This window comes from Polaromonas sp. (assembly GCF_035638815.1).
Classification (GTDB): Bacteria; Pseudomonadota; Gammaproteobacteria; order Burkholderiales; family Burkholderiaceae_C; genus Polaromonas.
This window is the reverse complement of the sequence record NZ_DASQZG010000010.1, coordinates 1-56,604: the sequence shown is the minus strand read 5'-3', so window position 1 is coordinate 56,604 and position 56,604 is coordinate 1. Positions and strand designations below refer to the sequence as shown.

Genomic DNA, 56,604 nt, shown 5'->3' with positions numbered 1-56,604 from the left:
CGTTGCTCTTGGCCAGCCACGCATCCGTGATAATCAAATGCACTCTGTTTACCCCTTAAAGACAACCCGTTTGTGAATGCCAATCCCCGCCAGCATCGGTCTGTTACCTTCAGCCAGGCGGTTGAGGATTCCCCTTCACTGGCCCGGCTGACAGAGCTGGTCCACGATTCCAATGCCAGGCTCAAAGCTATCGAGTCGGTGATTCCCGCCACTTTGCGTTCAGCCATTCAGGCCGGGCCTATCGATGGCGAGACATGGTGTCTGCTACTCAGCAGCAATGCTGCAGCGGCCAAAGTACGCCAACTGCTACCTGTGATCCAGACCCGCCTGAACGACAAAGGTTGGAAGGTTACCTCAATTCGGCTGAAGATACTAATAACCCGAAAGTAGCAGCGCAAATAAGAAGTGCCGCCGGGCGGCCTGCGGGTATTGAGGCCAGTGCTATCGAAGTGATAGTTGAGAGTAAGCTGCAGCGGCCGGCAATGGCCGAAGCAGAAAGGGAGTAAATGGTGCCGCTTGTCGGATTCGAACTGACGACCTACCGCTTACAAGGCGGTTGCTCTACCAACTGAGCTAAAGCGGCACAAACTCTATTTTACTTGACGTTATCACTTCACTCGTTTGAGTGAAGGACGTTTACCTTGCTGAGGCTTGGGTGGTTCCGGGGGTTCGGGGTCTTCATCGCGCGATGAGGCGGGATGATTTGCCGGCACCAGCTGGACAATTTTAGCGTCACTGGCGGACGCGGCAGCAGTTTCCTGCGTTGAATTTGCAAGCGAGGCATCAGCCGCCCCCGTTGCCACAGGCGGGGAGGCCAAAGTACCGGCCCCGCCCAGAGGAAACGCCATGCCCTGCCCGTTTTCACGCGCATAAATCGCAATCACGCGGGCAATCGGGACCATGATTTCACGAGCGCTACCAGCAAAGCGCGCCTTGAACTCAATGAAATCATTGCCCAGTTTCAAAGAGCTGGTAGCGTCAAAACTGATGTTCAGCACAATCTCATCGTTTTTGACGTACTCACGCGGCACCTGCACTGTTTCGTCAACGGCGACAGCCACATACGGCGTCAGGCCATTGTCGGTACACCACTCATACAGCGCACGTATCAGGTACGGGCGTGTAGAGCTGGTGTCCAGCGAGTTCATGAGATCAGCCACCGATGACAGTCATTACGCCAGTGTGATGCGCAATTATTTGCGCATCACTTTCTCGGATGGGGTCAATGCCTCGATGTAGGCGGGGCGCGAGAAGATGCGCTCTGCGTACTTGAGCAGCGGGGCGGCGTTTTTCGACAGGTCAATGTCGTAGTAGTCCAGACGCCACAACAGCGGCGCGATGGCCACGTCCAGCATCGAGAAGTTATCGCCGAGCATGAACTTGTTTTTCAGGAACACGGGAGCCAGCTGGGTCAGGCGGTCGCGAATGTGCGAGCGGGCTTTTTCCAGCGCCTTGTCATTGCCTTTGGAGGCACGGGCCTCCAGGGTGCTGACGTGTACAAAGAGCTCTTTTTCGAAATTGAGCAAAAACAGGCGAACGCGTGCGCGGTCTACAGGGTCGCCGGGCATGAGTTGTGGGTGCGGAAAACGCTCGTCAATGTACTCATTGATGATGTTCGACTCATACAGAATCAGGTCACGCTCAACCAGAATCGGCACCTGTCCGTAAGGGTTCATGACGTTGATGTCTTCGGGCTTGTTGTACAAGTCCACATCGCGGATTTCGAAGTCCATGCCTTTTTCAAACAGCACAAAACGGCAGCGGTGCGAGAACGGGCAGGTCGTGCCTGAATAAAGGACCATCATGGTGCGGAACTCCTAAATGCAAAGGAGTGGAGGCGTTGAAAGCATCCACTCCAGAAGGTGCCGGGGAACAAGCCCCGGCGAAAAATTACTTAACGTCTTTCCAGAATGCCGCGTTCAGGCGCCAGGCAATAAAGGTGAACACAAGAAGAAACATCAGCACCCAGACGCCAACCTTGACGCGGGTGTTTTGTGCAGGCTCTGCCATCCATTGCAGGTAATTGACCAGATCGCCAACGGCCTGGTCGTACTGCAGGGGTGTCATGGTGCCAGGGCTAACTTGTTGCCAGCCTTTGAAGACCGCGACCTTGTGGCCGTGGTCTTCCTTGTAGTCAAACAGCGGTTTGCGCTCGCCCGACATTTCCCACATCACATGCGGCATCGCCACATTGGGGAAAGCCAGGTTGTTCCAGCCGGTGGCCTTGGTGTCGTCGCGGTAATAGCTGCGCAGATAGGTGTACAGATAGTCAGCGCCCGTGCCGCCTGCGCCAGAGCGCGAACGGGCAATCACGGTCAGGTCAGGCGGGTTGGCGCCAAACCATTCCTTGGCCTGCTTGGGGTCAATTGCGGCTTTCATGGTCTCGCCCACCTTGTCGGTGGCAAAGAGCAGGTTGTCCTTGATCTGCTGGTCCGTCAGCTGAATGTCCTTCAGGCGGTTGTAACGCATGAAGGCGGCCGAGTGACAGTTCAGGCAATAGTTGACGAACAGCTTGGCGCCGTTTTGCAAAGCGCCCATTTCATTGGTTTTATTGGGAGCCTTGTCCCATGCAATGCCTTCGCTTGCGGCGTAGACAGCATTGCTGCCCAGCACAAGCACAGCGGCCAAACCCAGAGCCCAGTGTTTCAGTGTCTTCATCATGTTCTAAATTCTCCAGCTCAGTGGGCAGCAAAAGTGACGCGGTCAGGCACTGGCTTGAAGGTACCCAAACGGCTCCACCACGGCATCAGCAGGAAGAAGCCGAAATAGAACAAGGTGCCGATTTGCGAAACGCGCTCGTTGATTGCCGATGGCGGTTTGATCCCGAGGTAGCCGAGCACCACGAAAACGATCACGAAAATGCCATAGAGGTATTTGTGCCAGTCAGGACGGTACCGGATTGACTTGACCGGGCTGTGGTCCAGCCATGGCAGGAAGAACAGGATGATGACCGCGCCGCCCATGACCACAACACCCCAGAACTTGGCGTCGATCATCAGCATGGCTGCAATGAGTACCACAGCACCACCCACAATCACGGCCTTGAAGAGCGTCGCGATTTTGGCTTTGAGCACACCCAGCACAGCACCGGCAAGCACGCACGCGATCAGCGCATACATCATCTGGTCGGTAATGGCCCGCAGCATCGAGTAGTACGGCGTGAAATACCAGACCGGTGCAATGTGCGAAGGCGTTTTCAGTGAATCAGCCGGGATGAAGTTGTTGTACTCCAGGAAATAACCGCCGGCTTCAGGCGCAAAGAAAATGATGGCCGAGAAAATCATCAAAAAGACGCTGACCGCAAAAATGTCGTGCACCGTGTAGTAAGGGTGAAAGGCGATGCCGTCCAGCGGCTTGCCAGTCGCATCCCTGTGCGCCTTGATTTCAACGCCGTCAGGGTTGTTGGAGCCGACTTCGTGCAGCGCGATCAAATGCGCCACGACCAGACCCAGCAGCACCAGGGGCACAGCGATAACGTGAAAAGCAAAGAAGCGGTTCAGCGTCGCGTCACCCACCACGTAGTCGCCGCGGATCAGCAGTGCCAGATCAGGGCCGATAAAAGGAATGGCAGCAAACAGGTTAACGATCACCTGAGCGCCCCAGTAGCTCATCTGGCCCCATGGCAGCAGGTAGCCCATGAAGGCCTCGGCCATCAGGCACAGGAAAATCGCGCAGCCGAAAATCCAGACCAGCTCACGCGGCTTGCGGTAGCTGCCATAAAGCAGGCCGCGGAACATGTGCAGGTAGACCACGACAAAGAAAGCGCTGGCGCCGGTGGAGTGCATGTAACGCACCAGCCAGCCCCATGGCACATCACGCATGATGTATTCGACCGAGCCGAATGCCAGTGCGGCGTCGGGCTTGTAATGCATGGTCAGGAAAATGCCGGTGACGATCTGGATCACCAGAACCAGCAGGGCCAGGGAGCCAAACACGTACCAGAAGTTGAAGTTTTTGGGCGCGTAGTACTCGGTCACGTGCTCTTTGAGGAGCTTGCTCGCGGGGAAGCGGTTGTCGACCCAGTTCATCAACTTGGTGCCGACGGGCGCATCGGGGGAAACTTCTTTGAAATCAGCCATAAGGGATCCTATTCGCTATTCGATGGGGGACTGGGCGGGCGCAAGGGCGCTGGCCCCGAGTCCGGCAAAGCTTCAGGCTTTTTTGTCCTCACCAATCAGCAGCTTGGCGTCTGAGAGGTACATGTGGGGCGGCACTTCGAGGTTGTCGGGCGCGGGTTTGTTTTTGTAAACGCGACCAGCGATGTCGAAGGTAGAACCATGGCAGGGGCAGAGGAAACCGCCAGCCCAGTCGTCCGGCAGCGAAGGCTGCGCGCCAGTCTGGAATTTTTCGGTTGGTGAGCATCCCAAATGCGAGCAGATGCCAACCGCCACAAAAAACTCCGGTTTGATGGAGCGGTTTTCGTTGCGAGCGTAGGCTGGGGTCAGTTCATCGGGTTTGCGCTCAGACTTGGGGTCGGCCAGCTGGGAGTCCAGCTTGGAGAGCCCGGCGAGTTGCTCTGGCGTGCGGCGCAAGATCCACACTGGCTTGCCACGCCACTCCACGGTTTGCATTTCACCGGGCTTCATGGCCGAAACATCGACCTCAACCGCGGCACCGGCCGCCTTGGCGCGCTCGGAGGGCTGAAAAGTGCTGACAAAAGGGACGGCAACTGCGGCTACGCCGGCACCGCCCGCGACACAAGTGGTCACTATCCAGTTTCTTTTGTCTTTATCAATCGGTGCACTCTGCGGCACGGTAACGCTTGCTTGGGTCATGGGTGTCCTACCGGAACATGGCTTGAAAACTTGAAATGGGGCTTGTCGGGGTCAACCCGGGATTGTAACGGAGCGAGAACAGCTTTTTCAAGGCTTGACACTGTATCCAACGGTCTGGCTGCGACAACCGGCAGCGGCTAATATGCACGGCAATCAAAGGAGCACGACATGGGCATGATTCAGGAATTCAGGGAGTTTGCGGTCAAGGGCAACGTGATTGATCTCGCCGTCGGCGTCATCATCGGCGCGGCCTTCGGGAAAATTGTCGACGCGGTGGTCAGTGACCTGATCATGCCGGTCGTTGGCATGGTGTTTGGCAAGCTCGATTTTTCAAGCCTGTACATCTTGCTGGGGAGCGTGCCCCCGGGTACCGACTTGTCGCTGGACGCCCTGCGCAAAGCTGGGGTTCCGGTGTTTGCCTACGGCCACTTCCTGACCGTGTTACTCAATTTCGTAATTCTGGCCTTCATCATTTTCTTGATGGTCAAGCAGATCAACCGGCTCAAGCGTAACCATGCAGAACCTGCCGCAGCGCCCGCCACGCCGGAAGATGTGTTGCTGCTCCGTGAGATTCGGGACAACCTGAGGAAGTAGGCCCCCCGTGGCGCTCACTTCGTGTAGCGGCCTCTCCCCTGAGGGACGGCGCCTGCCGACTGGCAAAGCCAGACCGGCGGCCCCCGCTTGCCAAGACGACGGGCCGGTTTTCAGCCCACCAATTGCCGGGCCATGCGAATTGCCGCTATCAGGCTGGATGCATCGGCCACACCCTTGCCCGCAATATCAAATGCCGTCCCGTGATCAGGGCTGGTGCGCACCAAAGGCAGGCCAAGCGTGACATTGACGCCCTGCTCAACGCCCAGGTATTTGACTGGTATGAGCCCCTGGTCGTGGTACATCGCCACCACCACATCAAATTCGCCGGTTTGCCCATCGGCCGCTCTGGCCCGCATGAACACGGTGTCCGGCGCGTAGGGACCGCTTACGTCCATGCCCTCCTTGCGGGCTGCCTCGATGGCAGGCGCAATGACGTCCAGCTCTTCCCGTCCGAACAAACCGCCCTCACCCGCATGCGGGTTCAAACCGGCCACAGCCATGCGTGGCGAGCTGCCCGTTGTCGTGCGCACGCACTGGTGCGTGATGCGCAAGGTCGCAAGAAGGTTTTCAAACGTCACTGCATCAATGGCCTCGCGCAATGACATGTGAATACTCACCAACACGGTCTTCAGCTCGTCATTGGCCAGCATCATGCGCACCGGCAGTCCGGAGATTGGCTTACCCACAAAAGCGGCAGCCTCAGCCTGCAACAGTTCGGTGTGGCCCGGAAAGCGCGAAAACGCCGGCCCGGCCGCGGCCATTGCTTCTTTGTGAATGGGCGCGGTGACCATGGCTGCGACATCGCCCGCCAGCGCCGCGCGGGCCGCCCAGACAATGCAGTCTGCTGCGGCTTTACCAGCCAAAGCGTTGATTTGCCCATAAAGGACGGGCGCTGACAGCTCACATTTTTGTAGCACCGGAATGCTGCGAGGCGGCGCCGCCTGCCACTCGCTGATCGAGGTAAGTTCAACCACCGGCAGGGTAACGGCTGCGTGGCCCGTTACCAACTGGGCCGCTCGTCGCAAGGTGGCCACGTCGCCGACCACAACACAGCCCGTCAAATCATCCGGCGCAAGCACAAACGCCTTGGCAATGATCTCCGGGCCTATGCCCGCCGGGTCGCCCATGGTGATGGCGATTGGTTTTCTCATGGGAAACCCGCGTTTTGGGGTTGCGGGCGATTCAAGGCTTCACCTTGATGCCTGAACACCCCATAATGATTTGAAGCACCGCCGCAGACACCGCTTGTCCCCGCAAGGGGAGGCACATGTCGGTCGGGCAGCGGGCAAGCCGGATGGAGGAAAGCTAAAGCATGCATTCTGTCGGTATTTTCGCGCAAACGCCGACGCTGGCCATGGTCCCGCCTGCTGCGCCATGAACGCTGCCGAAATCATCATCTGGAGTGCTGCGGTAGGCTCCATGGGACTGGTGGTTGTGCTGGCCGCGGCGGAAGCCCTCTACAGTCGCAGCCTTGCCAGTGTGCAAAGTCTGATTTACCTCGGCATGTACTGGCTTTTCTTCGCCCTGATGTGCGGCTTGCCGTCAGTCCTGCTGCCCGCCGCCAGCGCACCCTGGATCTACATTGCGCAGGTGCTGATAGGGCCCTTGCGCAGCGCCATGGGTTTTTACGGCGGCAAACACTGGCTGGCCTCCAGCAGGCGTGACCGGCTGACGGACATCAGTTTTCGCGGCACAACCTGGCTGTGCGTGATCGGCGGGCCGCTGTGCCTCCTCCTCCCGACCGGCTTGCAACTGCAGGCGTCGGCCGCACTGACCATTTTCAGCGTGTGCGTGATGTTGTGGCTGACCGCGCGTGCGGCACAGCACGGCGACCGGATGGCCTGGGGCCTGACCATCGCCAGTGTGCTCACGCTGCCCTTGCAGATCGGTTTGTACTGGCTGATCCTGGATTACGGCACCCTGTCGGCACCGCTTCAAGCGGGCGTGGCGCTGATGGGATTGCTGAGCATCTCCTTGATAGCCGGTCTTTTATGGCTGCGCAACCACCACAGTCGGCAGATCCTTCGCAACCCTCACACCCGGCGCGACCCGGTAACCCATCTGTACGGCGGCGTCGCGATGGTGCAAAAGATTGTGCGGGCACAGCGTCGCCTGACGCGCACCCGGCGCGACGGCGCCTTGATGGCGGTGCAGTTGTTCGAGCCCGAACGGCTTCTGGCCCAGGTCGGCCACTACGGGCTCAACGATATTTACAGCCAACTGGCCAAACGCATGCTCAGGCACACCGGCGTCGTCAATCCAGCCGGGCGTTACTACGACCGATGTTTTATCGTATTGATTGAGACCCTGCATTCGCCGCGCTGGATACGCACATTGGGACTGCGCGTGGCCTCCAGCTTGCGCAAGCCGCTTGAGGTTACTTCGCTCAGCGGAGAACGCATCAAGATCAATGCCGACATCGGCGTCGGCCTGGTGCATTTGTCTGGCGCGGGCAAGGACGTGGACCAGCTGCTGCATGAGGTGCAGGCCGTGGCTGTTGCGTCACGCTCAATGCGCTCGCGCGCGGCGCTGCTCGATGAGATCACCCGCCAGGCCATTGCCGTAGAGCATGCCGAGCTTGGTGCCAGCTGGCACGCCATGCATACAGCGCGTACTCACCCCCCGCGCGCTCTTGAGCCCAGACGCCAGCGCCGGACAGCCGTCTGACAAGGCCCGGGCTTCAACCCGGGTTATCGATGTCGATGAACTCGTGGGCCAGGCCAAACTGAGCCGCCACATGCGCAGCAACGGCGGGCGCCCCATACCGCTCGGACGCGTGATGGCCACACGCAATAAACGCCACACCCATCTCACGGGCGTAGTGCGCCTGCGGCTCGGAAATTTCTCCGGTGATGAAGGCGTCCGCTCCGGCTTCAATCGCGGCTTCAAAATAATCCTGCGCGCCGCCGGTGCACCACGCTACGTTTTTAATAGCGCCTTTCGCCCGTCCTACAAGGACAACAGGCCGATTTAATACATTTCTGACGTGATCAGCCAGGTTTTCGGCACTTTCAAAGCCGTTTTCTGCTGCGTCACTACGGCTGCCCAGAAATCCCAGGTTGTTGTCTCCAAACAAGCGATCCGCCTTCAGCCCCAGCGTTAAACCCAGCTGCGCGTTGTTGCCCAGCTCAGGGTGCGCATCCAGCGGCAGATGGTAGGCATAGAGATTGATGTCATGCGCCAGCAGCAAGCCCAGGCGCTGCTTCATCCAGCCAGTAACACGGCCGTCCTGCCCTCGCCAGAACAAACCATGGTGCACAAAAATCGCGTCCGCCTGCGCAGCCACCGCCGCCTCAATCAGCGCCAGACTGGCCGTCACACCCGAGACGATTTTGCGGACATCGGCCTTTCCTTCGACCTGCAGGCCGTTGGGCCCGTAATCCTTGAAACGCTCGGGCTGCAGCAGCTGATCGAAGGCTGCGAGCAACAGTGCGCGGGGGGCGACCGGCGCAGACGCGTTCACGGCAGGAAACCTTCCACCGACAAATAACGTTCGCCGGTGTCGTAGTTGAATCCCAGCACCGTGCTGCCGGGTGCAATGTCGGGCAACTTCTGCGCGATGGCCGCCAGTGTTGCGCCTGATGAAATCCCCACGAGCAGACCCTCTTGCGCTGCGCTCCGACGCGCGTAATCTTTCGCCGCGTCACCCTCGACCTGAATCACGCCGTCAAGCAAATCCGTCTGCAGATTGGCTGGAATAAAACCAGCGCCAATGCCCTGGATGGGATGCGGCGAAGGTTTGCCGCCGCTGATGACAGGCGAGGCCGCCGGTTCAACCGCATAGACCTTGGTATTGGGGAATTTTGCTTTTAGCACCTGGGCCACGCCGCTTACGTGACCGCCGGTGCCAACGCCCGTGATCAGGACATCGACGCCCAGTGGGAAATCCGCCAGAATTTCCTCTGCGGTTGTACGCACATGCACTTCAATATTGGCGGGATTTTCAAATTGCTGCGGCATCCAGGCGCCGGGCGTTTGCGCCACTAGTTCCTTCGCCCTTGCAATCGCACCGTTCATGCCTTTTTCCCGCGGTGTCAGCTCAAAGGTGGCACCATAGGCCAGCATCAGACGGCGACGCTCAATGCTCATGCTGTCCGGCATCACCAACACCAACGGGTACCCTTTAACGGCTGCCACCATGGCCAGGCCTACGCCCGTGTTTCCGGAGGTCGGTTCGATGATGGTGCCGCCGGGCTTGAGCGCGCCTGATTTTTCTGCCGCTTCCACCATGCTCAACGCAATACGGTCCTTGATCGACCCCCCGGGGTTGCTGCGCTCTGACTTGATATAAATCTGGTGGGTCTGGCAGGCCGCGCCAAAAATCCGGTTCAAACGAATGTGGGGCGTGTTGCCGATGGTGGCGAGAACGCTGGTAGCTTTCATGGCGGTCCTTTTGGGTTGGCGGTATGGGGGCCTGCGCGAACGGGTTCGTTGGCGGCGCTGCAATCTTCCAAATTATCACGGTTCGCAAAGGCACGGCCGCAAGACAGGCCGGGGCCACGTGATGGGTATGGGAATTCGGTGAAAATCGGAGCATTCACTTTCGCCACGGCCTCATCCCCGTCCTCCCTGGAAATTTTCATGCGCAAATTCTGGCTTTTGTTCTCCCAAACCGTCACGGTGCTTCTGGCGGTTTTCTTTGTGGTGGCCACACTCAAACCGCAATGGCTGAACCGGCCCGGGCTCGGCAACTCAGTGGCCCTGATTGAAGCGCCCGCCAGCGGCGATGCCGGTGCGCCACCCCCAGCGGGCAGCTTTGCAGCAGCGGCCAAAGTGGCTTCGGCAGCCGTGGTCAGCATCAACACCAGCAAAGCCGCGGCGCGCAACCCGAACATGGATGACCCGTGGTTCCGTTTTTTCTTTGGCGACCAGGGTGGGCGCAGCGAGCCGCAAGTGGGCCTGGGCAGCGGCGTCATCGTCAGCCCCAATGGCTACATCCTGACCAACAACCATGTGGTGGAAGGCGCAGACGACATTGAGGTCATCCTCAACGACACCCGCAAGGCCAAAGCCAAAATCATTGGCACCGACCCTGAAACCGACCTCGCCATCCTGAAGATTGAGTTGGACAAATTGCCCATCATTGTTCTTGGCAGCTCGGACACGCTGCAGGTGGGCGACCCGGTGCTGGCCATTGGCAACCCCTTTGGTGTCGGGCAAACCGTGACCAGCGGCATTGTCAGCGCGCTCGGCCGCAACCAGTTGGGCATCAACACCTTTGAAAACTTCATCCAGACCGACGCGGCCATCAACCCTGGCAATTCAGGTGGCGCACTGGTGGACACACAAGGCCGGCTGCTGGGCATCAACACTGCCATTTACTCACGCTCGGGCGGCTCCATGGGCATTGGTTTTGCCATCCCCGTGTCGACTGGCAAACAGGTGCTGGAAAGCATCGTGAAGGACGGTCAAGTGACGCGCGGCTGGATTGGCGTGGAGCCACAAGATCTGGTGCCCGAGCTGGCAGAAACCTTTGGCATCAAGACTCGCACCGGTGTCATCATCACCGGCGTTCTGCAAAACGGCCCTGCGGCTCAGGCCGGCATTTTGCCTGGCGACGTGATCACGGAAGTGGCGGGGAAATCGGTGGGTACGGTGACCGAATTGCTGAGCGCGGTGGCCGGATTGAAACCCGGCGTTGCCGCGCCGCTAAGCGTGCTGCGCAAAGACAAAAAAACGGAGCTATCGGTAGTGCCCGGCACCCGCCAACGGCCGAAAATCCAGCGCTGAAGTCATGCAAGCCCGCTAAGGCTTGACGGCTTCGGCGTCTTCCGGCGCCTGGGTGTGCTTGATGAAAATCTTCGCGGCCCAGATCCCCACTTCGTACAGCAGGCACATCGGGATAGCCAGTGCCAGCTGGGACACCACATCCGGCGGCGTGACAATGGCAGCGATCACAAAAGCCAGCACGATGAAGTAGCCCCGAAAATCCTTTAGCTTCTGAATGCTGACGATGTTCATGCGGGCCAGCACTACCACCGCGATTGGCACCTCAAAGGCCATGCCAAACGCCAGAAACATGCTGAGCACAAAGCCGAGGTAGGCCTCGATATCCGGCGCCGCGACGATCGATTTCGGCGCAAAGCTTTGAATGAACTTGAAAACCTGGCCGAAGACAAAAAAGTAGCAAAAAGCCACGCCAATAAAAAACAGCAAGGTACTGGACACCACCAGCGGCATGACCAGTTTCTTTTCGTGGGTGTACAGGCCAGGCGCGACAAAAGCCCATACCTGGTAAAGCACTACGGGCAAGGCAAGCATGAAAGCTGCCATCAGCAAAATTTTCAGCGGCACCAGAAATGGCGAGATCACCGAGGTGGCAATCAACGATGCGCCTTTGGGCAGGGTGTCCACCAGCGGCGCGGCCAACAGATCAAACAGCAACGCCGGGCCGGGCCAGATGGCCAGCAAAATGGCGGCAACGCCAATCGCCGCCACGATGCGGATCATCCGGTCGCGCAGCTCTATCAGGTGCTGCACAAAAGGCTGCTCGGTACCCGCGAGTTCGTCGGGCTTGTCGGTATTGGGGTCGCTCATGGGGAAGATAGTCGCTGGAACGCCGGTACCGGCAAAACGGCACCCGGTTTAAACATGGCGCCCAGGCTGCGGGCGAAAACGTGCCACACGGGCCGCGCCGGACAGTGCCTTGGTACGCACACCAGACCGGGCTTTGTACCACTGCGGCCTGGCGCCGGTCTTGAGCCGCCAGTTCTTTTTGGGTCGTTTGTATTCGGGGAAAGTGATCATGCCGGGCAATTCGTCGGCAGATGCAGTCCCGGTAGTTTCGGCCCAGGATTTTTCGAAATCACTGGCATTGGTCTGGATGGTGTTTTCGACATCCCTCGCAGCGCCTTCAACGGACTCTTTCATTTTCTTGAGTTCGTCCAGCTCCATCGAGCGGCTGACTTCCTGCTTGACATCAGAAACATAACGCTGCGCCTTGCCCAGCAACATGCCCACCGTGCGGGCCACTCGCGGCAGTTTTTCAGGGCCGATCACAATCAGCGCAACAGCGCCGATCAGGGCAATCTTGGTCAGGCCGATGTCAATCACGGCAGTTCAGCTGGCGAGCAGTCCAGACGAAATACAGAACGGATCAAGACTTCTGCTTGGCTTCCACGTCAATCGTGGATTTGTCGGCGGCCTGCGCATGGCTGACCTGGCTGGCAGCGGCCGCAGCAGCGGCTTTTTCGTCAGCGCTCTGACCGCCATCTTTCATGCCGTCCTTGAAGCCCTTGACAGCGCCGCCGAGGTCGCCGCCCATGTTGCGGAGCTTCTTGGTGCCAAACACCATCACAACGATCAACAACACAATCAGCCAGTGCCAAATGGAAAATGAACCCATGTTTCTCTCCTAATCTGTAAATTTGCACAAAGTTGTGGTCATTCTAAAGGCCTGAAGCCCCAGACGGCCGGGGATGACCCGCATTGACCACCCTGCCGGCGTGCCTGCCTTATTTGCGGCGCACCATCGGACTTGCAAGCGGGCATTTACCCGCAGGCGGACATAAGAGCTTTTAGTAGTAGAGCGGTCGTAAAGGGGCTAACCCCTCAACCATGGCCGCGGCCCACCCATCACATGGATGTGCAAATGGTGCACTTCCTGCCCGCCCTCGGCACCGGTATTTGTAACGATACGAAAGCCACCTTCGGGGTAAGGCTTGCAGCCTTCGGCGAGTGCCAGTTTTGGCGCCAAGGCCATCATGCGGCCCAGCAGCGCCTCATGTTCCGGGCCCACCTGCGCCATAGACGCAACATGGGCCTTGGGAATCATCAAAAAGTGGACGGGCGCCCACGGATTGATGTCATGGAAGGCAAAAATTTCATCGTCCTCATAAACCTTGCGGCTCGGGATTTCGCCCGCTGCGATTTTGCAGAAAAGGCAGTTGTCGGAATCGGGATTGGGCGGGCTCATTTACAGGGCGTGGAAACGACGGGTTTACAAAACGAGAGACGAGTCCTTGGCGGGACGGTTGCCGTTAAAGCGCATCCAGCCGCGCAGGCAACGGTACAGGTACCAGAGCCAGACGATGCCATAGGCGATGGCTCCCGGGAGGAACAGCAGCAACCACAGCGGCGAGAGCACAACCAGCCAGATCAAAGTCCACCAGAAAGTCTGGATCATGTAGTTGTGGTGGTCGATGTACAGCGCATCAGATTCATCGGAGCGGCGCAGGTAGTTGACGATGAGTGCCACGACCGCAAAGATGCCGCCGCTAAACCACGCCAGGGTGTGCAGGGCGTACAGCACATGCATGACAGTCCGGTCCCCCGGGGTTTTGCTGTCGAATTCAGCGAGATCGGTTTGACTCATGCTCTTCCTTTTTTTGCTTGTGAATTTACTTGGGAGCCTATTTCTCGCCAGCTTCCCGAGCCTGGGCCTTGCGCAGCGCTTTTTCTTCAATGCCACTGGTGCCAGCGCGGCGCTCCAGCTCGGCAATCACGTCCGCGGGACTGAGCCCATAGTGCGCCAGGGCAATCATGCTGTGAAACCACAGATCAGCGACTTCGCCGACCAGCTTGGCAGGGTCACCGCCGTGGTCAAGGTCTTTGGCGGCCATGACGGTCTCCGTGGCTTCCTCACCGATTTTTTTCAGAAAGGCGTCCGGGCCTTTGTGCAGCAGGCGCGCGACGTAGCTGGTGTCCGGGTCGCCACCCATTGCGGGTTTGCGGCTCTCAATGGTTTGCGCCAGGCGCTGCAGGGAGTCACTGGATGTCATGGCTGTTGTCTATCTTATTTGTAGATGCTGGACGGGTCTTTCAAGACCGGCTCGGTCACCACCCACTGGCCGTCTTTGTAAAGACTGAAAAAGCAGCTGTGGCGCCCGGTGTGGCAAGCAATGCCCGGCTCATGGCCAAGTTGCGTCACCTTGAGCAAGATCACGTCGTTATCGCAGTCCAGCCGGATCTCATGCACGGTCTGCAAATGGCCTGACTCTTCGCCCTTGTGCCATAAACGCCCGCGCGATCGGCTGAAGTACACCGCCTGACCAAGCTCTGCCGTTTTTTGCAGCGCCTCACGGTTCATCCAGGCAAACATGAGAACGTCGCCGCTCGATGCCTCCTGCGCTATAACGGGAATCAGGCCTTTGTCGTCCCAACCAATGTCGTCTAACCATTTCATATTGCTTATTGTCTGTGGAATAGATGCACTCGCGCACGCTCGTGTTCACTATTAAATTTATAGCAATGAGCGCCCGCTGTTATTGGGCCAGAAGCCTATAAAGCTTGAGAGTTTCTACAGACGGACAGGAATACCGCGGCTTGCCATATGCTGCTTGGCTTGTTGCACCGTGTATTCCCCGTAGTGGAAGATGCTGGCCGCCAACACTGCATCGGCGCCGCCGAGCTGAATGCCGTCGGCCAGATGGTCCAGGTTGCCGACGCCGCCCGAAGCAATGACCGGCACGCTGACTGCGTCGGCGACAGCGCGTGTCAGCGCCAGATCAAACCCGGACTTGGTCCCGTCGCGGTCCATGCTGGTGAGCAAAATTTCTCCGGCGCCGCGCCGCGCCATTTCAGTCGCCCAAGCCACCGCGTCCAGCCCGGTGTTTTTGCGGCCGCCATGGCTGTAGACGTCCCAACCCGCTCCACGGGTTTTGGCGTCTTCTTCGCTGCGTCGCTTGGCATCAATCGCCACCACGATGCACTGCGCGCCGTATTTGGTGGAGGCGTCTTCAATCACCTGCGGATTGGCCAGCGCGGCGGAGTTGAAGCTGGTCTTGTCGGCACCGGCATTGAGCAAACGGCGCACATCTTCAACCGTGCGCACACCGCCGCCTACTGTCAGAGGGATAAATACCTGCGAAGCGACTGCTTCGATGATGTGCAGGATCAGGTCGCGCCCATCGCTGGTGGCGGTGATGTCCAGGAAGGTCAGTTCGTCGGCGCCCTGATCGTTGTAACGGGCGGCAATCTCAACCGGGTCCCCGGCATCGCGCAGTTCAACGAAATTAACACCCTTGACGACGCGGCCGCCGGTGACATCAAGGCAGGGAATGATTCTTTTCGCGAGCATATCAATGGCCCCCACGGTCGCTCACTGCGTGTAGCTCCCTGCCCCCCGAGGGGGCCGCTGCGCCTGCGGCCGGGCGAAGCCCGTTCCGCGGCCCCTGCTTGGTTGAAGAGGTGCCCTTAGCGGCAGCTGCGGTCATCCGTTCAGCTCGTCGGCCCGGGCTTGCGCCGCAGCAAAATCCAGATCGCCGCTGTAAATCGAGCGGCCGCAAATCACACCTTCAACGCCCTCTTCTTCCACCGCGCACAGGGCATCGATGTCAGCCATGTTGGACAGGCCACCCGAGGCGATGACAGGAATCGTCAGCGCCTGCGCGAGCTTGACGGTGGCTTCGATGTTGATGCCGGTGAGCATGCCGTCGCGGCCGATGTCGGTGTAGATGATGGATTCGACGCCGTAGTCCTGGAACTTTTTACCCAGATCAACCACTTCATGGCCGGTCATCTTGCTCCAGCCGTCGGTGGCAACTTTGCCGTCCTTGGCATCAAGCCCGACGATGATATGACCGCCGAAAGCGGTGCAGGCGTCCTGCAAAAACCCGGGGTTTTTCACAGCCGCAGTGCCGATGATGACGTAGCGCAGGCCCGAATCAAGGTAACGCTCAATCGTGTCCAGGTCACGGATGCCGCCGCCCAGTTGCACGTCGATCTCGCTGCCGACTTCAGCCAGGATCTTCTTGATGGCTGCCTCGTTTTTTGGCTTGCCGGCAAACGCGCCGTTGAGGTCCACCAGATGCAGACGGCGAGCCCCCTTGTCTACCCAGCTGCGCGCCATGGCGGCGGGGTCTTCGCTGAAGATGGTGGACTGATCCATGTCCCCCTGTTTGAGGCGCACGCAATGGCCGTCTTTCAAATCAATCGCGGGGATGAGCAACATGGGCAGTTAGGGGAGGCAGTGAGAGTGGGGGGGGGTAAAAGCCGGTCCGACGAAATCCGATGGGTGCAGGCAAAGGCAGTTCAGGGATTCCAGTGCAGGAAATTTCGGTACAGGGCCAGTCCGTGGTCAGCGCTTTTTTCGGGGTGAAATTGGGTAGCGAAAATATTATCGCGCGCAATGGCTGCCGTAAAGCGCCCGCCGTAATCGGCAAAACCCGCAGTGTGGCGCGCATCAGACGGACGGGCGTAGAAGCTGTGTACGAAGTAGAAATAAGCGCCATCGGGCACGCCTGCCCACAAGGCGTGGGGCGGCGCACCGTTCTGGATCACCTGATTCCAGCCCATTTGCGGCACCTTGTATCGGCTGCCGTCAGGCTGCATTTGACCGATGAGGTCAAACTTGACGACCTCGCCGGGGATCAACCCCAGGCCGGGTGTTCCGGTGCCAGGACCTTCCAGGCTGCGCTCCAGCAGCATCTGCATGCCCACACAGACGCCAAAAAGCGGTTTGTTGGCGGCGGCATGCAGCACGGCGTCCTGCAAGCCCGACTCGGCCAGCGAGCGCATGCAGTCGGGTATGGCGCCCTGCCCGGGAAGGACGACACGTTCTGCATCGAGCACCTCCTGCGCATTCGACGTAACGACAACCTCGTAGCCGCTGCCTGTGGCCACATGCTGAACCGCCTGGGATACCGAGCGCAGGTTGCCCGAGCCGTAGTCCACCACGGCTACTGTTTTGGATTTAGACATTTGCGCTCAAATCACTACTGTTTTGATAGCAAACTTTACCCGCAGCGCATGGGCAAATGGCCAAAAAAGCATCAAGCCCCTGCTCAAACCCGGGTGCAGGCATCTACAGGGAGCCTTTTGTCGACGGAATCACGCCCACAGAGCGGGGATCGATTTCCAGCGCCATGCGCAATGCACGGGCAAAGGCCTTGAACACGGTTTCGGCCTGGTGGTGGGCGTTGTCGCCCTTGAGGTTGTCGATGTGCAAGGTCACAAACGCGTGGTTTACAAAACCCTGAAAAAATTCATAGGCCAGCTGGCTGTCAAATGTGCCAATCATGCCGCTCTTGAAGGGCACATGCATCTCCAGCCCGGGCCGGCCCGAAAAATCAACCACCACGCGTGACAGCGCTTCGTCCAGCGGCACATAGGCGTGGCCGTAGCGGCGCAGGCCTTTTTTGTCGCCGATGGCCTGAGCCACGGCCTGCCCAAGGGTGATGCCCACGTCTTCCACGGTGTGATGGCCGTCGATGTGCAGGTCGCCCTTGGCCTGGATGTCCAGATCGATCAGGCCATGGCGGGCAATCTGGTCCAGCATGTGGTCAAAAAAGCCAATGCCGGTGGACAGATTGGCCTTGCCGGAACCGTCCAGGTTGAGCTTGACGGTGATCTGGGTCTCGGCCGTGTTGCGCGAAACTTCGGCGGTTCGCGGAGCCAGGGTGGTGGGGGTAGTCATAGTGATTCTTTTAGTGCAGCCAGCATTTGCAGGTTTTCGTCAGCGGTGCCAACGGTGAGGCGCAAACAATTGGCCAGCAATGGATGCATTTTAGAAACGTTTTTGATGAGCACGCCGCGCGAACGCATGCCCTCAAAGGTTTTGGCTGCGTCGGACACCCTCACCAGGATCATGTTGGCGTCGCTTTTCCAGGTTTTGACACCCGTCATGCCGCCAAGCGCTTCAAAAACAATAGCACGCTGCGCCCGCAGCTCCTGGGCTTGCCCCGCAAAAACATCTGAGTGTTCGAGCGCAAACAGCGCGCACTCGTAGTTGAGCACACTGATGTTGTAGGGCGGGCGCACCTTGTCCACCTCGGCAATCAGCGCCTTCGGCCCGATCATGTAGCCCAGGCGCACGCCAGCCAGGCCGAACTTGCTCATGGTGCGCATCAGCAGCACATGACCGTGTCTGGCGATACGGTCGATATAGCTCTTGCTGGAAAACGGTTGGTAGGCTTCGTCAAAAACCACCAGGCCGGGTGCCGCCTCAACAATTTTCTCGATCACCGCGTCGTCCCACAGATTGGCGGTCGGATTGTTGGGGTAAGCAATGTAGATTATGGAGGGCTGATGCTCGGCAATGGCTGCCAGCATGGCGGCTTCGTCGAGCTCGAAATCCGCCGTCAAAGGCACACCGATGAACTTCAGGCCCTGCAACTGTGCACTCATGCCGTACATCACAAAGCCGGGCAGTGGCGACAGGATGGACGCATTTGGTACATCACAGGCCATGGCCAACAGCGAAATCAACTCATCCGAGCCGTTACCAAGCATGATGTCAAAGCCTTCAGGCATCTGCGCGTAATCAGCCAACGCCTTGCGCAAGTCATTGACACGACCGTCGGGGTAACGGTTCAGGGCCACAGCGCCGAGCCGCTGCCCCAGATGGGCTTGCAAGGCAGCGGGCAAGCGGTGCGGATTTTCCATCGCGTCGAGCTTCACCATGCCGACCGAATCCTGAATCGCGTAGGCGTGCATGGACTGCACGTCTTGCCGGATCAGCTTCTTGAGATCACGTTCGCCTGCGCTCATTTTTTCATTCTCATTTCTGCAGCCTGGGCATGCGCCTGCAGGCCTTCGCCATACGCCAGTTCTGCCGCAATCTTGCCCAGCGTCTGCGCCCCGGCCTCGCTCACCTCGATGATGCTGCTGCGCTTCTGAAAGTCGTACACACCCAGCGGGCTGGAAAAACGCGCCGTGCCGCTGGTGGGCAACACGTGATTCGGGCCGGCGCAGTAGTCACCCAGCGATTCACTGGTGTAGGCACCGAGAAAAATGGCACCGGCATGCACAAGCAGCGGCTCCCAGCGATGCGGGTCGCGGCTGGAAACTTCCAGATGCTCGGGCGCAATGCGGTTGCTGATGGCGCAGGCCTCTTCCATGCTGCGGGTGTGGATCAGCGCCCCGCGGCCATTGAGTGACTTGGCGATGATCTCCGCACGCGGCATGGACGGCAGCAGGCGGTTGATGGCTTCCTGAACAGCGTCAATGTACGCGGCATCCGGGCACAACAAAATGCTTTGCGCCAGTTCGTCATGCTCGGCTTGACTGAACAAGTCCATGGCCACCCAGTCGGGTGGCGTGGTGCCATCAGCGAGCACCAGTATTTCGCTCGGGCCGGCAATCATGTCGATCCCAACCGAGCCAAAAACGCGCTTCTTGGCGCTGGCCACATAGGCGTTGCCAGGGCCGGTGATTTTGTCGACCTTGGGCACGGTTTGCGTGCCGAAAGCCAGCGCAGCCACGGCCTGCGCGCCTCCGATGGTGAATGCACGTGTGACGCCGGCCACGTAGGCTGCAGCCAACACAAGCTCATTGCGCTCGCCTTTGCTGGAGGCCGCCTGCTCACCCGAACCACCCGTGGCGACGCTGCCGCGCACAGGCGTGGGCACCACCATGATGATTTCTTTCACCCCGGCCACGTGGGCTGGGATGGCGTTCATCAACAGGCTGGAGGGGTAGGCAGCCTTGCCGCCGGGAACGTAAATGCCCACGCGATCCAGGGGCGTGACTTTTTGGCCCAGCAGGGTGCCGTCTTCGTCGCGGTAGCTCCAGCTTTCGCCGGATGCCTTCTTCTGCGCCTCGTGGTAGGTGCGCACCCGCACCGCAGCCGCCTGCAGGGCCTCGCGCTGGGCAGCGGGAATGGCATCGAACGCGGCCTTGAAATCTGCCTGCGTCAATTCCAACCCCGCCATCGCAGCGGCTGACAAGCCATCAAACCGCGCGGTGTACTCCAGCACCGCGGCGTCCCCTCGCTTTTGCACGTCGGCCAGGATGTCGGCCACGCGCTGCTCGATCGCCGCGTCAGTATCCGCAGCCCAATGCAGCCGGGCTTGAAACTCTGCCTCAAAAGTGCTGCTGGCCGTTGAAATCCGGGCGGGCGTAGCTACAAACTTCATAGCATCCTCAGGCGGACTTGCCAATGGCTGAGGCAAAAGCGTCGATTATGTTGCGCAAAGGCGCCTGCTTGAGCTTGAGCGCCACCTGATTCACCACAAGGTGAGAGCTGATGTCCATGATGCGTTCGACCTCGACCAGCTGGTTTGCCTTGAGTGTGTTGCCGCTGCTGACCAAGTCGACGATCGCGTCGGCCAGGCCAGTCAGGGGCGCCAGCTCCATGCTGCCGTACAGCTTGATCAGGTCCATGTGCACGCCCTTGGTGGCGAAGAAATCACGCGCAATGCTGACGAACTTGGTGGCGACTTTCAGGCGTGAGCCCTGCTTGACTGCCGCTTCGTAGTCAAAGCCGGCCCGCACCGCCACACTCATGCGGCACTTGGCAATTTGCAGGTCCAGCGGCTGGTACAGCCCCTGGCCACCATGCTCGATCAGCGTGTCCTTGCCCGTCACACCAATGTCGGCGCCGCCGTACTGCACATAGGTCGGCACATCGGTGGCGCGTACCAACACCACACGCACATCAGCACGGTTGGTTGACAGGATGAGCTTGCGCGATTTTTCCGGGTCTTCGAGCACCTCGATACCGGCGGCTTCGAGCAGCGGCAGGGTTTCGTCGAAGATGCGTCCCTTGGACAAAGCAAGCGTGATCACGATTGCAACTCCCGGCTGACGAGGGTCATCATGATTTGATCCGTTCGATATCCGCACCAATCGCTCTGAGCTTGGCTTCCATCTGGTCATAGCCGCGGTCCAGGTGATAAATGCGTTCGATCGTTGTTTCACCTTCGGCGACCAAGCCGGCAATCACCAGGCTGGCGGAAGCCCGCAAGTCGGTTGCCATCACAGTCGCACCAGAGAGTTTTTCAACCCCCTCCATAACCGCAAACTTCCCGTCAATTTCTATCTTTGCACCCAGGCGAACCATTTCGTTAACGTGCATAAACCGGTTCTCAAAAATCGTTTCGGTCACTTTGGCCGATCCCTCGGCAATTGAATTGAGCGCCATGAACTGGGCCTGCATGTCGGTCGGGAACCCGGGATATTCCGTGGTGCGAAATGACTGGGCCTGCATGCGGCCGTTGGCCGCGATACGAATAAAACCGCTTCCCGAGGTAATAATGGCGCCCGCAGCAATCAGCAGTTCGATGACGGCGTCCAGGTGATCGGCGCGGCCGTGGCGCAGCACCACTTCACCACCTGTGGCTGCAACCGCGCAGAGAAACGTACCTGTTTCAATCCGGTCTGCCACCACCTGATGTGTGCAGCCATGCAAACTCTCCACACCCTGGATACGGATGCGCGCGGTGCCATGACCTTCAATCTTTGCACCCATCTTGATCAGCATTTCAGCCAGGTCACCGATTTCAGGCTCTTGCGCGGCGTTTTCCAGGATGGTTTCGCCTTCGGCAAGGCAGGCAGCCATCATGAAGTTTTCGGTGCCGGTGACGGTCACCATGTCTGTCGTGATGCTGCAACCCTTCAGCCGCCCACGCTTGCCGTCTGGCCCCTGGGGCAGCTTTGCGATCATGTAGCCGTGCTCGACCACAATCTCCGCCCCCATGGCCTGCATACCCTTGATGTGCTGATCAACAGGGCGCGAGCCGATGGCGCATCCGCCAGGCAGCGACACAGTTGCCTCGCCAAACCGCGCCAACAAGGGTCCCAACGCCAGCACCGAAGCGCGCATGGTTTTCACCAGCTCATACGGCGCTTCGGGTGAGCTTAGTGACCCGGCGTTGATGTGCACCGTCCCTGGCGTGGTTGCGCTGCGGTCCGCAGTCACACCCATGTTGCGGATCAACTTGAGCATGGTGCTCACGTCTTGCAGGCCCGGTACATTTTCGAGCGTGACCGGGTCGGCGGTCAGCAAAGCGGCGCACAACTCAGGTAGAGCCGCATTTTTTGCACCTGAAATGTCAACGGTCCCGTTGAGCGGTTTGCCGCCCTTGATGCGAAGTTTGTCCATGTTCTTATTGTGCTTGGTTGACGGCCCATTCGGCCGGTGTGAATGTTTTCATGGACAGTGCGTGCACCTCGTCCGTATGCATGCGCCCGCCCAGCGTCGCGTACACACGTTGATGCCGCTGAATCAGTCGCTGCCCCTCAAAAAGCGAGGAGACGATGGTGGCATACCAGTGCCGGCCATCGCCGGTGAGCTCGATGTGTTCGCAGGGCAGGCCAGAGGCAATGATGGTTTGGAGTTCTTCGCTGGTCATATTTTTAAAGCGTGGGGGCCATGCAATTTCCCGCAGGGCCGCCCCAAGGAAAATGAGCCCCCTCGGGGGGCAGCGTATTACACAAAGTGAAAAGCGTGGGGGCCATATGTTCAGTGCCTGATTTTGTAGCCAATACGAAGCAAGTTCACGGCTAGGCCGCTGATCAACAACAAGGCCCCACCCACAATCGCCAAGCTAAGCCACGGCGACACATCGCTGACGCCGAAAAAGCCATACCTGAAGCCGTCGATCATGTAGAAAAACGGGTTGAAGCGGCTGATGGTCTGCCAGAACGGCGGCAAAGAGTGAATGGAGTAGAAAACCCCGCTCAGAAAAGTCATGGGCATGATGACAAAGTTCTGGAACGCTGCCATCTGGTCGAATTTTTCTGACCACAGCCCGGCAATCAGTCCCAACGCACCCAGAAGGCCCGCTCCGAGCACTGCGAACACCACAATCCACACCGGCGCCTCAAACGCGGGCTGACCAAAATAGACGGTGACCGCGAACACGCCGACGCCCACAAGCAATCCACGCGCAACCGACGAGCCCACATAAGCAAAAAACCAGTGCCAGTGCGACAAGGGGCTGAGCAGCACAAACACCAGGCTACCCATGATCTTGCTCTGGATGAGGGAAGAAGAGCTGTTTGCAAACGCGTTTTGCAACACGCTCATCATCACGAGGCCGGGCACCAGAAAAGCCGTGTAGCTGACCGTGCCGTAAACCTTGACCTGGTCTTGCAGGACATGGCCAAAAATCAGCATGTACATAACGGCGGTCAGGATGGGCGCCCCCACCGTCTGGAAACCAACTTTCCAGAAGCGCAGGACTTCCTTGTAGAAGAGCGTCTGCCAGCCAGTCATGCCTGAACTCCTGGTACTGTCCCGATTTTTTCGGCCATTACTTCCAGGAAAACGTCTTCAAGATCGGCTTTGCGGATTTCCACGTCCTCGGCGACCAACCCTGCTTCACGGATCGCGCTGAGGTACTGCTCGATCTCATGTGCGTTGTGGGCAGGTAGCTGGACAATTCGGCCTGTAATCCGGGCTTTGTCCGCTATCGCTTTGGGAAGTTCGCTATCAATTTTGAAGCGGAGGACATTCGATGAGGCTGCCTTGAGCAGTTCCGATGTTTGCGCCAGGGCGACCATTTTTCCCTGCTTGAGCATGGCGATGCGGCTGCACAATGCCTCGGCTTCTTCGAGGTAATGGGTGGTGAGCAGCACAGTGCTGCCCTGCTTGTTCAGGCGCGCAATAAATTGCCACAGAGTTTGACGCAATTCGACGTCTACCCCGGCCGTGGGTTCATCCAGCACAATGACCTGGGGTTTGTGCACCAGCGCCTGTGCCACCAGCACGCGGCGCTTCATGCCGCCAGACAACTGCCGCATGTTGGCATGCGCCTTGTCACTCAAACCCAGACTGGCCAGCAGCTCGTCAATCCAGTCGTCATTGTTTTTGACGCCGAAATACCCTGACTGGATACGCAGCGCCTCGCGCACTGTAAAAAAGGGGTCAAAAACCAGTTCCTGAGGGACCACGCCGAGTTTGCGGCGCGCAGTGGCGTAGTCGTCCCTCACATCGCTGCCATGGACCAGCACACGACCGCTGCTGGCGCGCGTGAGTCCCGCCAAAATGCTGATCAGGGTGGTTTTTCCGGCCCCGTTGGGCCCGAGCAAGCCGAAAAACTCTCCCGGCTGAATGTCAAAACTCACTTCATCGAGTGCCTTGACGCCTGCATCGGAGGGGCCGCGCTTGCTATGGTATTTTTTGGAAACGGACTGGAAGGAAATAGCAGGCATGAGCCCGCTATTTTAAGGGGTCAAGCTGTGGCTCGCCCGCAAGGCGCCATAGAAGGACTTTGCGTCCATCGCAGCGATCAGGCGTTTGCGGGCAATAAAGGCTCTATGCCGTACATTCCAGCCAGTTGCCGCAGGCGTCCGTGAAGGTTTTTCACCGCGAAGGCCTTGCCCCTGGCCAAAACTTCCCGCCGACAAGCCAGCAACACTGCCAACGCGGACGAGTCGAAGTTTATGAGTGAACTTGCATCCACCACCACCGTACCGTCAGGCTCCCCGGCAATGGCCTCCTGGAGCGCCAGCATCGCTGGCGCTGCGAGGTTATGCGTGAGATCACCGGGCAACAGAACCATGGCTAAATTCTCAGGACTTCTTCTCGACGTTGGACTTGTTGCGCTGGGCCAGTGCGGCGATCAGCCCATCTACGCCCTTGGCTGAGATTTCCTGCGCGAACTGGGTGCGATATGTTTCGACCAGCCAGATGCCCAGCACGTTGAGATCATAGATTTTCCAGCCAGTGGGCGTTTTTTCCATCCGGTAGTCGAGCTGGATCGGGTCGCCACGACCAATGATCTCCGTACGCACTTGCACCTCTGTGTCTGCAGGCGATGCGCGCAGCGGTTTGACATTCACGGTCTGGTCTTTCACCTGGGACAAGGCTCCGGAATAGGTTCGCACCAGCAAAGTCTTGAATTCGTCCTGCAAGCGCTTTTGCTGCTCCGGCGTTGCCTGGCGCCAGTTACGGCCTACGGCAGCGGCCGTCATGCGGGTGAAGTTCACGTGGGGCATGACCTTGCCGTCCACCAGTGCAATGATCTTCGTCGCGTCACCAGACTGGATGGACTTGTCAGCCTTGATGCTGTCGAGGACTTCACTCGATGTGCGCTTGATCAGCGCATCAGGCGCTTCATCAGCCGCGCGCACGGTAAAACTGGTGGCCAGCAGTGCCAGTGTCAGCGAGGCGCCTACAACATGGCTAAAAATTCGACGGTTCATGATTTTCCTTCAGAGGGGTACAAATGCCTGCCATCGGTGCATGCAATACACATACCGGCGGAAGACATTCATTGGACGACAGTTTTACGCCTCAGTTCACCTCGCCGGGTGAAGTTTTCGGCGGGTCTTGTAAATGTTCTTTACTTGGCGGGGGGGGTTGCCGGCGCTTCGGGTAGGTCGTAGCGCTCCTCGGCCTCAGGTTTGTCGCCTTTAGCAATGCTATTGCCGTTGGCATCCAGTACGGCACCCCGCCGCTGCAAGTACGAATCCCGGGTAAAACTGTACTTGTCCAGAGCCGCCTGTTCCAGTACATCGCCGGCTCGCAGCACGGTCGCCCGCTGGTCAACACCGCGAAGAACGGCGAGAGAATTGCGGGTTCGGATATGGTCCAGTTGCATCACCAAATCGCCCTTGGCGTCCACTACCAGCGCGGAGGCATCGCGAACAGTTGACGGACCCAAAATCGGCAATACGAGGTAAGGACCGGTTTCTACCCCCCAACGACCCAGCGTTTTTCCAAAATCCTGGCGATTTCGCTCAAGCCCCATTTCGCTTGCCACATCCAGCACCCCACCCATACCAAAAAGGGTGTTGACGCCTACGCGCATCAAGCTCTCATTCGCTTCCAGCGGCTTGAGCTGGAACACGCTGTTAAAAAACGACCAGACATCCGACAGGTTTCCGAAAAAGTTGTTGACACCCGTACGCACAGGAGACGGAACTACGCCCTGGTAAGCCTTGGCCACCGGCTTGACGATGGCCTCATCCAACCCGTCATTGAATCGGGACACGCTTCGGTTGAATGGTTCAAAAGGATCCCGGGGGTTGGGCCCCGTTGCGCATCCTTGCAACATGGCAAGGACCAGCAAGCCGGCCCACAGGCCGGACCGTTTCATTGAGATACTTGTTGTTTTCATTTCTTGTCGCTCGTTCCTGCCGGTGGGGCAGTCGTGGGGGCTGCCGTCGTATCCGCCGCTTTGCTATATAAAAATTGGCTGATAAGGTTTTCCAGCACCACGGCCGATTGTGTCTGCTTGATCACATCGCCCGCCGCCAGATTTTTCTCGTCAGCTCCGGCTTCAACACCGATATATTGCTCGCCCAGCAGACCGCTCGTGAGTATTTTTAGCGAGCTGTCCTTTGGAAACAAATAGCGGCTTTCCATTGCCAGATTAACACTTGCTTGGTAACTTTTGTCATCAAAGGTAATATTTTCTACCCTGCCAACCACAACCCCTGCGCTTTTGACGGCTGCGCGGGGTTTTAAACCCCCAATATTGTCAAATTTCGCGATGACGGGATAAGAAGTTGCGAAATTCAAGCTCAGCAAATTGGCGGACTTCAGGGCCAGAAACAGAACCGCAGCGGCACCAGCCAGCACAAAAAGGCCAACCCAGAGGTCATTTTTAGAGCGTTGCATGTGGATTCCCAGGACGACACCGGCCTGAACGAACGCCGGCCAGTGTGTAAGCAGCTAATTTTCGCATTGAAAAGGAGGATATTTTTCGTGACATAAATCACACGCTAAACATGAGGGCTGTGAGAACAAAGTCCAGCGCAAGGACGGCCAACGAGGCGAGCACGACTGTACGGGTGGTGGCGCGAGCCACACCTTCCGGCGTCGCCTGTGCCTCAAAACCCTGAAACAGGGCAACAAAAGTCACGGTAACGCCAAACACAAAGCTTTTCACGACGCCGTTGCCGACGTCCCGCCAGACGTCCACACCGGACTGCATCTGGCTCCAGAAAGCGCCGGCGTCGACGCCAATCATGAGGACGCCGACAACCCAGCCCCCGATGATGCCCACCGCACTGAAAACCGCAGCCAGCAGGGGCATGGCAATCACACCGCCCCAGAATCGGGGAGCAAGAATGCGGCGCACGGGATCAACCGCCATCATTTCCATGGCCGAGAGTTGCTCGCCGGCTTTCATAAGGCCAATTTCCGCTGTCAGGGCGGTACCGGCCCGACCGGCAAACAACAGTGCGGTGACTACCGGGCCCAACTCACGGACCAGACTCAGGGCTACCAGCAAACCCAGCGCCTCGGACGAGCCATAACGCTGCAGCGCGTAGTAGCTTTGCAGACCCAGCACAAAACCGACAAACAGCCCGGACACGGTGATGATGGCCAGGGAATAGTTGCCCAGAAAGAAAATCTGGTCGCGGATCAGACCAAAACGACGAAAAGCGGGCCCGGTTAACGCCAGAAGTCGAAACATCAGACGGGCGCCATAACCCATCTCCGCAAGTTTGCTGCGCGTGGCAAATCCGAGGTCTGACACCAGATCTCCGAGTGCAAATTTGCTCATAACCGCCGCCCTTTGCCGCCATGCTGTTGTCCGAAATCATCCGCAACAGCAGGACCGGGGTAATGAAACTCCACCGGCCCTTCCGCAAGGGCATTGACGAACTGGTGCACCAGCGGATCGGTGGAGTGACGCACCTCATCAGGCGTACCCTGCGCAGCAATGCCGCCATTGGCCAGGATGACGACCTTGTCGGCAATCCGGAAGGTTTCCTCCAGATCATGCGACACCACGATGCTGGTGATGCCCAGGGTGTCGTTGAGCTGGCGTATCAGTTTCGCGGCAGTGCCGAGAGATATCGGGTCCAGCCCGGCAAACGGCTCGTCATACATGATGAGTTCCGGGTCCAGAACAATCGCGCGGGCCAAAGCCACGCGCCTGGCCATGCCCCCTGAAATTTCACTGGGCATCAGCGCCTGCGCGCCGCGCAGCCCGACCGCGTTGAGCTTCATCAAAACGATGTCGCGGATCAATTCTTCGTTCAGAGTGGTGTGTTCGCGCAAAGGGAAAGCGACGTTGTCAAACACACTCAAATCGGTAAACAGGGCGCCGAACTGAAAGAGCATACCCATACGCCGGCGCGCCGCATACATGGCGTTCAGGTCAAACCGGGAGACATCTTGTCCGTCAAACAGAACCTCGCCGCTTCCGGTTTTCTGCTGGCCGCCAATGAGCCGCAACACCGTGGTTTTTCCGCCGCCGGAAGCCCCCATCAAGGCGGTGACCTTGCCACGCGGCACGGACAGGGTGACCTTGTTCAAAATCACGCGATCGCCTCTGGCACCTGGGTAGGCGAAGGTCACATCTTTGAATTCAACAAGGGAGGGCGCGCGATCAGGCATGGGGAGAAAGAAAAAAGCCGGCCGAGAATGCCGACTTTGATTGCAATTGCCCAATGATAAGGGGTTTGCCTGAGACGCGTGGGTTCTGCCCCCCGCAAGGCAACAAACCGCCTGATTTCCGACGTTTAAATGCAAAAAGGCCAGTTAGCCCATTCAGTACGGGCGCAACTAGCTATGATTTATATAGCAACCATCGGATGTCTCGATGCTTCGCGCGTTAGCGAGGCAGGTCGCTGTAGCCCATCAGAAACTCGTCCACAGACCGCGCCGCTTGACGACCCTCACGAATCGCCCAGACGACGAGAGACTGGCCGCGGCGGATATCACCTGCTGCGAAGACTTTGGGCACGTTGGTTGCATAACCGCCGATGAAGTCGGTTGTTGCCTTGGCGTTACCCCGGGCGTCCTTGTCGATTCCAAAAGCTTCCAGTACTGCGGAAACGGGCGACACAAAACCCATGGCCAGCAACACCAGATCGGCCTTGAGGGTCTGCTCCGAGCCGGCGACCTCCTGCATCTTGCCGTCTTTCCATTCGACACGCACTGTCTTCAAGCCCGTGACCTTGCCGCCCTCGCCCATCAGCTCTTTGGTGGAGATTGCAAATTCGCGCTCGCAACCCTCTTCGTGCGAGGATGATGTGCGCAGCTTGATGGGCCAGTAAGGCCAGGTCATCGGGCGGTTTTCTTCTTCGGGGGGCTGCGGCATCAGCTCAAACTGCGTGACGCTGGCTGCGCCGTGGCGGTTGCTGGTGCCCACACAGTCGGAGCCGGTGTCGCCCCCGCCGATGACGATCACGTGTTTGCCGTCTGCGCGCAACTGGTTCTTGAGCTTGTCGCCGGCATTGACCTTGTTTTGTTGTGGCAAAAATTCCATGGCGAAATGGATGCCGGCAAGGTCACGGCCGGGCACCGGCAAGTCACGCGACTGCTCGGCTCCGCCGGTCAGCAGCACAGCGTCGAAGTCTTTTTGCAGTTGCTCAGGCGTGATGGTTTCCTTGGCCCAATTCGTGACTTTGGAATCCTTGCCAAGCGCGTCTTTGGAGGCACCAACCATGACGCCAGTGCGGAAGGTCACCCCTTCGGCCTCCATCTGCTGGACCCGGCGATCGATATGTATCTTCTCCATCTTGAAGTCTGGAATTCCATAGCGCAACAGGCCGCCCACGCGGTCGTTTTTCTCAAACAGGGTCACATCGTGACCGACGCGGGCCAGCTGCTGGGCAGCCGCCATGCCGGCCGGGCCCGAGCCGACCACCGCTACTTTTTTGCCGGTCTTGTGCTGCGGCGGTTGCGGCTTGACCCAGCCCTCAGCCCAAGCACGATCGATGATGGCGTGTTCGATGGACTTGATGCCCACCGCTTCGTCATTGACGTTCAGTGTGCAGGCTGCCTCACACGGCGCTGGGCAAATGCGGCCGGTAAACTCCGGAAAATTGTTGGTGCTGTGCAGCGTGTCGATGGCGCTTTTCCAGTCAGCGCGAAACACCATGTCGTTGAAGTCCGGAATGATGTTGTTGACCGGGCAGCCGCTGTTGCAAAACGGCGTGCCGCAGTCCATGCAGCGGGCGGCCTGCTTGTTGGCCTGCGCATCGTCAAGGCCGATGACAAACTCTTTGTAATTTTTCAGGCGCTCGGGCACGGGCTTGTAGCCCTCCTCTATGCGCTCGTATTCCATGAAACCGGTGACTTTTCCCATGAGGCTACTCCAGATACTTCTTGTTTAAGCTGCGGCTTTGGCTGCTTTTGCGCCAGCCGCCTTGCCTGCCGTTTTAGCAGGGGTGCCAATGGCCAATTTCTTCGCAGCCATCTCACCTAGCGCACGCTTGTATTCCATCGGGAACACCTTGACGAACTTGCCGCGCGCGTCCGCCCAGTTGTCCAGCAACTCACGGGCGCGCTTGCTGCCGGTCCAGCGGTTGTGGTCTTCCAGCAGCTTCTTGAGTTGCGCCTCGTCGGTCTTGCCGCCGTGCCAGAGTCCGTGCTCGGCTCCCGCCTCTTGCTGCGCAGCCGGCTGGACATTCTCAAGCGACACCATGGCTGTGTTGCAGCGTTTTCCGAACTGGCCGTCTTCGTCATAAACATAAGCCACGCCGCCACTCATGCCCGCCGCAAAATTCCGGCCGGTTTTGCCAAGCACCACAACCGTGCCGCCGGTCATGTACTCGCAACCATGGTCGCCTGTGCCTTCGACGACTGCCGTAGCGCCCGACAGGCGCACCGCAAATCGCTCGCCGGCGACACCGCTGAAGAAGGCCTCGCCCGTTGTGGCGCCGTAAAGCACGGTATTGCCCACGATGGTGTTTTTCACAGCCTCACCGCGGAAATCGATGCTCGGTCGTACCACAATACGACCACCTGACAAGCCCTTGCCCGTGTAGTCATTGGCGTCGCCAATCAGGTACATGGTGATGCCTTTGGCCAGGAAAGCGCCAAACGATTGCCCGCCCGTGCCTTCAAGCTGGATGCGCAAGGTGTCGTCTGGCAAACCTTCTGGATGACGCCGCGTCAGTTCGCCCGACAACATGGCACCCACGGTTCGGTTGACGTTGCGAGCCACTTCGATGAACTGGACTTTTTCGCCTTTTTCCAGCGCGGCTTTGGATTTTTCGATCAGGCGCACATCCAGCGCTTTCTCCAGCGCATGGTCCTGCTCCATGACATGCAACCGAGCCACATCCGCGGGCACATTCGGCTGATAAAACAGACGACCGAAATCAAGACCGCTGGCTTTCCAGTGCTCAATACCTTTTTGCGTGTCCAGCAGATCAGCGCGACCAATCAATTCATCAAACTTCCGCACGCCCAGTTGAGCCATGAGTTGACGGGCTTCTTCGGCCACGAAGAAGAAATAGTTGACGACATGTTCTGGCTTGCCGCTGAATTTCTGACGCAGCACCGGGTCTTGTGTTGCCACGCCCACCGGGCAAGTGTTGAGGTGGCATTTGCGCATCATGATGCAGCCTTCAACCACCAGCGGCGCAGTGGCAAAGCCGAACTCGTCCGCGCCCAGCAGTGCGCCGATCACAACGTCACGGCCGGTTTTCATCTGACCGTCGGCTTGCACGCGAATGCGGCCGCGCAGGCGATTGAGCACGAGGGTCTGCTGGGTTTCGGCCAGGCCGATCTCCCACGGCGAGCCTGCATGCTTGATCGACGACCAGGGCGAAGCGCCCGTGCCGCCGTCATGCCCGGCAATCACCACGTGGTCTGACTTGGCTTTCGCCACACCGGCAGCAATGGTGCCGACGCCGACCTCGCTGACCAGCTTGACGCTGATGCTGGCGCGCGGGTTCACGTTTTTCAGATCGTGAATCAGTTGCGCCAGATCCTCGATCGAATAAATATCGTGGTGCGGAGGCGGGGAAATCAGCCCCACGCCGGGGACGGAATAACGCAGCTGACCGATGTACTCGCTGACCTTGCCCCCAGGTAGCTGACCGCCTTCGCCTGGCTTGGCACCTTGCGCCATCTTGATCTGAATCTGGTCTGCCGACACCAGGTATTCGGCGGTAACGCCAAAACGCCCCGAAGCCACCTGCTTGATGCGGGAACGCAGCGAATCACCGTCCTGCAGCGGCAAATCGACCTCGACCACGCCTTCGCCGATCACGCTCTTGAGGGTTTCGCCCTGCCTGATCGGGATGCCCTTGAGTTCCTGGCGATAGCGGTTCGGATCTTCCCCGCCTTCACCCGTATTGCTCTTGCCGCCAATGCGGTTCATGGCAACGGCCAACGTGGCGTGTGCCTCTGTGCTGATGGAGCCCAACGACATGGCGCCGGTTGCAAAGCGTTTGACAATTTCCTTGGCCGACTCGACTTCATCAATCGGGATGGCTTTGGACGGATCAATTTTGAACTCGAACAGACCACGCAGCGTCATGTGGCGGCGGTTCTGGTCGTTGATCAGCTGCGCATATTCTTTATAGGTGTTCCAGTTGTTGGCACGTGTGGAATGCTGCAGCTTGGCAATCGCGTCAGGCGTCCACATGTGGTCTTCACCACGTACGCGCCAGGCGTATTCGCCGCCGGCGTCCAGCATGTGGGCCAGCACCGGGTCGCCGCTGAACGCGGCCTTGTGCATTCGCAAGGCCTCTTCGGCGATTTCGAACACGCCCATGCCTTCGACCTGGCTGGCAGTACCGGTGAAAAACTTGTCGATGGTCGCGCGGTTCAGGCCAATCGCCTCGAACAGCTGGGCGCCACAGTAGCTCATGTAGGTGGAGACACCCATCTTGGACATGATCTTGGACAGGCCCTTGCCGACCGCCTTGATGTAGTTGTAGACAGCCTTGTCGGTGCTCAAGTCACCCGGCAGGTTTTTCGACAGCTCGGCCAACGTTTCCATGGCGAGGTAGGGATGAACAGCTTCAGCGCCATAACCTGCCAACACGGCAAAGTGATGCACCTCGCGCGCCGAGCCTGTTTCAACCACAAGCCCCGCCGTGGTGCGCAGGCCTTCCTTCACGAGATGCTGGTGAACAGCCGACAGTGCCAGGAGCGCCGGAATGGCGATTTGTGTGGGGCTGATGGCACGGTCACTGACGATCAGGATGTTCTTGCCGCTCTTGATCGCGTCAACGGCTTCAGCACACAACGAAGCCAGTTTGGCCTCCACGCCTTCATGACCCCAGGACAAGGGGTAAGTGATGTCCAGCGTGTAGCTTCTGAACTTGCCCTGGGTGTGGGTCTCGATGTCCTGCAGCTTGAGCATGTCGGCAACCGTGAGCACCGGCTGACTGACCTCCAGCCGCATGGGCGGGTTGACCTGGTTGATGTCCAGCAAATTGGGTTTGGGCCCGATAAAGGACACCAGCGACATCACAATCGCCTCGCGAATCGGGTCGATGGGCGGGTTGGTCACCTGGGCAAACAACTGCTTGAAGTAGTTGTAAAGCGACTTGTTTTTGTTGGACAGCACAGCCAGCGGGCTGTCGTTACCCATGGAGCCAGTGCCCTCCTCGCCGTTAACAGCCATCGGCGACATCAAGAACTTGATGTCTTCCTGGGTGTAGCCAAAGGCCTGCTGGCGGTCCAGCAGCGAAGGCGATTCGGTCAGGCCCGAGCTGGAAGACGAGGTAGCGCTTGCTTCGTCCGAACCCATCTTCTGCCCATCGGTCGGTGCGGGCACGGTAGCGGCCCGCACATCGTCGAGGCGAATGCGCAGGTTTTCAATCCACTGTTTGTAGGGCTTGCTGTGGGCGAGCGTCGCCTTGATCTCTTCGTCATCCACCATGCGGCCTTGCTCCAGATCGATCAGGAACATCTTGCCGGGTTGCAGGCGCCACTTGCGCACGATTTTGTTTTCAGGGATTGGCAGTACCCCGGACTCAGACGCCATGATGACCAGATCGTCATCCGTCACGCAGTAGCGCGAGGGGCGCAGGCCATTGCGGTCCAGCGTTGCGCCAATCTGGCGGCCATCGGTGAACACAATGGAAGCCGGACCGTCCCATGGCTCCAGCATGGCGGCGTGGTACTCATAAAACGCCTTCCGACGCTCATCCATGGTGGTGTGCTGCTCCCACGGTTCGGGAATCATCATCATCACCGCCTGGCTGATCGGGTAGCCGGCCATGGTCAGCAGTTCGAGGCAGTTGTCGAATGTTGCGGTGTCGGACTGGTCTGCAAAACTGATCGGGTACAACTTTTGCAGATCAGCACCGAGCACTGGCGAAGACATCACGCCTTCGCGCGCTTTCATCCAGTTGTAGTTGCCTTTGACCGTGTTGATCTCGCCATTGTGAGCGACATAACGATAGGGGTGAGCCAAGGGCCACTCGGGAAAGGTGTTCGTCGAAAAGCGCTGGTGGACCAAGCCCAGGGCGGACACGCAACGCGGGTCAGTCAGGTCCATGTAGTAAGTGCCGACCTGGTCAGCCAGCAGCAAACCTTTGTACACCACGGTACGGCTGGACATGCTGGGCACGTAATACTCTTTGCTGTGCGTGAGCTTCAATCGCTGGATCGCGGCGCTGGCCGTCTTGCGGATCACATATAGCTTGCGCTCCAGTGCGTCCTGAACGATCACATCATTGCCACGACCAATAAAAATCTGGCGCAGGATGGGTTCTTTTGTGCGCACTGTCGGCGACATCGGCATGTCGCGGTTCACCGGCACATCGCGCCAGCCCAGCAAAACTTGCCCTTCGACACGGACTGCGCGCTCGAGAGCCTGCTCGCAGGCCAGCCGCGAGGCGTGCTCTTTCGGCAAGAAAACCATGCCGACACCGTACTCTCCGGGAGGAGGAAGGCTGACGCCCTGCTTGGCCATTTCTTCGCGATACAGCGCGTCGGGCAGCTGGATCAGGATGCCCGCGCCGTCGCCCATCAATTTATCCGCGCCAACTGCGCCGCGGTGATCTAGGTTTTCGAGAATCTTCAAGCCCTGCTGCACGATGGCGTGGCTTTTGTGACCTTTGATATGGGCGACAAAACCAACGCCGCAAGCGTCATGCTCATTGGCGGGGCTGTACAAGCCGTTTTGTTCGAAATGTTTGATTTCAGCAGCCGTGGTCATGGCGCACTCCTGGTCAGAGGCAGAACATCACCCACTGCTCTGCCAAGTTTCATTTTTGTCGCGGGGACATCGAGCATAAAACAGTGCAACAACAATGCCAAGAAAACTAAATGGGGTCAGATTCCAATTAATTGAACGTAACTCCAGCGTTGATTAAATTAGGGACATGTTGAATCCGATTGAATCATCCAATATGTAGCTCACGCACAAGCTATCTAAGGCCGTTTACCGATCGGTCGACCTGGCCGTACTTCGGCGACGCGGCGAGTGGTATGTTTTTGCAGCTCAGCCACAAAATCGTCACTACCCAATGCCCAGCCACTCATGACCGACTCTGTCAGCGTCTTTTGCAGGGTGGCTGACACCCCGCCATTCACCATTTCGGCGTAGGCCGCTTCACGCGCGAAGGGCGTGTTTCCCAGCGTCCAATAGAGCGGATGCGGCGTCACCAGCTTGTCGGTGCGCAAGCCGATGTAACTGCAGTGACTGGACCAGGAATACTCACGCGCCTCGGCAACAAGGCCCGCCCTTACAGGATTCAGATCCAGATAAGCCATGCAGGCGAGCAGGTAGGTTTCCGTCTGGATAAGAGTCGAGCGATAACGCCCTTCCCACAGGGTACCCGTGCGGGCCTGGGAGTCGTTGAAATAGCGGACATAGCGCCGGCCGACGGCCTGCATCAGCCGGGGCACAGAATCCGCAGCCTCGGGCGTAAGCAAAAGATGAAAGTGGTTGCTCATGAGCACATAAGCATGCAGGGCCACGCCGAATTTTCGGGTGTTTTCTTCCAGCAACCCCAGAAGCAGCTGATAGTCCGCCGTGGTTGCGAAAATGGCCTGCCGATTGTTTCCACGCTGAATCACATGGTGCGGATAGCCGGGAAGTGTCAGTCGGGGTAAGCGAGCCATGAGTTACGCCTGGAAGGCGGCCCATGATATATGGAATCCGACCCCAATTTCATGTCAGGGGGCAAGACGCGGACGGTGTTGCATCCCGTCCCGCTTACCAGGTGAAAGCGTCAGCGAACCACCTTGCCGTCAGGCGTGATGGTGACCAGGTCAATCAGCCGCACCGATTCGTACTTCTTGGCACGCAAATTCACGCGGAAGCCGCCGACGTCGTAGTCCGTCATGGATTCAAACGCTTTTTGCAGGCCGGACCGATCGACCCTACCGCCGCCTGCTGCACTGCGGCGGACGCCTTCCGCAAAAGTTCGCGCCGCGATATAGCCTTCGACACTTTCGTAGCTCGGGCTCTGATCGGTCAAGTTCACAGCATCAAGGTATTCCTTGATGATGGGAGTGCCCGCGCTTCGTGGCGAAGGGACGACCTGGGAGATCACCACGCCGCCGATTTCCTTGCCCAAGGCAGTGAACAGTGGATCGATCCCGACCACTGAAAAGTTCAGAAACTGCCCTGCAAAGCCTGTTTTACGCATCGCCCGAATGAAGGCGGCTGAAGTATTGAACAGGCTAACCTGAATAATTGCCTGCGGCTGGGCTTTGACCAGCGTTGCGACGGCAGCATCGACCTTGGCGCTGTTCACGGGCGCAAACGCACTGGCAACGATGGGAGGACGCTTGAGGTCTACAAGCGCCTGATTAACGGCGGCCAGGCCGGCACGACCCATGGCGTCATCCTCGGCGAAGACAGCAATGCGGTCCTGATTGAGCGTCGCGCAATGTCGCGCCATTTTGTAAGCCTCGTCAGCAAGAGCGGGACGGACGTGGAATACATTGCTCAGGGCTGCATCGCGGAGCGTATCGGACGCAGCAAAGGGGGCGAAGAATAGAGTATTGCTGGCTTTGGCGGCGGCAAATGCAGCATCGCAACTGGCCGTGCCGACAAAACCAAACAGTGCATCCACACCCTCGTCCACCAATTGCTTGGCGTTTGCGGCAGCTTTGGTTGGGTTGTAGCCATCGTCCAGCGCCTTCACCTCGATCTTGTGACCGGCCGCACCATTTTTGGCGTTGATCGCATCAAAGTACAGCTTGGCCCCGTTGAGATAGGCAAGACCGATCTGGTCGGCAGCTCCAGTCAGAGGAACGGATTGCCCAACGACCAGTTTGCGCGGACCTTTGGCCGCCTGGGCAAATACCGCGGGATTGGCGAGGACGGCTGCTGTCGTCAATCCGCTGGCCAGAATTTCACGTCGATTTAGTTTCATGACACACCTCTTGAAGATTCACATGCGTCAAGCACGATTAATGCCTGCACTGCAGGATTCATCATTCGTAACAAATTGAACGCCTGACTGCAGAATAGTCCTTGCGGGTCAAAAATGCTAGGCCAGTAAATGCTAACGCGTCATAAGGCTATGCAACCGGCAACCGGCAACTAGCAGGGTAAACCCCACATCCCAGCACTGCGACCTCCCTAATCGAGAGACGTACCGAGCTGCGGCTTACAGAGGAAATACCACCCGTCCGTGCAATCGTTCGTGCTCTTTGGAGGCGAACCGGTCCGTCATGCCGGCGATATAGTCCGCCACAACACGCTCGGGTTTGGGAAGGCGGTCCGGGCTGGTGCCCGACTCGATTTCGAACCTGTCGAAACGGGCGGTATGCGCCTCGGGCATTTGCGCAGGGTCAGCCATGTAAGCTGCGAAGAGATCGCGAACGATTTGTTGAGCGGTTTGCGTTGTTTCTGCCACTTGCGGGTGGCGATAAAGGTTCTGAAGGAGGAATTTCTTCAGACGTGCGGATCTGGCGGCCATGTCAGCGCTGAACCCCACGAGCGGCCGGCAATGCCGGACTGCCTCGACACTGCGAGGAGCCGCATCACGGACGGATTCGCGTGTTGCTTCCATCACATCGTAGACCTGCGCACTCAACATGCGGCGTATGGCCTCAAACAACAGCCGCCGGCTGGGAAGACCGGGGTGCTGAGCGAGCGCCTCGCGTCGGTAGTAATCAAACAAATCGACCTCTTCCAGCTGGTCCAGCGTCAACAGGCCAGAGCGAACGCCGTCGTCGATATCGTGCGCGTTGTAGGCAATCTCATCTGCCAGATTGGTCAACTGGGCTTCGAGGCTGGGCTGGGTGGCCACTGCTGAAGTTGCAGGACCCGCCGATGCCAGGAAGCGTCGCGCCACGCCGCCTGGTTCCATCGCCTCAATACGCCGGGCGTTGCGACGCGAACAATGCTTGAGAATGCCCTCGCGCGTCTCGAATGACAGGTTCAGGCCATCGAACTCCGGGTAGCGCTCCTCCAGCATGTCCACCACCCGCAAGCTCTGCAGGTTGTGCTCGAAGCCAGCGCTATCCGGGTTGTGAGCTTTCAGACAACTGTTCAATGCATCCTGCCCGGCATGACCGAACGGCGTGTGGCCCAAGTCGTGTGCCAAGGCGATGGCTTCGACCAGGTCTTCGTTCAAATTCAACGTTCTGGCTATGGAACGGCCAAGCTGGGCAACCTCAAGCGAGTGTGTCAGGCGCGTCCGGAACAAATCTCCTTCGTGGTTCAGGAAGACTTGGGTCTTGTACACCAAACGCCGAAACGCAGTGGAGTGAACAATCCGGTCGCGATCCCGTTGAAAAGCAGAACGGGTCGGCGCAGGCACTTCGGGATGGCGTCGACCGCGCGATTGAGACGGGTCGCAAGCGTAGGAGGCGAGCATGTTCAAGTCTTAGGCATCAAATCGCCTTCTCGCCCTTTTATGACGGGCAAAGTTAGCTATTGTTTTTATAGCAATCACAGGCTGCCAGCTTGACCGCAACATGCGTCAATCACGCTGCGCACCATCGCGTCGGGCGCGCTACGCACAGAAGCTCGGCCCGGCAAATCAATCACTACAAACTTGATTTCACCAGCCTCTGCCTTTTTGTCGACGCGCATCAGGTCCAGGTAGCGACCCGCGTTGTCGGAAGTCGACAGAATGGGGCCCACGACCGGAAGGCCGGCGCGCCCAATCAAGGTGCGAAGCCGGACAACAAAGTTAGCATCAACCAGACCCAGGGCCTGCGACAGGCGGGCAGCCATCACCATGCCACAACCCACACCTTCGCCATGCAACCATTCGCCATAGCCCAGGCCCGACTCAATGGCATGCCCAAAGGTGTGCCCGAAATTCAGAATAGCCCGTAGCCCCGCCTCCCGTTCGTCCTCACCAACGACCGCGGCTTTGATTTCACAGCTGCGACGGACGGCATGCGCCAGCGCGGCGCGATCACGCCGCAACAAAGCGTCAATATTCGCCTCGATCCAATCGAGAAAGCCCATGTCTGCGATGGGCCCGTACTTGATGATTTCCGCGAGCCCGGCGCTCAACTCACGCGGCGGCAAGGTTGTGAGGACATCCAGATCACAGATGACCCGCTGCGGTTGATAAAACGCCCCCACCATGTTTTTCCCAAGAGGGTGGTTGATAGCCGTCTTGCCACCCACTGATGAGTCCACCTGAGCCAGCAAGGTGGTGGGTACCTGCACAAACGGGACCCCGCGCATGTAACAAGCGGCGGCGAAACCCGTCATATCGCCAACCACGCCTCCTCCAAGCGCGAAGAGCACGGTTTTGCGGTCGCAGCCGTTTTCAAGCAATGCGTCAAAGATCAATTGAAGATTGAGCCAGTCCTTGTGCACCTCGCCGTCGGGGAGGTTGACGAGCAACACCCGTTGGTAGTGCTTCTTCAGCGACTCCTGTAGCAGCGCAGCATAAAGAGGCGCTACCGTTAGGTTGGACACAATCAATGCGGTGTGAGCGGATGCAAGTCCGTCAAAAGTTGCTGGGTTGGCCAACAGGCCGCTACCGATAGAGATGGGATAGCTACGGTCACCAAGGGAAATGAATACCTGCTGAAGGTTCGTTGAGAGGGATGTTGGTTGCATGCTCCCAAGTGTAGAGGCTACGCTCTTTGCAGCATGTTGGCCAGCCACACGCACCTCGCAGTGCGGCCTTACAGCTGGGAAAACCGCCGCTTGGAAAGCTGCGCTCAGCCCTGCGTGGCTGGCACGATACCAGCCAGCTCCAGCTGCATCGCGACAGCGTTCACCAGACTCGCCACCGACGGACGACCCGTTTCCATCACAAATCTCGCGGTCTCGCGGTAGAGGGGGTCACGCAATGAATACAGTTCGCGCAGGCGCGCAAGCGGATCGGCGACCTGCAGCAATGGACGGTTCTGGTCATGCCGCAAGCGACGAAAGACTTCCTCGGGTGGAGAGTGCAGATAAACGGCGTGCGTGCGCTGCTTTAAGTGTTGGCGGTTGGCGGAGCGTAGCACTGCCCCACCGCCGGTTGACACAACACTTGGCGGGCCCAGAGTCAACTCATCAATGACTGCCTCTTCCAGGTCCCGAAAGGCTTCTTCGCCTTCGCGCTCGAAAAATTCGCGAATGGACAGGCCGATCCGATGCTCAATGACATGATCGGAATCGAGAAAGGCCCACCCGAGCCGTCGGGCGAGGTGGCGTCCTACCGAAGACTTTCCTGAGCCGGGGAGACCCACAAAGGCGACATGGGTAGGTGTAGTCAAAAGAAGCTGGCGCGTAGAAAAGAATCATCAGGGATAAAGGGCGGGTGCGGCGACGCAATCTAACCGTTGCGCCGAAGCTCTCGCCCAGAACGCTGCGCCTCCGCCTCAAGCTCCCCTCTGGCTCAACGCAAAGGCGCCCCATTCGAAATCATCTTCGGAGAAATGAAAACCAGAAGCTCCGATTTATTAGCGGAACGTGTGCGGGTTTTGAACAAGTTGCCAATCGCTGGAATATCTCCGAGTAATGGGACCTTGGTCTCGTCCTCACGCTCGGTTTGCTCGAAAATGCCACCAATCACCACTGTTCCGCCGTTCTCAACAAGAACCTGCGTCTGAATATGCTTGGTATCAATCGCAAAACCGTTGGTAGTCGACCGACCCACGCTGTCTTTGTTCACGTCAACGCTCAGGATGATGTTGCCTTCAGGCGTGATTTGCGGAGTTACTTCCAACTTCAAATTAGCCTTCCGGAAGGCAATCGAGGTTGCACCACTGGAGGTGGCTTGCTGATACGGGAGTTCGGTACCCTGCTCGATCAAGGCTTTAACTTGGTCGGCCGTGACGATTCTAGGGCTGGACACGATCTTTCCTTTGCCGTCGGCTTCCATTGCCGAAATTTCGAGATTCAATAGCCGCGTCAGGGAAGAGTTGAAGAGTGAAACGGCAAAAGTGGCGGCTTGGAAGCCGTTCTGACCTGCGCCCGGCAAATTAACAAAATTTCCCGCGGTGGTTCCGAAATTGCGCCCCATTACGGGAGGGTCGGTTGGAGAAAAGTTAGGCGATATGTAGGTGGGGCCAAACTGCGAGTTTCGGTCTCCATTCACTGTGATTGGAAACCCACCCAGCCTGACACCCAATGATTTGCCAAATGTATCCTGCGCCTCGACGATCCGAGCCTCAATCAAAACTTGCCGTACCGGAACATCAATCTTGGCGATGTAGCTCTGTACCTGCTCTAGCCGGGAGGGAATGTCAGTAACAAAGAGTTGATTGGTCCGCGCCTCGGCAATTACACTGCCTCGGTTGGACAAGATTCTGGCGCTGTTCGGTCCGGTGCCGCCTGCGGCAATCTGGGCACCTATTTCCGAGGCTTTTGCGTAGTTGATCTGGAAAGACTGAGTCCTTACAGATTCCAATGTTTGAATCGCATTGCGAGATTCCAAGTCCAGCTTGTCCTTCGCCGCAAGCTCATCCTTGGGCGCTATCAGTAACACGTTCCCAGTTTTGCGCATGCCCAGCCCCTTGGCCTGAAGGATGATGTCGAGCGCCTGATCCCAAGGAACATCTTTCAAGCGCAGAGTGACCGAGCCTGTTACGCTGTCTGACGTCACGATGTTGAAGTTGGTGAAATCGGCAATTACTTGCAATAGGGAACGCGTTTCAATATTCTGGAAGTTAAGAGAAAGTTTTTCCCCCGTATAGCCCGGACCTTGAGACAACTTGGACTCATCCACCTTTTGCTGCCGTACTTCCAGGACAAATTGATTGTCACTTTGGTAAGCGCTGTGCTCCCACAGTCCCTTGGGCTCCACCACCATGCGGACCTTATCTCCGAGCTGGGAAGTGGTGACGCTTTGAACGGGAGTGCCAAAATCGGCGACGTCCAGGCGGCGGCGCAAACCCTCAGGCAGCGCCGTTTTCAAAAATTCCACGACTAAAGTCTGCCCCTGCTGACGAATATCAACGCCCACCTGATTGTTGGCCAAATCAACCACGATACGGCCAGAGGTATCGGTACCGCGACGGAAATCAATATCCTTGAGCGGCAAGGTATCGCGATTGCGGTTTTCTGCAAAAACCGGAGCTGCAACAGCTGATGGCGCGGCAACGCTGACAGGATCCAGGGTGATTAGCAAGGATTTCCCCTGAATCTGCGCCGTATAGGCTGTGGAAGCCTTGAGGTTGAGAACCACCCTCGTTCGTTCGCCAGCCTGAACAACGTTGGCGGAACGAAGATTTCCCAGATTGAGTTCAACCGCAGACCGGCCCATGGAATTGCCGACCCCGGGAAAATCAAGTGCTATCCGCGCGGGCGATTGAATCTGAAAACCCGACGGCACGGCAGTCAGAGGTTCCGTCAAATCGATGCGGATGACCTCGGTCCCGCCTTGAACAGAGCCCGATACTGATTGAATGGCATTGGCGGTGCCTTGCGCCCAGACGGGTGTAGTCAGACAGGCGGCCAAACACATAATGCCGACCGCCATCCCGGACGAAATGCGCGCCGCCAAGGCGACGCGGGACGTTCCTGCGTATGCCGCTTCTGAATTCTTGATCATTTTGACCCCTCTTGTAGCTGTATTGCGGCGGGTCGCTCGATCCACTCGCCCGCGGCGTCTTGCACAATTTCGCGCAAAACCACCTCTGTTTCTGTAACTTTGGTGATACGGCCGTAGTTCTGACCGAGATAGTTGCCCACCCGCACCTGGTATAGCAAATTGTCAACGCGTACCAACGCTACCGGTTGGCCCATCTTGATGAGGCTGCCCACCATGGCAACCGCATCGAGCGGTTGTGCCTCAAGAGGCTCTTTGCGCCGCGCCAATTCAGGGGCGATCAACGCTGCATTGGCGGTCGCCTTATTCGATTCACGGTTCAACGCTTGCGCAAGTTTCTGGGGGCTGAAGGGTTCGAGCGCGGCTTCCTGCGTGTACGGTTGTGGGGAAAATTTTGTCGGTTCGGGCAATGGATCTACCTTTGGTTTGCTCATTGCGCGCTGCTCAGTCATCCATTGCTGCAGCTCATCCTGATCCGATGACCCGCACCCCACCAACATGCAAACCAAAACTGCCGGGATGAGCAAGCGGAATTCCATTTTTTGCCGTATCGAGCTCATTTTTTCGCCCCCTTATCGGTCGGGGCCGCCTTGCGCTGCAATATCACTTCTTCCGGATCCAGATAACGGAATGTCTTCGCCGTCGTCTCCATGGTCATCGTGCCATCCTTCACAGGAGCAATAACCAGATTGTTCAAGGTCACAATACGGGAAAGGTTGGCGATATCAGCAGCAAAAGCGCCTATGTCGTGGTAGCGGCCCGTGACTTTGATCGCAATAGGCAACTCTGCATAATATTCCTTTACGCTCACCTGACCCGGGCGAAAGAGCTCAAATTGGAGGCTACGCCCAAGTCCGGCTTGATTGATATCAGAAAGCAAGGCGGCCATTTCAGCCTTGCTCGGCAATTGTTTTTCCAACTGGGTTACATACTGTTGAACCTGCTCACGCTGTTTTTTTAAGGGCTCCAAGTTCACAGCCTGCGCAAGTTTTTTCTTGAAATCCTCACGTAACTGCACTTCTTTAGCCTGCTCCGCCTGAAGCTCCTCATCGGAGGAACTTAACCAGGAGAACCACAGGGCAGCAACCACCGCAACCGTCACGAACACACACAACACATAGCGAGGTAATGCTGGCCACGAGGGCGGGTCGTTGGGATTCAGTCCGACGAATTGCGCCTTGAACCCGTCCTTGAGCGCCGAAAAATCAATTTTTACTTTAGGAGTGTTTGCCATATTCGAACCTGTTTCAGAGCTTGGCAGATCCGGCGCTGGCTGGTGCGGAAGACGTGGGCGCGGGGCCGGTTCCCGTCGCGGCGGGAACGGGGCCGATCGGCACGGGCTTACCGACTCCTTGTGTAGCGTGTGCCCCGGAGCGCATCGACGAGTCCGCCTTTTGCACGTCGGTTGCGCGCTGCAAAGCAACCCTCATGGTGAAATTTGCAACCCGCCGCTGATCGCGCGCATTCAGCGCTACGGTTTTGGCCGTGATTTCAATCAGCTCTGGCTTCGTCAACCACCTGCTGTTGTTGCCCAAATTACGCAGCAATTCAGAAACCCGCTCATTGGATTGGGCCACGCCAGTCAGAAACACCGACTGGTTCTCATGCTTCATGCTGGTCACATAGACACCGTCAGGTAGCTGCTTGACAAGTTCATCAAGAAGATAGACCGGCAGATTGCGATTGCCCTGTAAATCCTCGACCGCTGTTTGCCTGGCGCGCAAAGCCGTGATCTCCTGCTGCAAACCGGCAATTTCCTTGATTTGATTTTCAAGACGCGTGATTTCAGTTTTGAGAAAGGTGTTTTTTCCTTGTTGCGCCGAAATCTGGGTTTGGTACCAGGAATACACCGCACCGCAGATCAGGCCGCCAATCAGGGCTGCAATGGCAAGAGAGACAAAAAACGCCTCGCGCCGCGCCTTGCGCGCCGCCTCACGGTGGGGAAGTAGATTGACCAGAATCACTGGAAAAACCTCCGCAAGGCCAGGCCGCAGGATGTCAAATAGGAAGACGCCTCGCGCTTGAGTTTTTTCTCCCTGATATTGCTTCCCAGGGTCATGCCCTCAAAGGGATTGGCAACCATACAGGCAAACGAGGTTTGCTGCGTGACAGCGTCGGTTAGACCGGGAAGCGCGGATGAGCCGCCTGCAAGCATCACGTGGTCAACCTTGTTATGCGGCGTGCTGGTAAAGAAGAACTGCAACGCACGGCCAATTTCCTGCGCCATGCTGTCCACAAAGGGCTTCAGAACGCTGGCTTCGTAGTCGTCAGGCAAATCTCCACTGCGCTTTTTGCTCTCAGCCTCTTCTGGCGAAAAGCCATACTGGCGGACGATCAACTGGGTCAACTGCGCGCCCCCAAAGGCCTGGTCCCGCTCATAGAGCACTTCGTCATTTTTGATGACCTGCATGCTGGTGGTGAGCGCACCCACTTCAAACAGGGCCACCATCGTATCCAGGCCCTTTTCAGGTAAGTGCTCAATCAACCGGGAAGTAGCGAGACGGGAAGCGTATGACTCCACATCGACCACCACTGGTTTCAGCCCGGCCGCCTCGGCCAGCCCCTGCCTGTCGTTCACCTTTTCCTTGCGGGACGCGGCGATCAACACTTCGACGTCACCAGCTGAGCTGGCGCTGGGGCCGACCACACAGAAGTCCAGGCTGACTTCGTCCAGGGAGAACGGTATGTACTGATTGGCCTCAGCCTCGACCTGAATTTCGAGCTCCTGCTCGGACAAACCGCCGGGGAGTATGATTTTTTTGGTGATGACAGCAGAGGCGGGTAAGGCCATGGCCACGTTTTTGGTGCGTGTTCCGCTTTTTTTGACGAGGCGACGCACAGCCTCGGCGACTTCGTCAAACTTTTCGACGTTTCCGTCAGTGATCCAGCCCCGCTCCAGTGGCTCAATGGCGCAGCAGTCCAGAACCAGATTTCCCGCCTTGTCACGGCTCAGCTCAACCAGTTTCACACTGGACGAACTGATGTCCAAACCCAGCAAAGCGGGTGATTGACGGTTAATTAAGGATCCCAAAGAGATCAAGACAGTCCCCAGACGACGGCTAATGTGTAGCCCTGCAAACTTAAGAAATCACTTGAATGCTATCAGTAAGATCGTTGTGTAACAAAGGATTTTTCGGTTTTGGCATATCATCACCGTTGCCAAAAGCAGACGCTTTGGGTTGCGCCGCCAACTCAATAAGCAGGCGCTGACCCACCATAAACTGCAAAATATGGTTATTTAAGCCATCTGGCCAGTCTTTCGCTTTTGGCAGTTTCCATAACGCCGGCGCGAACTTACGATGAACTCCATGCCGTCCAATCCCGCCTCGAACGCCGCCTCCTCGCTTACCCGCCGCATGCCGTGGCTGCCCGTCACCCTCAAGATCCTGGCATGGGGCCTGGGCCTGATGCTTGCCGGCTTCCTTTGTATCGTGATGACTGTGGCTGTCGCGCTGGCGGTTGCCTATCCCAACCTCCCGGACGTGTCCGACCTCCTGGACTATCGCCCCAAATTGCCCTTGCGTATTTATTCAGCAGACTCGGTGTTGATCGGCGAATTCGGGGAAGAGCGTCGTAACCTGACCCCGATACGGGAAATTCCCAAAGTAATGATAGATGCCGTGTTGGCTATTGAAGACGCGCGCTTTTTCTCACACGGTGGTGTTGACTACATCGGCGTGCTGCGCGCGGCGCTGGCCAACATGGGCCAGGCAAAGCGCCAGGGCGCGTCAACCATCACCATGCAGGTGGCGCGCAATGTTTATCTATCGGCCGAAAAAAGCTACACCCGAAAAATCTACGAGGTCCTTCTGACCTTCAAACTGGAGCACCTGCTCAGCAAAGACCAGATTCTTGAGATCTACATGAACCAGATCTTCCTGGGACAACGTGCTTATGGGTTTGCTGCTGCTTCAGAAGCCTACTTCGGCAAACCACTGAAGGACGTCACCATCGCTGAGGCTGCCATGTTGGCGGGCCTGCCCAAGGCCCCGTCTGCGTACAACCCCGTGAGCAATCCCAAACGCGCCAAGGCGCGACAGCTCTACATCATCGAGCGCATGGAAGACAACGGGTTCATCACGGCAGAGCAGGCCAAAACAGCCAAAGAGGAACAGCTGCGGGTCAAATCCGGTCCGGACGCTGGTCGCGTCCATGCTGAATTTGTAGCAGAAACGGTGCGTCAACTGGTTTTCAGCCAATATGGTGATGAGACCTACACACGTGGCCTCAATGTATTCACCACGCTCCGTGCTGCCGACCAACAAGTCGCCTACAGGGCGCTGCGCAAAGGCATCATGGACTACGAGAGACGCCAGATCTACCGGGGTCCTGAAAAATTCATTGAGCTGTCGAAAGACCCACAGGAAGTCGAGGAAGCCATTGATGACGCGCTGGCCGACAATCCCGACAACGACGATGTGATGTCAGCGGTCGTCCTGGAAGCCACGCCCAAGAAAATCGTGGCGATTCGCCAGAACAGTGAAACCATTGAGATCACCGGTGATGGCCTCAAGCCAGCGCAATCCGGCCTGTCCGAAAAAGCCGCGCCCAATATCAGAATCCGGCGCGGCGCCCTCATAAGGGTGACAAGGACACCCAAGGACACCTGGGAGATCACACAATTGCCGGAGGTCGAAGGAGCTTTTGTGGCTCTGGACCCCCGCAGCGGGGCAGTGCGGGCGCTGGTCGGCGGGTTTGACTACGAGAAAAACAAGTTCAACCACGTCACCCAGGCCTGGCGCCAGCCTGGCTCCAGCTTCAAACCCTTCATCTATTCAGCCGCACTTGAAAAGGGCTTCACCCCCGCCACCGTTGTCAACGACGCGCCGCTCTTTTTTGATGCCGGCGTCACCGGCGGACAACCCTGGGAGCCCAAAAACTACGACGGCAAATTCGATGGCCCCATGAATCTGCGCCGCGGTCTTGCCAAGTCGAAAAACATGATCTCCATCCGGGTCTTGCAGGCCGTGGGCGCCAAAAACGCACAGGAGTGGGTCACGCGATTTGGCTTTGACGCTGAAAAACACCCCGCTTATTTGACGATGGCTCTCGGTGCCGGCGCGGTGACCCCGCTGCAAATGGCCATCGGGTTCTCGGTGTTTGCCAATGGCGGGTACCGCGTCAATCCGTACCTGATCACCAAAATCACAGACCAAAAAGGCAAGGTTGTCATTGAAACTCCGGCGCCTGTTGTGGATGAATCGGTTCGCAGCGTGGACGCGCGCAATGCCTTCATCATGTCCAGCCTGTTGCAGGAGGTCACGCGCAGCGGAACTGCTGCCAAAGCACAGACCACCCTGAAGCGGACAGATCTTTACGGAAAAACCGGGACCACCAACGATTCGATTGACACCTGGTTTGCGGGGTACCAACCCACGCTGACCGCTGTCGTCTGGATGGGGTATGACTCGCCCAAGTCATTGGGTGACCGGGAAACAGGCGGTGGCTTGAGCCTGCCGGTCTGGATCAACTTTATGGACTACGCCCTCAAGGGTGTGCCGGTCTCGGAGTATTCAATTCCTGAGGGCATTGTCAACATGGGTGGCGAGTGGTTTTACACCGAATACGCTCGGGGCTCGGGTGTGAGCAGTGTGGGCCTGGGGGACAGGCCTGCCGCCGGCGGCCCCGAAAATTCACCTTCTGACCCTGCATTGCCGCCAGGGACGGCCATTCAAACTCCGCCGCCCAGCGAAGAGCGAAACCGGATTCTGGACCTTTTCAAGAATTAGGCGAGTTAAACAGCAGGGGCTGCTCAGCCTGCGCGCTTGCGCAACGGGACAGAGACGCGAAAAGTTCGCTGCTGTCCTTGGTGTTGAGCCATTGGCCATGCACAAATTTATAGTGAAAGCCGCCCGCTCTGGCGGCCATCCAAATTTCCTGCAAGGGTTTTTGCAGATTGATGATGATCTGGCTGCGGTTGGCAAAACTCATGGTGATCATGCCACCCGTTCTCTGGTTGTCGACGTCGGCATCGGTTTCATCGTTGATGCGGTCGCACGCGGCTTCAATGGCTGATAGTGCGGCTTCGGCGCGGTCCTGATACTCGAGGTCGGTCATTACAATCCCATTCATGTTTGCACGATTCAACATTCACTCTCAAATTTTAGGCCGGGCCGGCTCCTTATCCCGCTGGAATGGCCTTTCCACGCTCGCGGTGGCCCTGGGAGTGGCTGCATGCCTGAGTGCTTGCGGTCAACGCGGCCCCCTCTTTCTACCGCCTCCACCCAAGGCGTCCGCAGATGGTCAACCTGTGCCAAAACCAGTCAACCCCTCTTCCGCTTCAATCGCAAGTGATCTCCCGACACCTCCTCCAGCCGCCCCTTCTACCTCCTTTCCCCGATGAGCACCATGCTGACCAAAAATGAAGCTCTAAACGGTTTGCCGGGCGCTCCACACATTTCCTACCGTAACGAGGCGCTCCACCTGGAAGACGCCAGCCTGGGGGACCTGGCCAGGCAGTACGGCACACCGCTCTTTGTGTACTCCAGGGCTGCCATGCTGGCGGCACTGGCCGCGTATCAGGCCGGTTTTGCCGGGCGTAACGCGCAAATCTGCTACGCCATGAAGGCCAACTCTTCGCTTGGTGTCTTGCAGGTGTTTGCGCAAGCCGGCTGTGGTTTTGACATCGTTTCAGGTGGAGAACTTGAAAGGGTGCAGGCCGTAGGCGGGGACATGCGCAAGGTCATTTTTTCAGGCGTTGGCAAAACCCGCGCCGAGATGCGGCAAGCACTTGCAGCAGGCATCGGTTGCTTCAATGTGGAAAGTGAAGCCGAACTGGACGTGCTGTCTGATGTCGCGCTGGTTATGGGTCTTGTTGCGCCGGTGAGCATACGCGTCAACCCCAACGTGGATCCCAAAACGCATCCCTATATTTCTACAGGCCTGCAGGGCAACAAGTTCGGCGTAGCACATGAAGACGCACTGCGCATTTACCGGCATGCGGCTTCGCTGAAGGGATTGCGGGTCGTCGGCATTGACTGCCACATCGGTTCACAGATTACCGAGACCACCCCATACCTGGACGCCATGGACCGCATCCTCGACCTCGTAACTGACATCGAATCTGCGGGCATTGCCATCGAGCACATCGATTTCGGCGGTGGTCTTGGCATCAACTACAACCAGGACGCCCCGCCAGCTGCGGATGCGCTGTGGCTTGAGCTGCTGGCCAAACTGGATGCGCGCGGTTATGGCAACCGCAAATTGATGATCGAGCCCGGCCGTTCGCTGGTTGGCAATGCTGGGGTGTGCCTGACCGAGGTGTTGTATCTCAAGCCGGGCGAACAGAAAAACTTCTGCATCATCGACGCGGCAATGAATGACCTGCCGCGCCCGGCCATGTACCAGGCCTTTCATGCCATCGTACCGCTCGCGCCACGGGGCGACGTTCCGGAGTTGCTCTGCGACGTGGTGGGTCCTGTGTGTGAAAGCGGCGACTGGATTGGCCGCGACCGGAGGCTTGCGGTAAGCGCCGGCGACCATCTTGCCGTTTTGTCCGCAGGCGCCTACTGTATGAGCATGGCCAGTAACTACAACACCCGGGGCCGGGCCGCCGAGTTGTTGGTCGATGGTGCGAAGGTCCACTTGATTCGCGAGCGCGAGACAGCGGCGGACCAGATGAGGGCGGAAAAGCTTGTCTGCTAAGTGCTATAAATTAAATAGCAACTAGCGCCCGAAAGACAAGGGCAAACGCCTCTTTTTCTTTAAAACTTCGACGACACGCCAGCCCAGCAGCACAGCCAGAATGACGGCGTAGATCGCCACTTCTGCAAAGTCGTTCTTGCCTGACCGCATCCAGAAAAAGTGCAGCAAGCCCAAGCCTGCAATCACGTAGACCAGCTTGTGCAACATTTGCCAGCGTTTGGCGCCCATGGCTTTGACAGCGAGATTAAACGATGTCAAAGCCAGCGGTGTGAGCAACAGGAAGCCTGCAAACCCCACCAGGATGAACGGCCGCTTGATAATGTCTTTCACGATATCGCCCAGGTCAAAGCTCATGTCAAACCAGCTGTAACTCAGCAGGTGCAGCACAACGTAGAAATAGACAAACAGCCCCAGCATGCGCCGGAAGCGGGCCAGCGCAGACACGCCGGTCAAGACGCGAAGCGGGGTGATGGCCAAGGTCAGACACAGAAAACGCAGGGTCCAGTCTCCGCACGCACGAATCAGGTATTCGGCTGGATTGGCGCCGAGGTTGTTGGTGAGAGCCCCGTAGAACAACCATGCAAAGGGCAGGAGCGCCAGCACAAACAACACGGGTTTGGCTAGGGGGTGCATCAGCACCTTGTTGAAAGCGGCACTCATACGCCGCCGGGCTGTGTGCCCCTTTCTTTACCAGCCGGGGTCGCGGAACCGGCTTTGCCGGGCCGCAGGCGCAGCGCCCCCTCGGGGGGCAGCGCAGTACACGTAGTGACAAGCGTGGGGGCCATACTCATCAGAAGTTCTTCTTCAGGTCCATGCCAGCGTACAGCTGTCCGACTTGCGCCTCATACCCGTTGAACATCAGGGTTTTGCGCTTTTTCGCAAACAGTCCGTCTTCGCCAATGCGCCGCTCGGTCGCCTGGCTCCAGCGTGGGTGGTCCACCTCAGGGTTGACGTTGGAATAAAAGCCGTATTCGTTGGCAGCCGCCTTGTTCCACGCGGTGCGAGGCTCTTTGTCGGTGAAGCGAATCTTGACAATGCTTTTGCCGCTTTTGAACCCGTATTTCCATGGCACCACCAGACGCACGGGGGCGCCACTCTGGTTGGGCAAAACTTCGCCATACATGCCGAAGGTCAGCAAGGTCAAGGGGTTCATGGCTTCATCCATGCGCAGCGCCTCAACATAAGGCCACTCAAGCACACGCGAACCAACGAAAGGCATGGTCTTGGGATCAGCCTGGGTGATGAACTCTACGTATTTGGCGTTGCCCAGGGGCTCCACCTTTTTGATCAATTCAGCCATCGAATAACCCACCCAGGGAATCACCATCGACCAGCCTTCCACACAGCGCAAGCGGTAGATGCGTTCTTCCTGCGCGCTGAGTTTGATCAAGTCTTCGATGGCATAAGTTTTGGGTTGTTTGACCAAACCTTCCACTGCCACCGTCCATGGCTTGGTGATCAATGTGTGGGCGTTTTTGGCCGGGTCAGCCTTGTCTGTGCCGAACTCGTAGAAATTGTTGTAGGTGGTCACGTCCTTGTAGTCCGTGATTTTCTCCATGGTGACCGCGCCCGCAACACCCGACTTTGCGCCCGGCAGCGCAGCCAACTTGCCGGGCCTGGTCAAGCCTTGAGCCAGGGCTTCCCGGCCGGCCCAGCCTGCGACGGCTGCACCCGCAACTCCCGTGGCCATGAGCTTCATGAGCTCGCGGCGGTTTTGATAAACACCTTGGGACGTGATCTCGCTGGAGATCGGGTGAATGAAGCCGCTGTTGTCGGTTTTGATCAGCATGAGGAGCCCTTGTAAATTCGGATCAGTGATGAAGCTTAGTCTTTATACGCAGCGACTTCTTACAAGGATTCAAGCTGCGCTAAAGCGTTCCGTAACTATGCAGGCCGGACAGGAACATATTGACGCCCAAAAAGGCAAAGGTCGTGACCGCCAGGCCCACCAGCGCCCACCATGCCGCCACCGTACCGCGCAGGCCCTTCATGAGCCGCATGTGCAGCCAGGCCGCGTAATTGAGCCAGACAATCAGGGCCCAGGTTTCTTTGGGGTCCCAGCTCCAGTAGCCGCCCCAGGCCTCTGCAGCCCATAGAGCGCCCAGCACTGTGGCAATAGTGAAAAAGGCAAAGCCGACGGCAATCGCCTTGTACATCACGTCGTCGAGAACTTCTGATGCAGGAAGCCGGGCAGCAATGCGCTTGCGCCCGAGCAGGATGCCCGCAGCGATCAGTCCGGAGACCAGCAGATATCCAGCCCAGTAGTTGCCACCGCCGACATCCGCTGGTGACTTGCGGAAAACGATGGGCACAAAACACAACACCACACCAAGCATCCAAAGCGGCGTCAGTTTGTACCAGCGCGTCTCGGCCGCCTGCTGCTTGATCAAATAAGCCAGTGAGACCATGGCTGCCAGCGAGAACATGCCGTAACCAATGAAGTTGGCCGGTACGTGCAGCTTCATCCACCAGCTCTTCAACGCAGGTACCAAAGGCTGAATTTCATGCGCCTCGCGCACCACGGTGTACCAGAGCAAAAATCCCACCGCAGCACTGACCACCAGCATCACAAAGGCACCCATGGCGCGGGTGTTGTACTGTTCTTCAAAGTAAAGATAAAAAGCCGCCGTCATCCAGCAAAACAGCACGAACACTTCGTACAGGTTGCTGACGGGGATGTGGCCGACATCAGGACCAATCAAATAGCTTTCATACCAGCGCACCATGGTGCCGATCAACGCCATGCCTACTGCAACCCACGCGATTTTGGAACCAAGGGACTCCAGCGTGTCGCTTTGCCCCCTGCCGAACATGCCAAGCCAGTAAAACACCGTGCTCATGAAAAACAGCATGCTCATCCACAGGATGGCTGACTGGCTGGACAGGAAATACTTGAGCCAGAAGACGGTTTCGGCCCGCGCCAGATCACCCTGGTAGCTGGCAATACCCAGCAACGAGAAACCTGCCACCAGCAGCATCAGGACCCGTAGTGGCCGCCAGAACCAGCCCATGGCGATGGTGGCAGGAATGGTGCCAAGCAAGATGCCTTTTTCGTAGACGTCCATGAAAGCGCTGTACTGCACAAAGGCATACACGCCGCCAACCAGCACCACCAGCGCAAAAACCCAATCCAGAGCGTTGCGCTTTGCAAAATACCCTTGCTGCAGGTTGATGGTGGACGCGTCCGTGGTACGTGAGCTTAAGGTTGTGGTGTTCATGCGGGCACCTGTAAAAGTTTTGTTTTCAGCATTTCAAATTCCTTGCCGCCGTCCATGGTCTGGCGGTTGGTCGACATGGCCATGGTGGCCTGGCTGTTCACGGTTGATTCTGAACCGGTTTCGCCCGTAGGTGCCAGCCAGATCCACAGGCGTCGCTCACGTACGTAGAGCATCGCGAAGATGCCCAGAATCAGCAGGGCGCAGCCGAGATACACAATATTTTTTCCGGGTGTTCTCGCAACCTGGAACACACTGGCCTGCAGTTGCGTGAAGTCTTTGAGTTCAAACGCCATGGGCGCCGGGTAGTAGTGGGCATCGCTCAGTGACAACACGGCCTGCGCCATGAAGGCCTGGGTTTTTTCGTCCAGCGGCAGCGGCTTGAGACCACTCTGCTCACGCGTGAGTTGGGCCAACTCAAACAATACGCCGTTCAGGATGCGCACCAGCACTTCGCCAGCACGGTCACGCTCACCGGCTGGCACATTGGCTTCCATGAAGTCAGAAATGGCCTGCAGCCCCGCGAGCGACTTGCCCGGCGCAACTGGAGATGCCCCATCCGGGCCCGCAAACAAGGCCAGCGCCCGCGACGCAGAGGCCGCCAGTTGCTGCGCAAGGTCGGGCCGATCGGCAGCGATAGCCTGACGTACATAACGCTGAACTGCCTTGTCGCGCTGCGCCGGGTCCGCCAGCGCCCGCCTCATGCGCAGGAAACCTTCCATGCTACCTGCCTCGTCCGCAGGGATACGCAGGTACTGAAACGGGTCGGCCGGATTTTCGCGAACGCCCAGCAGGAACAGCGCAGGGCTACTCTCGGCCATGTCCATCTTGACCGGCAACATGTAGTTGTGGAACTCCCGCGCCTGGCCGGCCGCGTCGCGCAACTTGTAGGTCACGCTGGGGCCGACGTTACGCAACTCTTTTTTCTCTTTGGTTTTATTGGCCGCACCCATCCGCGAGTCAATGGCATTGCGCAAATCCACCTTGCGCACGTCCACACCGGTTCCGGCACCCAGCTTGCCGACTTCGCTGAAATTTTCGACGTTGATCACACGCAACGCGGTGTATTCCAGCGTCATCTTTTCGGCCGCTGCGCCCTGCCCGTTAGTCAAGCTGCTGGAGCCGCCAATCGTTCCCTGAATCTCGAACGACTTGCTTGACCCCTGCGCACCAACGGCCATCGGCACGGCCTTGAGCGTGACGCTCGATCCGCCGTCGTCAAAACTGGACTGATAAATCTCTATGCCCTTGTGCCGGGCTGGATGATTAACCTCCACCCGAGCCGGAATCTTCTCGCCAGTCTCCTTGTCGTGAATGACAATTTCACTGGCAAACAGCTTGGGCATGCCGGTTGAGTAGTACTCAACAATGAATTTTTTCAGTTCAACCGCAAATGGCAAATCCTGCAGCAACACACCGCCGGGCTGGTTCAGGATGGCGGTGCTGGACTGCGTGCCCTCGGCCACCAGCAGGTTGGCACGGAAGGTCGGGTTGCGCTCGTTCAGGCGGTGCTGGGCGGGCACATCGGCAATCAGCCCACCGCCGGCATAAATCGTTTTGTTGTTGAGCCACATCTGGGCGCGCACGATGAGGTCGCCGTCCAGCAGACCGCCCACGCAAACCAGCACGATGGCGCTGTGCGCAGCGATATAGCCCAGCTTGTTGGCAGCACCCGCCTTGGCTGCCACCATCCAGCCTGTCCCTGCCGGGGTGGTCCGCTGCTGGAGCTTGACCTTCCAGCCGCCCTGCACCAGCGTCTGCCCTATGCGCCGGGCCGCGGCTTCAGGCGCCTCGCCAAGCGCGCCGCCGGTGTGATGTGCGAAGGCCTTCAGGCTTTGTTCGCGGATGTTCTCCTTGACCTGATTCAACTCCGCAAGGATTTTTGGCGTGCTGCGGGCAATACAGAGCGAAGTGGAAATCACCAGAAAGGCCAGAATCAGCATGAACCACCACGCGCTGTACACCGTGTACAGATTGACCGCACCAAACACCTGAGCCCAGAACGGGCCAAACTGGTTGACGTAGTTGTTAAGCGGTTCCTGCTGTTTGAGTACCGTCCCGATCACCGCCGCAATACAGATGACCGTGAGCAGCGAGATGGAAAACCGCATCGACGACAGCAACTCCACCACCGAGCGAAGCGCGTGCGAGCCGGACCTGAGCCGGAGACCATGGGTGGAAACTGTCATGCGAGAATGGTGGTGACCAAAATGAACTGCAATAAAAAGGGCAGGCCTTTAAAAAAGACCTGCCCTGGTATGGAGTGTTTATTCCGGCTTGGGTTCAACGCAAACCGGCAATATAGTCGGCAACCGCGCGGATTTCGCGGTCGTTAAGCTTGGCGGCGACCTGATTCATCAACAGGTTGTTGTTACGGCCACCGTCGCGAAAGGCGGTCAATTGACCGGCGGTGTACTCGGCATGCTGGCCACCAAGGCGGGGGTACTGCGCAGGATTTCCAGCACCGGTGGGGTTATGGCAACCGGCGCAGGCAGGCACCTGACGGTCCGAAATGCCGCCACGATAAATGCTTTCGCCCAAGGTCACCAGCGCCTTGTCTTTGGCAAATCCAGGCTTGATTTTGTTCGTCGCCAGCCAGAACGAAACGTTTTTCATGTCGTCATCAGACAGGGTTGCGGCAATACCCTGCATGACGGGATTTTTACGCTTGCCGGACTTGTATTCCTGCAGCTGCTTGACCAGATATTCCGGATGCTGTTGAGACAGCTTGGGGTTGGCGGCAATAGCTGAATTACCTCCCACACCATGGCAGGCAACACACACCGCCTCGAAAGTCTTTGCACCTTTGACCGTGTCGGGTTTTGCGACATTGGCTGGAGCTGCCTCGCCCGCCGCTTGCGACATCGCAGGGACAGCAAGAAGTGCGGCGAACAAATAAGTTATCAACGAGGTGGAAACTGGCTTCATATCGGGGGTTTAATAGTTGTCTCTAAAGTGGATCTGGCAAATTTTGGCAAATCTGCACCTGCCTAAGCCGTTCAAAACCCAACGGGCTGCCAACTTAACGCAAAACTCCCAGATTTTACAATGGCTTGGGGGACAATCCCAAATATGAGCATATCTCCCCGATCCACCCCCATCAAAACGCAGAAGCCGAGCCACAAGCGTCCCATCCCCAAGGTGGC

The 56,604-nt window shown here is 58.1% G+C and carries 58 protein-coding genes and 1 tRNA gene (1 of these 59 only partly in view); 7 read left to right on the top strand and 52 right to left on the bottom strand.

The window, feature by feature from the left end:
• Positions 1–43 carry the beginning of a M23 family metallopeptidase gene (locus VE934_RS05280; RefSeq protein WP_324885050.1) on the bottom strand. The gene continues 941 nt to the left of window position 1, outside the view, so only the first 43 of its 984 coding nucleotides appear in the window; the start codon lies at positions 41–43; its stop codon lies off the left edge, out of view.
• Positions 44–72: 29 nt separating this feature from the next.
• Here VE934_RS05280 and VE934_RS05275 point away from each other — a divergent pair, with 29 nt between their 5' ends.
• Positions 73–390 carry a hypothetical protein gene (locus VE934_RS05275; protein ID WP_324885048.1) on the top strand — a complete coding sequence of 106 codons (318 nt, stop codon included), beginning with the start codon at positions 73–75 and terminating at the stop codon, positions 388–390.
• Between the two features lie 117 nt (positions 391–507).
• Here VE934_RS05275 and VE934_RS05270 read toward each other — a convergent pair.
• The 6 genes from VE934_RS05270 to petA form a co-directional block, all read right to left on the bottom strand.
• Positions 508–583, bottom strand: a tRNA-Thr gene (locus tag VE934_RS05270).
• Between the two features lie 25 nt (positions 584–608).
• Positions 609–1,148, bottom strand: a complete 540-nt coding sequence (locus tag VE934_RS05265) for a ClpXP protease specificity-enhancing factor (protein WP_324885046.1) — start codon at positions 1,146–1,148, stop codon at positions 609–611.
• Between the two features lie 45 nt (positions 1,149–1,193).
• Entirely contained in the window at positions 1,194–1,805 is a 612-nt protein-coding gene (locus tag VE934_RS05260; protein WP_324885044.1) for a glutathione S-transferase N-terminal domain-containing protein, read from the bottom strand.
• Between the two features lie 85 nt (positions 1,806–1,890).
• Entirely contained in the window at positions 1,891–2,658 is a 768-nt protein-coding gene (locus VE934_RS05255; RefSeq protein WP_414693817.1) for a cytochrome c1, read from the bottom strand.
• A 20-nt stretch (positions 2,659–2,678) separates the two neighbouring features.
• The gene (locus tag VE934_RS05250) at positions 2,679–4,079 is read right to left on the bottom strand and encodes a cytochrome bc complex cytochrome b subunit (RefSeq protein WP_324885042.1); all 1,401 of its coding nucleotides are present in this window, start codon (positions 4,077–4,079) and stop codon (positions 2,679–2,681) included.
• A 72-nt stretch (positions 4,080–4,151) separates the two neighbouring features.
• A complete protein-coding gene (gene petA, locus VE934_RS05245) occupies positions 4,152–4,775 on the bottom strand; it encodes a ubiquinol-cytochrome c reductase iron-sulfur subunit (RefSeq protein WP_324885041.1) in 624 nt (207 codons plus the stop codon).
• Positions 4,776–4,943: 168 nt separating this feature from the next.
• Here petA and mscL point away from each other — a divergent pair, with 168 nt between their 5' ends.
• A complete protein-coding gene (gene mscL, locus VE934_RS05240; RefSeq protein ID WP_324885039.1) occupies positions 4,944–5,369 on the top strand; it encodes a large conductance mechanosensitive channel protein MscL in 426 nt (141 codons plus the stop codon).
• 110 nt (positions 5,370–5,479) lie between these two features.
• Here the strand turns inward: mscL and pdxA are convergent, their stop codons facing one another.
• Positions 5,480–6,520, bottom strand: a complete 1,041-nt coding sequence (gene pdxA, locus VE934_RS05235) for a 4-hydroxythreonine-4-phosphate dehydrogenase PdxA (RefSeq protein WP_324885037.1) — start codon at positions 6,518–6,520, stop codon at positions 5,480–5,482.
• 223 nt (positions 6,521–6,743) lie between these two features.
• On the opposite strand from pdxA, the gene VE934_RS05230 reads away from it, so the two are divergent.
• Complete coding sequence (locus VE934_RS05230; protein WP_324885035.1) at positions 6,744–8,036, top strand: hypothetical protein; 1,293 nt, start codon at positions 6,744–6,746, stop codon at positions 8,034–8,036.
• A gap of 13 nt (positions 8,037–8,049) precedes the next feature.
• On the opposite strand, the gene VE934_RS05225 is transcribed toward VE934_RS05230, so the two are convergent.
• Positions 8,050–8,832 (bottom strand): Nif3-like dinuclear metal center hexameric protein, encoded by a 783-nt coding sequence (locus VE934_RS05225; protein ID WP_324885033.1) that lies wholly within the window; start codon positions 8,830–8,832, stop codon positions 8,050–8,052.
• The gene (cysK, locus tag VE934_RS05220) at positions 8,829–9,752 is read right to left on the bottom strand and encodes a cysteine synthase A (RefSeq protein ID WP_324885031.1); all 924 of its coding nucleotides are present in this window, start codon (positions 9,750–9,752) and stop codon (positions 8,829–8,831) included. Before cysK ends, VE934_RS05225 begins: the two co-directional genes overlap by 4 nt.
• A gap of 198 nt (positions 9,753–9,950) precedes the next feature.
• Here cysK and VE934_RS05215 point away from each other — a divergent pair, with 198 nt between their 5' ends.
• The gene (locus VE934_RS05215) at positions 9,951–11,099 is read left to right on the top strand and encodes a S1C family serine protease (protein ID WP_324885029.1); all 1,149 of its coding nucleotides are present in this window, start codon (positions 9,951–9,953) and stop codon (positions 11,097–11,099) included.
• Positions 11,100–11,114: 15 nt separating this feature from the next.
• Here the strand turns inward: VE934_RS05215 and tatC are convergent, their stop codons facing one another.
• The 36 genes from tatC to VE934_RS05035 form a co-directional block, all read right to left on the bottom strand.
• Positions 11,115–11,906: a twin-arginine translocase subunit TatC gene (tatC, locus tag VE934_RS05210; protein WP_324885026.1), complete on the bottom strand. Its 792-nt coding sequence runs from the start codon at positions 11,904–11,906 to the stop codon at positions 11,115–11,117.
• A 48-nt stretch (positions 11,907–11,954) separates the two neighbouring features.
• Positions 11,955–12,422, bottom strand: coding sequence for a Sec-independent protein translocase protein TatB (gene tatB / locus VE934_RS05205; RefSeq protein WP_324885024.1), 468 nt, complete (start codon positions 12,420–12,422; stop codon positions 11,955–11,957).
• Positions 12,423–12,465: 43 nt separating this feature from the next.
• Complete coding sequence (tatA, locus tag VE934_RS05200) at positions 12,466–12,714, bottom strand: Sec-independent protein translocase subunit TatA (RefSeq protein ID WP_324885022.1); 249 nt, start codon at positions 12,712–12,714, stop codon at positions 12,466–12,468.
• A gap of 198 nt (positions 12,715–12,912) precedes the next feature.
• Positions 12,913–13,284, bottom strand: a complete 372-nt coding sequence (locus VE934_RS05195) for a histidine triad nucleotide-binding protein (protein ID WP_324885020.1) — start codon at positions 13,282–13,284, stop codon at positions 12,913–12,915.
• A gap of 24 nt (positions 13,285–13,308) precedes the next feature.
• Positions 13,309–13,683, bottom strand: a complete 375-nt coding sequence (locus VE934_RS05190) for a hypothetical protein (RefSeq protein WP_324885018.1) — start codon at positions 13,681–13,683, stop codon at positions 13,309–13,311.
• A 37-nt stretch (positions 13,684–13,720) separates the two neighbouring features.
• On the bottom strand, positions 13,721–14,089 hold the full coding sequence (locus VE934_RS05185) for a phosphoribosyl-ATP diphosphatase (protein ID WP_324885016.1): 369 nt from the start codon (positions 14,087–14,089) through the stop codon (positions 13,721–13,723).
• Between the two features lie 14 nt (positions 14,090–14,103).
• Complete coding sequence (gene hisI / locus VE934_RS05180) at positions 14,104–14,493, bottom strand: phosphoribosyl-AMP cyclohydrolase (RefSeq protein ID WP_324885014.1); 390 nt, start codon at positions 14,491–14,493, stop codon at positions 14,104–14,106.
• Between the two features lie 114 nt (positions 14,494–14,607).
• Positions 14,608–15,387, bottom strand: a complete 780-nt coding sequence (hisF, locus tag VE934_RS05175; protein WP_324885012.1) for an imidazole glycerol phosphate synthase subunit HisF — start codon at positions 15,385–15,387, stop codon at positions 14,608–14,610.
• Between the two features lie 132 nt (positions 15,388–15,519).
• Positions 15,520–16,260, bottom strand: a complete 741-nt coding sequence (gene hisA / locus VE934_RS05170; RefSeq protein WP_324885010.1) for a 1-(5-phosphoribosyl)-5-[(5-phosphoribosylamino)methylideneamino]imidazole-4-carboxamide isomerase — start codon at positions 16,258–16,260, stop codon at positions 15,520–15,522.
• An 80-nt stretch (positions 16,261–16,340) separates the two neighbouring features.
• A complete protein-coding gene (hisH, locus tag VE934_RS05165) occupies positions 16,341–17,009 on the bottom strand; it encodes an imidazole glycerol phosphate synthase subunit HisH (RefSeq protein ID WP_324885008.1) in 669 nt (222 codons plus the stop codon).
• 103 nt (positions 17,010–17,112) lie between these two features.
• Complete coding sequence (gene hisB, locus VE934_RS05160; protein ID WP_324885006.1) at positions 17,113–17,724, bottom strand: imidazoleglycerol-phosphate dehydratase HisB; 612 nt, start codon at positions 17,722–17,724, stop codon at positions 17,113–17,115.
• Positions 17,721–18,797: a histidinol-phosphate transaminase gene (gene hisC, locus VE934_RS05155; protein ID WP_324885004.1), complete on the bottom strand. Its 1,077-nt coding sequence runs from the start codon at positions 18,795–18,797 to the stop codon at positions 17,721–17,723. Before hisC ends, hisB begins: the two co-directional genes overlap by 4 nt.
• Complete coding sequence (gene hisD, locus VE934_RS05150) at positions 18,794–20,164, bottom strand: histidinol dehydrogenase (protein WP_324885003.1); 1,371 nt, start codon at positions 20,162–20,164, stop codon at positions 18,794–18,796. The genes hisC and hisD overlap by 4 nt, the downstream gene beginning before the upstream one ends.
• 7 nt (positions 20,165–20,171) lie before the next feature.
• Positions 20,172–20,816 (bottom strand): ATP phosphoribosyltransferase, encoded by a 645-nt coding sequence (gene hisG, locus VE934_RS05145; RefSeq protein WP_324885001.1) that lies wholly within the window; start codon positions 20,814–20,816, stop codon positions 20,172–20,174.
• Positions 20,817–20,844: 28 nt separating this feature from the next.
• Complete coding sequence (murA, locus tag VE934_RS05140) at positions 20,845–22,131, bottom strand: UDP-N-acetylglucosamine 1-carboxyvinyltransferase (RefSeq protein WP_324884999.1); 1,287 nt, start codon at positions 22,129–22,131, stop codon at positions 20,845–20,847.
• Positions 22,132–22,135: 4 nt separating this feature from the next.
• Entirely contained in the window at positions 22,136–22,381 is a 246-nt protein-coding gene (locus tag VE934_RS05135) for a BolA family protein (protein WP_324884997.1), read from the bottom strand.
• Between the two features lie 110 nt (positions 22,382–22,491).
• A complete protein-coding gene (locus VE934_RS05130; protein ID WP_324884995.1) occupies positions 22,492–23,247 on the bottom strand; it encodes an ABC transporter permease in 756 nt (251 codons plus the stop codon).
• Positions 23,244–24,185, bottom strand: a complete 942-nt coding sequence (locus VE934_RS05125) for an ABC transporter ATP-binding protein (RefSeq protein WP_324884993.1) — start codon at positions 24,183–24,185, stop codon at positions 23,244–23,246. Before VE934_RS05125 ends, VE934_RS05130 begins: the two co-directional genes overlap by 4 nt.
• Positions 24,186–24,262: 77 nt before the next feature.
• Positions 24,263–24,535 carry an STAS domain-containing protein gene (locus tag VE934_RS05120; protein ID WP_324884991.1) on the bottom strand — a complete coding sequence of 91 codons (273 nt, stop codon included), beginning with the start codon at positions 24,533–24,535 and terminating at the stop codon, positions 24,263–24,265.
• 10 nt (positions 24,536–24,545) lie between these two features.
• The gene (locus tag VE934_RS05115) at positions 24,546–25,178 is read right to left on the bottom strand and encodes an ABC transporter substrate-binding protein (RefSeq protein WP_324884989.1); all 633 of its coding nucleotides are present in this window, start codon (positions 25,176–25,178) and stop codon (positions 24,546–24,548) included.
• Positions 25,179–25,318: 140 nt separating this feature from the next.
• Positions 25,319–26,095 (bottom strand): MlaA family lipoprotein, encoded by a 777-nt coding sequence (locus tag VE934_RS05110; RefSeq protein ID WP_414693815.1) that lies wholly within the window; start codon positions 26,093–26,095, stop codon positions 25,319–25,321.
• Positions 26,092–26,598 (bottom strand): outer membrane lipid asymmetry maintenance protein MlaD, encoded by a 507-nt coding sequence (gene mlaD, locus VE934_RS05105; protein WP_324884985.1) that lies wholly within the window; start codon positions 26,596–26,598, stop codon positions 26,092–26,094. Before mlaD ends, VE934_RS05110 begins: the two co-directional genes overlap by 4 nt.
• Positions 26,599–26,695: 97 nt before the next feature.
• Entirely contained in the window at positions 26,696–27,490 is a 795-nt protein-coding gene (gene mlaE, locus VE934_RS05100; RefSeq protein WP_324884983.1) for a lipid asymmetry maintenance ABC transporter permease subunit MlaE, read from the bottom strand.
• The gene (locus VE934_RS05095; protein ID WP_324884981.1) at positions 27,487–28,329 is read right to left on the bottom strand and encodes an ABC transporter ATP-binding protein; all 843 of its coding nucleotides are present in this window, start codon (positions 28,327–28,329) and stop codon (positions 27,487–27,489) included. The genes mlaE and VE934_RS05095 overlap by 4 nt, the downstream gene beginning before the upstream one ends.
• 217 nt (positions 28,330–28,546) lie before the next feature.
• Positions 28,547–30,025, bottom strand: a complete 1,479-nt coding sequence (locus VE934_RS05090) for a glutamate synthase subunit beta (protein ID WP_324884980.1) — start codon at positions 30,023–30,025, stop codon at positions 28,547–28,549.
• Between the two features lie 24 nt (positions 30,026–30,049).
• Positions 30,050–34,846 (bottom strand): glutamate synthase-related protein, encoded by a 4,797-nt coding sequence (locus VE934_RS05085; RefSeq protein WP_324884978.1) that lies wholly within the window; start codon positions 34,844–34,846, stop codon positions 30,050–30,052.
• Positions 34,847–35,061: 215 nt separating this feature from the next.
• Positions 35,062–35,754 carry a transposase gene (locus VE934_RS05080; protein ID WP_324884976.1) on the bottom strand — a complete coding sequence of 231 codons (693 nt, stop codon included), beginning with the start codon at positions 35,752–35,754 and terminating at the stop codon, positions 35,062–35,064.
• A 110-nt stretch (positions 35,755–35,864) separates the two neighbouring features.
• Complete coding sequence (locus VE934_RS05075; protein WP_324884975.1) at positions 35,865–37,016, bottom strand: ABC transporter substrate-binding protein; 1,152 nt, start codon at positions 37,014–37,016, stop codon at positions 35,865–35,867.
• Between the two features lie 237 nt (positions 37,017–37,253).
• On the bottom strand, positions 37,254–38,468 hold the full coding sequence (locus VE934_RS05070; RefSeq protein WP_324884973.1) for a deoxyguanosinetriphosphate triphosphohydrolase: 1,215 nt from the start codon (positions 38,466–38,468) through the stop codon (positions 37,254–37,256).
• Positions 38,469–38,542: 74 nt separating this feature from the next.
• Complete coding sequence (gene aroB / locus VE934_RS05065) at positions 38,543–39,676, bottom strand: 3-dehydroquinate synthase (RefSeq protein ID WP_324884971.1); 1,134 nt, start codon at positions 39,674–39,676, stop codon at positions 38,543–38,545.
• Positions 39,677–39,780: 104 nt separating this feature from the next.
• Positions 39,781–40,323, bottom strand: a complete 543-nt coding sequence (locus tag VE934_RS05060) for a shikimate kinase (protein WP_324884969.1) — start codon at positions 40,321–40,323, stop codon at positions 39,781–39,783.
• A gap of 122 nt (positions 40,324–40,445) precedes the next feature.
• Complete coding sequence (gene pilQ, locus VE934_RS05055) at positions 40,446–42,515, bottom strand: type IV pilus secretin PilQ (RefSeq protein WP_324885275.1); 2,070 nt, start codon at positions 42,513–42,515, stop codon at positions 40,446–40,448.
• 83 nt (positions 42,516–42,598) lie between these two features.
• Positions 42,599–43,138, bottom strand: a complete 540-nt coding sequence (locus VE934_RS05050) for a pilus assembly protein PilP (protein WP_324885273.1) — start codon at positions 43,136–43,138, stop codon at positions 42,599–42,601.
• 17 nt (positions 43,139–43,155) lie between these two features.
• Positions 43,156–43,833 carry a type 4a pilus biogenesis protein PilO gene (locus tag VE934_RS05045; RefSeq protein ID WP_324884967.1) on the bottom strand — a complete coding sequence of 226 codons (678 nt, stop codon included), beginning with the start codon at positions 43,831–43,833 and terminating at the stop codon, positions 43,156–43,158.
• A gap of 13 nt (positions 43,834–43,846) precedes the next feature.
• Entirely contained in the window at positions 43,847–44,563 is a 717-nt protein-coding gene (locus VE934_RS05040; RefSeq protein ID WP_324884965.1) for a PilN domain-containing protein, read from the bottom strand.
• Positions 44,560–45,639, bottom strand: coding sequence for a pilus assembly protein PilM (locus tag VE934_RS05035; RefSeq protein ID WP_324884963.1), 1,080 nt, complete (start codon positions 45,637–45,639; stop codon positions 44,560–44,562). Before VE934_RS05035 ends, VE934_RS05040 begins: the two co-directional genes overlap by 4 nt.
• A gap of 268 nt (positions 45,640–45,907) precedes the next feature.
• Here VE934_RS05035 and VE934_RS05030 point away from each other — a divergent pair, with 268 nt between their 5' ends.
• Positions 45,908–48,328, top strand: coding sequence for a penicillin-binding protein 1A (locus VE934_RS05030; RefSeq protein WP_414693814.1), 2,421 nt, complete (start codon positions 45,908–45,910; stop codon positions 48,326–48,328).
• On the opposite strand, the gene cyaY is transcribed toward VE934_RS05030, so the two are convergent.
• Positions 48,318–48,656, bottom strand: a complete 339-nt coding sequence (gene cyaY / locus VE934_RS05025; protein ID WP_324884961.1) for an iron donor protein CyaY — start codon at positions 48,654–48,656, stop codon at positions 48,318–48,320. The genes VE934_RS05030 and cyaY overlap by 11 nt on opposite strands.
• A 13-nt stretch (positions 48,657–48,669) precedes the next feature.
• Here cyaY and lptM point away from each other — a divergent pair, with 13 nt between their 5' ends.
• Together lptM and lysA are read left to right on the top strand one after the other, a co-directional pair.
• Positions 48,670–48,942 (top strand): LPS translocon maturation chaperone LptM, encoded by a 273-nt coding sequence (gene lptM, locus VE934_RS18165; RefSeq protein ID WP_414693813.1) that lies wholly within the window; start codon positions 48,670–48,672, stop codon positions 48,940–48,942.
• A gap of 5 nt (positions 48,943–48,947) precedes the next feature.
• On the top strand, positions 48,948–50,243 hold the full coding sequence (gene lysA, locus VE934_RS05020) for a diaminopimelate decarboxylase (protein ID WP_324884959.1): 1,296 nt from the start codon (positions 48,948–48,950) through the stop codon (positions 50,241–50,243).
• 21 nt (positions 50,244–50,264) lie between these two features.
• Here lysA and VE934_RS05015 read toward each other — a convergent pair whose 3' ends face one another.
• From VE934_RS05015 to VE934_RS04995, 5 genes are all read right to left on the bottom strand, one after another.
• Positions 50,265–50,903, bottom strand: coding sequence for a protein-methionine-sulfoxide reductase heme-binding subunit MsrQ (locus VE934_RS05015; RefSeq protein ID WP_324884957.1), 639 nt, complete (start codon positions 50,901–50,903; stop codon positions 50,265–50,267).
• A 130-nt stretch (positions 50,904–51,033) separates the two neighbouring features.
• Positions 51,034–52,032: a protein-methionine-sulfoxide reductase catalytic subunit MsrP gene (gene msrP / locus VE934_RS05010; RefSeq protein ID WP_324884955.1), complete on the bottom strand. Its 999-nt coding sequence runs from the start codon at positions 52,030–52,032 to the stop codon at positions 51,034–51,036.
• A gap of 79 nt (positions 52,033–52,111) precedes the next feature.
• Positions 52,112–53,461, bottom strand: a complete 1,350-nt coding sequence (gene ccsB, locus VE934_RS05005; protein ID WP_324884953.1) for a c-type cytochrome biogenesis protein CcsB — start codon at positions 53,459–53,461, stop codon at positions 52,112–52,114.
• Positions 53,458–55,647 carry a cytochrome c biogenesis protein ResB gene (locus VE934_RS05000; RefSeq protein ID WP_324884951.1) on the bottom strand — a complete coding sequence of 730 codons (2,190 nt, stop codon included), beginning with the start codon at positions 55,645–55,647 and terminating at the stop codon, positions 53,458–53,460. The genes ccsB and VE934_RS05000 overlap by 4 nt, the downstream gene beginning before the upstream one ends.
• A gap of 94 nt (positions 55,648–55,741) precedes the next feature.
• Positions 55,742–56,386, bottom strand: coding sequence for a c-type cytochrome (locus VE934_RS04995; protein WP_324884949.1), 645 nt, complete (start codon positions 56,384–56,386; stop codon positions 55,742–55,744).
• Positions 56,387–56,604 lie beyond the last annotated feature (218 nt).

Bases quoted from the DNA above. Each gene is read 5' to 3' on its own strand.
- murA (WP_324884999.1), bottom strand. From the start codon at position 22,131: ATGGACAAACTTCGCATCAAGGGCGGCAAACCGCTCAACGGGACCGTT.
- VE934_RS05050 (WP_324885273.1), bottom strand. From the start codon at position 43,138: ATGGAATTCCGCTTGCTCATCCCGGCAGTTTTGGTTTGCATGTTGGTG.
- petA (WP_324885041.1), bottom strand. From the start codon at position 4,775: ATGACCCAAGCAAGCGTTACCGTGCCGCAGAGTGCACCGATTGATAAA.
- ccsB (WP_324884953.1), bottom strand. From the start codon at position 53,461: ATGAACACCACAACCTTAAGCTCACGTACCACGGACGCGTCCACCATC.
- lysA (WP_324884959.1), top strand. From the start codon at position 48,948: ATGCTGACCAAAAATGAAGCTCTAAACGGTTTGCCGGGCGCTCCACAC.
- pilQ (WP_324885275.1), bottom strand. From the start codon at position 42,515: ATGTGTTTGGCCGCCTGTCTGACTACACCCGTCTGGGCGCAAGGCACC.
- VE934_RS05015 (WP_324884957.1), bottom strand. From the start codon at position 50,903: ATGAGTGCCGCTTTCAACAAGGTGCTGATGCACCCCCTAGCCAAACCC.
- VE934_RS05090 (WP_324884980.1), bottom strand. From the start codon at position 30,025: ATGGGAAAAGTCACCGGTTTCATGGAATACGAGCGCATAGAGGAGGGC.
- VE934_RS05195 (WP_324885020.1), bottom strand. From the start codon at position 13,284: ATGAGCCCGCCCAATCCCGATTCCGACAACTGCCTTTTCTGCAAAATC.
- VE934_RS05070 (WP_324884973.1), bottom strand. From the start codon at position 38,468: ATGCTCGCCTCCTACGCTTGCGACCCGTCTCAATCGCGCGGTCGACGC.
- VE934_RS05110 (WP_414693815.1), bottom strand. From the start codon at position 26,095: ATGAAAACAACAAGTATCTCAATGAAACGGTCCGGCCTGTGGGCCGGC.
- VE934_RS05125 (WP_324884993.1), bottom strand. From the start codon at position 24,185: ATGCCTGCTATTTCCTTCCAGTCCGTTTCCAAAAAATACCATAGCAAG.
- hisI (WP_324885014.1), bottom strand. From the start codon at position 14,493: ATGAAATGGTTAGACGACATTGGTTGGGACGACAAAGGCCTGATTCCC.
- VE934_RS05255 (WP_414693817.1), bottom strand. From the start codon at position 2,658: ATGAAGACACTGAAACACTGGGCTCTGGGTTTGGCCGCTGTGCTTGTG.
- hisB (WP_324885006.1), bottom strand. From the start codon at position 17,724: ATGACTACCCCCACCACCCTGGCTCCGCGAACCGCCGAAGTTTCGCGC.
- VE934_RS05030 (WP_414693814.1), top strand. From the start codon at position 45,908: ATGCCGTCCAATCCCGCCTCGAACGCCGCCTCCTCGCTTACCCGCCGC.
- VE934_RS05185 (WP_324885016.1), bottom strand. From the start codon at position 14,089: ATGACATCCAGTGACTCCCTGCAGCGCCTGGCGCAAACCATTGAGAGC.
- VE934_RS05130 (WP_324884995.1), bottom strand. From the start codon at position 23,247: ATGACTGGCTGGCAGACGCTCTTCTACAAGGAAGTCCTGCGCTTCTGG.
- VE934_RS05115 (WP_324884989.1), bottom strand. From the start codon at position 25,178: ATGAACCGTCGAATTTTTAGCCATGTTGTAGGCGCCTCGCTGACACTG.
- VE934_RS05190 (WP_324885018.1), bottom strand. From the start codon at position 13,683: ATGAGTCAAACCGATCTCGCTGAATTCGACAGCAAAACCCCGGGGGAC.
- cysK (WP_324885031.1), bottom strand. From the start codon at position 9,752: ATGAAAGCTACCAGCGTTCTCGCCACCATCGGCAACACGCCCCACATT.
- hisA (WP_324885010.1), bottom strand. From the start codon at position 16,260: ATGTTGCTCATCCCCGCGATTGATTTGAAAGACGGCCATTGCGTGCGC.
- VE934_RS05135 (WP_324884997.1), bottom strand. From the start codon at position 22,381: ATGACCAGCGAAGAACTCCAAACCATCATTGCCTCTGGCCTGCCCTGC.
- VE934_RS05230 (WP_324885035.1), top strand. From the start codon at position 6,744: ATGAACGCTGCCGAAATCATCATCTGGAGTGCTGCGGTAGGCTCCATG.
- VE934_RS04995 (WP_324884949.1), bottom strand. From the start codon at position 56,386: ATGAAGCCAGTTTCCACCTCGTTGATAACTTATTTGTTCGCCGCACTT.
- lptM (WP_414693813.1), top strand. From the start codon at position 48,670: ATGTTTGCACGATTCAACATTCACTCTCAAATTTTAGGCCGGGCCGGC.
- VE934_RS05265 (WP_324885046.1), bottom strand. From the start codon at position 1,148: ATGAACTCGCTGGACACCAGCTCTACACGCCCGTACCTGATACGTGCG.
- mlaD (WP_324884985.1), bottom strand. From the start codon at position 26,598: ATGCAACGCTCTAAAAATGACCTCTGGGTTGGCCTTTTTGTGCTGGCT.
- msrP (WP_324884955.1), bottom strand. From the start codon at position 52,032: ATGCTGATCAAAACCGACAACAGCGGCTTCATTCACCCGATCTCCAGC.
- hisD (WP_324885003.1), bottom strand. From the start codon at position 20,164: ATGAAGTTTGTAGCTACGCCCGCCCGGATTTCAACGGCCAGCAGCACT.
- aroB (WP_324884971.1), bottom strand. From the start codon at position 39,676: ATGCAACCAACATCCCTCTCAACGAACCTTCAGCAGGTATTCATTTCC.
- VE934_RS05045 (WP_324884967.1), bottom strand. From the start codon at position 43,833: ATGGCAAACACTCCTAAAGTAAAAATTGATTTTTCGGCGCTCAAGGAC.
- VE934_RS05095 (WP_324884981.1), bottom strand. From the start codon at position 28,329: ATGCCTGATCGCGCGCCCTCCCTTGTTGAATTCAAAGATGTGACCTTC.
- VE934_RS05085 (WP_324884978.1), bottom strand. From the start codon at position 34,846: ATGACCACGGCTGCTGAAATCAAACATTTCGAACAAAACGGCTTGTAC.
- VE934_RS05075 (WP_324884975.1), bottom strand. From the start codon at position 37,016: ATGAAACTAAATCGACGTGAAATTCTGGCCAGCGGATTGACGACAGCA.
- VE934_RS05215 (WP_324885029.1), top strand. From the start codon at position 9,951: ATGCGCAAATTCTGGCTTTTGTTCTCCCAAACCGTCACGGTGCTTCTG.
- mscL (WP_324885039.1), top strand. From the start codon at position 4,944: ATGGGCATGATTCAGGAATTCAGGGAGTTTGCGGTCAAGGGCAACGTG.
- VE934_RS05000 (WP_324884951.1), bottom strand. From the start codon at position 55,647: ATGACAGTTTCCACCCATGGTCTCCGGCTCAGGTCCGGCTCGCACGCG.
- VE934_RS05250 (WP_324885042.1), bottom strand. From the start codon at position 4,079: ATGGCTGATTTCAAAGAAGTTTCCCCCGATGCGCCCGTCGGCACCAAG.
- tatC (WP_324885026.1), bottom strand. From the start codon at position 11,906: ATGAGCGACCCCAATACCGACAAGCCCGACGAACTCGCGGGTACCGAG.
- mlaE (WP_324884983.1), bottom strand. From the start codon at position 27,490: ATGAGCAAATTTGCACTCGGAGATCTGGTGTCAGACCTCGGATTTGCC.
- VE934_RS05260 (WP_324885044.1), bottom strand. From the start codon at position 1,805: ATGATGGTCCTTTATTCAGGCACGACCTGCCCGTTCTCGCACCGCTGC.
- hisH (WP_324885008.1), bottom strand. From the start codon at position 17,009: ATGTCTAAATCCAAAACAGTAGCCGTGGTGGACTACGGCTCGGGCAAC.
- hisC (WP_324885004.1), bottom strand. From the start codon at position 18,797: ATGAGCGCAGGCGAACGTGATCTCAAGAAGCTGATCCGGCAAGACGTG.
- tatA (WP_324885022.1), bottom strand. From the start codon at position 12,714: ATGGGTTCATTTTCCATTTGGCACTGGCTGATTGTGTTGTTGATCGTT.
- cyaY (WP_324884961.1), bottom strand. From the start codon at position 48,656: ATGACCGACCTCGAGTATCAGGACCGCGCCGAAGCCGCACTATCAGCC.
- pdxA (WP_324885037.1), bottom strand. From the start codon at position 6,520: ATGAGAAAACCAATCGCCATCACCATGGGCGACCCGGCGGGCATAGGC.
- VE934_RS05080 (WP_324884976.1), bottom strand. From the start codon at position 35,754: ATGGCTCGCTTACCCCGACTGACACTTCCCGGCTATCCGCACCATGTG.
- VE934_RS05120 (WP_324884991.1), bottom strand. From the start codon at position 24,535: ATGGTTCTGTTGCCCGGTGATCTCACGCATAACCTCGCAGCGCCAGCG.
- hisF (WP_324885012.1), bottom strand. From the start codon at position 15,387: ATGCTCGCGAAAAGAATCATTCCCTGCCTTGATGTCACCGGCGGCCGC.